Genomic DNA, 56181 nt, shown 5'->3' on the forward strand with positions numbered 1-56181 from the left:
CGCCGCAGCGCGCCGACCAGCGGCGCCTGCGGAGGACTCTCCAGGCCGGGGCGAAAGAGCGACAGCGACCAGGTGGCCTCAAAAGAGGGGTCTGCCCGGCGTAGCTCCGCCAGCAGACCCTCTACTTCCGCGGTGACGTCCTCCGGACGCTCTGCCGGCAGAGTCCGCCGCTCCACCTGCAGCCGGCAGCGCTCCGGGTAGGTGCTCAGGCCCTGCCCTCCGGTTATCAGTGAGGCATGCACCGAGGGCCGCCCCAGGAGCGGGTGACGGCGACGCGGGTAGTGCTCGCGCTCCAGCCGCTCCAGCGCTGCCAGCACGCGGCCCATGCGGACGATGGCGTCCACACCCTCGTCGTGGCGGCTGCCGTGCGCTGCGCGGCCCGCGGTCTCGATGGTGATCCAGGCGAAGCCTTTGTGGGCGATGCACACCTCCAGGGCCGTGGGCTCGGTGACCACGGCCGCTCCCGCCGTCACCTCCCGGACGACGGCTTCGGTTCCGCGGCTGGCGTACTCCTCGTCGGCCACCATGGCCAGCACCACGTCGCCCGGTGGGGGTCCGGCGGCTGCGGCGGCCAGCGCCGCCTCCACCATGGCCGCCACCCCTCCCTTCATGTCGAAGGCGCCACGCCCGTACAGCCGCCCCTCGCGGATGACCGGCTCAAAGGGGTCGACGGTCATCCCCTCCACGCCCACCGTGTCCAGGTGGCCGTTCAGTAGCAGAGGGGGCCGCTCCCCCCGTCCGCGCAGGCGCGCCAGGACGCTGGCCCGGCGGGGCCCCACCTGCCGTACCTCCGCCTCCAGCCCGGCGCTGCGGCAGTACTGGCAGAGGAAGGCGGCGATGGCTTCCTCTCCGGGTGCTCCGGGGACCAGATCTGGGTTCACGGAGTTGTGGCGCACCAGGTCGGCGAGCAGGCGGATCAGGCGCTGGGAGTCGATCATGCGTGCTCTGTGGTCACAACCGGGAGAAGCTCGAGCACGTCGGACCTCCTACTTCACGAGCACGTTGGACCTCCTACTTCAACAGGCGGGAGAGGCGCCGGTCGGCGTAGACCTTCCCGCCGGTCTGGCAGCCAGGGCAGTAGGAGGTCTCCCGTTCCTGGAAGTAGACGGCGGCCAGCCGCCCACCGCAGCGAGGGCATTCTTGGCCGGCCCGACGGTGGATGCGGAAAAGGTCTTCTGGCTCGCGCAGCGGCAGGGTCTGGCCGAACCGGGCGCGGTGCTCCTCGATGGAGCGCTGCAGAACCTCGCGGATCGCCGTGTGCAGGCGCTGCTGCTCCTCCGGCTGCAGGGATCCCGTGAGGGCAAACGGCGAGAGGCGGGCTTCCCAGAGGATCTCGTCGGCCCAGGCGTTGCCGATGCCGGCCAGGTAACGCTGGCTGGTCAGGAAGCGCTTGAGCTGCATCTGCGCCTGGGCCAGCATCGCCGCCAGCACGGGGGCGGAGAACGCTTCGTCCAGCGGCTCCAGGCCCAGCGTGGACAGCGGCTCGGTCCCCTCCACTTCCTCCGCCCGCCGCAGGTACAGACCGGCACGCTTCTTCGGCCCCCGCTCCACCAGCCGCAGGTCATTGCCGTCGTCCAGAGCGAGGGCTAGGGCCACGTCCTTGGCCAGGCGCTGTCCAGAGGGGACCACCTGCAGCCGGCCGTCACGGCCCAGGTGTACGATCATGACCAGCCCGCCGGAGAGGTCGAAGAGCAGCAGTTTCCCCCTGCGGCGCACGTCCTGGACGGTCGCCCCCGCGAGGGCCTCAAGCGGCGGGTGAACCGACTTCAACAGGGCGGCGCTGTGCAGGTGCGTCGCGCGGATCGTCCGCCCTGACACTTGGGGCCTGAGGGCGGCGACCAACGCCTCCAGCCAGGGAATCTCAGGCACCCGCCAGCTCCGCCGCAGCCCAGCTACTTGCCGCCTGCAGCGCCGCCGCCACCGCGCCCTCTACGATGCCCTGGGCGAATTCCGGTCTCCCCCCACCCCGCCCCCCGTACTGACGGAGCGTCCGCTGCAGCAGCGCGGCCACATCCACCCCCACATCGGGTGAGCGGGCGAAGACCACATGTCCCTCCTCCGTGGCCAGCAGGACAACCAGGCCGCCCTCCGAGACCAGCGCCCGGGCCAGGCCCCGCACCTCATCGAGGGGTCGCCCCCCGAGCACCTCCGTCACCACCGCCGGGGCCTGGACGTCCCGGCGGCGCAGGCCGGCCTCCACGGCCAGGAGCCGCTGCAGCGTCTCTTCCGCCCGCCGCGCCGCCTCCTGTTCCCGCGCAGCCAGCCGCTGGACCGCGGCCACCACCTCCTCCTCCCCCGTGGAAAGCAGGCGCAGGAGGTCGGCCAGGAGGCGGCTCTGCCGGCGGCGATCCCGCAGGGCGCGCCAGCCGCAGAGGAACTGGACGCGGGTCCCACCCTTGTATCGCTCCCAGCCGGTGACGGCCACCATCCCCACCTCGCCCGTGGCCCGCACGTGCGTCCCACCGCAGGGGGAGCGGTCGAACCCTTCGATCTCCACCAGGCGAATCGTCCCGGACTTCTGCGGCGGGCGGCGCAGCCCCCAGCGGCCCACCTCCGTCTCGTCCACGAAATGGAGGCGCACCGGCCGGTTCTCCATCACCACGGCGTTGGCAGCATCCTCCAGCCGCGCCGCCTCCGCCGGGCCGAACTGCGCGGCATCCAGGTCGACCGTGCAGCGCTCGGCGCCCAGGTGGACGGCCAGCGTGGTTGCACCCAGCTCCCGTAATGCTGCCTGGGAGAGAAGGTGCTGGCCGGTGTGCTGCTGCATGTGGTCAAAGCGGCGCTCCCAGTCCACGCGGCCCTCCACCACCTGCCCGGGGAGAGAGGCGGGATCGCCTCCGTCCAGACGGTGGAGGACGCGGCCGTCATCGGTCTCCGTCACCTCCAGGACGGGCAGGCCTCCCAGGAGGCCTGTGTCGTGCAGCTGCCCGCCGGAGGTGGGATAGAAGGCGGTGCGGTCCAGCTCCACCAGCACCCCGCCAGAGACGGGGCGTGCGGCCTGCACGCGCGCCTGAAAGGTGCGCAGGTAGGCGTCGGTCAGGTAGAGCCGTTCGGTCATCTGTGGGAGCGCCATGCTGCCTAGCGTTTCAGGCTGAGCGTCAGGCCGTCCCGCAGCGGCAGGAGCACCGAGTGCAGACCGGGGTGGCCGAAGGCCAGCCTGTTGTACTGCCGGACCCCTTCACGGTCGGCGGCAGACCAGCGTCCCTCGGGCGCGCCGGGGACCACCTCCCCGCCCAGCAGCGCGTTGTCGGCGACCAGCAGGCCCCCATCGGCCAGCAGGGGGAGGACCAGGTCGAAGTATGCCGGGTACTCGGTCTTCACCGCATCCAGGAAGACGAGCCCGTAGGTCATCCCGCGCAACGTCGGCAGCACCTGCAGCGCGGCGCCGGGCAGGACCTCCACCAGGTCGGAGAGGTCCGCCCGGGAGAGGTTTGCCTGCGCCCGGGCGACGCGCTCCGGGCGCAGCTCGACAGTCTGCAGCCGCCCTCCATACTCCCGCAGCGCCCGACCCATCCAGATGGCGGAGTAGCCGATGGCCGCCCCCACTTCCAGGACGCGGGAGGGACGGGCCAGGCGCACCAGCAACGCCAGGAGGCTACCCACCTGGGGGCCGCAGATGGGGATGCGCTCCTCCCGCGCCTGCGCCTCCAGCTCCACCAGCAGTGGGTCGCGCGGCGGCAGCAGGTCGTCCAGGTACTGCAGGACCCGGCCAGACAGGAGTTCGGGCATCAGCTCGTCAGCATCCCCAATGTGTCGTACAAGAGCGTAGCGTATTCCACCCCTGCAGGTACAGCGCCGGGAAGGCCACCTGAGGGTTCGTGTTTACTTCCAGCCAGGCCTGTGCTAGACTGCGCGGCGGCAGGTAGGGCGCAACGCGCAGTATCTGTACGTTTACAGAAGGGAGAAGGGTCTTGATGGCCACAGGCACGGTCAAGTGGTTCAGTGCGGAGAAGGGCTACGGCTTCATCTCCGTGGAAGGCGGCAAGGACGTCTTCGTGCACTACACCGCGATCCAGTCTGACGGCTTCCGCACCCTCCAGGAGGGGCAGGCCGTACAGTTCGACATCGTGGAAGGCAAGAAGGGTCCGCAGGCGGCAAACGTCACCATCCTCTAGATCACGCTCGCCAGCGCCAGACGGCAGCCCGGGTATTCCCCGGGCTGCCGTGTTTCTGGCCGAAAAGCCCCAGGGGAGACCGCGGCCTGCCGCGAATCTGCATCACCGTGGCACTGCTTGCCCTGGTGGACTATCTCTTCCTGTTCCTCTACCTGGCACTATTGGTGCGCGTCATCCTCTCGTGGGTGCCCGGCGCGATGGACAGCGGCGCCGCCCTTTTCGTCTACAGGATCACCGACCCGCTCCTGGCCCCGCTGCGGCGGGTGATTCCCCCGGTGGGCGGGCTGGACATCACACCGCTTATCGCCTTCCTCATCCTGGGCGCGGCGCAGCGCATCGTCCGCGAGATCCTGCTTAGCCTGATGTTCTGATCTGCCTGAAGGGCCGGACCTGATAGGCGCAGCCCCGGTCGGTGGCTACGGCCGGGTGCCCGCGGGGGGATCGTGCCCCTCCCGTCCGCCGGAAGCGGCAAGACCCGCTGCGGCCACAAGCGCCGGCACGTTCAGCGCCAGGGTCAGCAGGAGTGTGTTCCGCAGGCCAATCACGTCGGCAGTGGCCCCCACCGCCGTGAGCATCAGCCCCCCGATCCCCCAGGCCAGGCCCATGACGATGCTGGAGGCCAGGCTGGCGTGCTGCGGCAGGCTCTCCTGCGCCATAGTCACGGTCACCGGCGCGGAGGTGTACAGGAGGATCCCCGCTATGGGGAGGAGGAGGAAACCCCAGCCCAGCGGCGCCAGAAGGTAGACCGCCATGAGTGGGGCGCTCAACAGCAGCGAGAGCAACAGGACCGCCCGGCGTCCCAGCCACTCGGCCAGGATGCCGCCGGTGAACCCCCCGGCAGCTCCGATCCCCCCGAAGAGGAAGACTGCGGTTCCGCCCAGGACCAGGGAGAGCCCCCGCTCCCGCAGCAGCAGCGGCAGGAAGGTGATGAAGGAGATGGAGACGATGCTGCGCACGACCACGTAGATCCACAAAAGGAGCAGGGTACGCCGCTGCGCCCGCAGCGCCCGGCGGATGGTCCCCGCGCGGGCGGGGCGGGCCGTAGGCCAGCGCCACAGGATTGCGGCCAGGAGGACCATGACCACCGCTCCAGGGAGGCCGGCCGGAAGGGTCCAGGCGAGCCCCTGCCACTGCACCAGAGCGGCGATGTACAACGGCCCCACGGCGTAGGCCAGCTCGCCGCCGGCGACGAAGATGGCCAGCCCGGTGGCGCGGCGGGCACCGCTGTGGAACCCGGCGGAGGCCGCGCCCTGCGGGTGGAAGGCGGCCGTGCCCACCCCCGCGCAGAGCAAGGCCACGATCAGCGCCGGATACGTGGGCAGGACCCCGGTGAGGCTCATGGCCGCCACGGTGAGCAGGGGGCCCAGGGCTACCAGACGGCTGCGGCTCTGGCGGTCTGCCACCAGCCCGAAGAAGGGCTGGGAGAGCGCCGATGAGGTGTTCAGGATCGTGCCCAGCAGCCCGGCCAGCGCCAGGTTCAGGTTGAAGCGCGGCACCAGCAGCGGCAGCAGCGGGGAGAGCCAGGCCATGTGGAAGTCGTTTAGGAAGTGGGCCAGGGTAACGCCAAGCAGCCGCCGCTGCTGCATCGGCGGTACGGGAGCCACGGTGGGAGGCAGGAGATCACGGGCGGGGGCCAGCGGCACGAACGCCATTATAGCAGAGCAGCTTCCGCCGCCCGGGGGATGAGGTCGCCGCCCCTGCGGCGAAAAGAGGGCATGCGTACCCGGCTCTCTCCTGTGCGCAGCGTACCCTCCTCCACAGACGCCCTGGCCGCCGGCCTGCGGGCCGCGGTGCGTGGGGAGGTGCGCTTCGACCACTTCTCCCGAGTCCTTTACAGCACCGACGCCAGCATCTACCAGATCCTCCCCCTGGGCGTGGTCCTGCCGAAGGACGATGAGGACGTGGCGGCGACACTGCGCCTGTGCGCGGACGCCGGCGTCCCCGTGCTGCCCCGCGGTGGCGGGACCAGCCTGGCCGGGCAGGCCATCGGTCGGGCGGTGATCCTGGACTGCTCCCGCCACCTGCGGGCGATCCTCGAGGTCAACCCCGACCGCCGTCTGGCCCGGGTGCAGCCCGGCGTGGTGCAGGACGACCTGAACGCGGCGGCGTCACCCTTCGGCCTGCGCCTGGGGCCGGACACGGCCACCAGCAACAGGGCCACCCTGGGCGGGATGATAGGCAACAACTCCTGCGGCGCACGTTCCATCGTCTACGGCAAGATGGTGGACCACGTGGAGCGGCTGCGCGTCCTGCTGGCCGACGGGCAGGAGCTGGTTCTGGGGCCGCTGGACGAGGCCGCGCTTGCGGCCAAGATCCAGGAGCCCTCGCGCGAGGGGCAGCTTTACCGCACTGTCCTGGAGACGGTCCAGGCGCACCGCGAGGAGATTGAGCGGCGCTATCCCAGGCTGCTGCGGCGCGTCGCCGGTTACAACCTGCCGGAGATGCTGCTTGCTCCCTTCAACCTCTGCCGGCTGATCGTGGGCTCGGAAGGCACTCTGGCCACAGTGACCGAGGCCACGGTGCGCTTGGTCCCTCATCCGGCGCACACGGTGCTGACCGTGCTGCACTTCGCCGACCTGCAGGAGGCGCTGGAGGCGGTTCCCCTCATCCTGGCCCACCGGCCTTCTGCGGTGGAGCTGGTCGACCGCTTCGTCCTGGAGATGACTCGGGCGCAGCTGGAGTACGCCCGCCGCATGACCTTCGTCCAGGGGGACCCCGACGCCCTGCTGCTGGTGGAGTTGGCTGGCGACCATGGCGACGAGGTGCTGGACCGGCTGGCCGCGCTGGAACGCTCCCTGGCCGCCGGTTCCCGGCCCTACGCCGTGGGACGCGCCGTGGAAGGGGCGGAGCAGGACAACATCTGGCGCGTGCGCAAGGCCGGGCAGGGCCTGCTGCAGGGGATAAAGGGCGACGCCAAGCCCATCACCTTCGTCGAGGACACCGCCGTCCCCCCGGAGCGCCTCGCCCAGTACATCGCCCGCTTCCGCGGCATCCTGCAGGCGCACGGTGTGCGCGCCGCCTTCTACGCCCACGCCAGCGTAGGCTGCCTGCACGTCCGACCGCTCATCAACCTGAAGGACGCTCAGCAGGTCCAGACCATGCGGGCCATCGCCGAGGCGGTGGGGGAGCTGGTCATCGAGTTCGGTGGGGCCATGAGCGGGGAGCACGGCGACGGACTGGTCCGGGGGTGGTTCCTGCAGCGCTACTTCGGCCCGGTGATCACCCAGGCCTTCCGTACCATCAAGCAGGCCTTTGACCCCCAGGGGCTGATGAATCCCGGCAAGATCGTGGATCCGCCCCTGATGACGGAGGACCTGCGGTACGGGCCGGGGTATCGCACCCTGTCCCTGCCCACCCACTTCGACTGGAGCCGCGACGGGGGCTTTGCCGCGGCGGTGGAACTGTGCAGCGGTGTGGGCGCCTGCCGCAAGACCGGAGAGGGGACCATGTGCCCGTCCTACATGGTCACCCGGGAGGAGGAGCACTCCACGCGCGGACGGGCTAACCTGCTGCGGGCGGTGCTCTCCGGCGTCCTCCCGCCGGCGGAGCTGACCGGGCGGCGTCTCTACGCGGCCCTGGACCTCTGCGTGGAGTGCAAGGGATGCAAGGCGGAGTGCCCGGCGAACGTGGACATGGCCAGGCTGAAGGCCGAGTTCCTGGCCGGCTACTATCAGGCACACGGGGTGCCGGTGCGGGCGCGCCTGTTCGCCCACGTCCACCGGCTGAACCGGCTGGGAGCGGCGCTGGCTCCCTTCTCCGGATGGCTGGTGCGCTCAGCGCCGGCCCGCCTGGCGCTGGAGCGGCTCCTGGGCATCGACCGGCGCCGTCCCCTCCCCCCGTTCGCCCGCCCCACCTTCGACGCCTGGTGGCGGCGCCGCGGCCCGGGAGGCCCCGCCCCTCCCCAGAGGGCGCAACCTGCTCAAGCTCCCGCATCCGCAGCCACTCCGCGCGCCCCCGCACCCGCAGGACGCGTCGCCCTCTTCGCGGACACTTTCCTCCGGTACAACCACCCGGAGGTAGGGCGGGCCGCGGTTGCCGTGCTGGAACGCCTGGGCTACGACGTGATCGTCCCGGACGTGGTCTGCTGCGGCCGGCCCATGATCAGCAAGGGGCTGCTCGAGGCGGCGCGGCGCCACGCTGCGGAGAACGTACGCCGGCTGCTCCCTCTGGCCCTGGCCGGCGTGCCCATCGCCGGATGCGAGCCCTCCTGCATCCTCACGTTCCGCGACGAGGTCCCCGACCTGCTGCCCGGGGAGGACACCCGTCGCCTGGCGGCGCAGACCTTCCTCATCGACGAGTTCCTCCAGCGCCACATCCGGCAGCGCGGCTGGCCCGCCTCCGACCACAGCGGGCGCGTCCTGTTCCACGGCCACTGCCACCAGAAGGCCCTCGTCGGGACCGGCCCGGCGGTGGAGGTGCTCAGGGCCGCGGGCTATCAGGTGGAGGTCGTGGACTCAGGCTGCTGCGGCATGGCCGGCTCGTTTGGCTTCGAGCGCGACCACTACCAGATCTCCCTGGCCATGGGAGAACGCCGCCTCCTGCCCGCCGTCCGCGCGGCGGCCCCCGAGGTGCAGGTGGTGGCTATGGGCGTCTCCTGCCGGCAACAGATCGCCCACGGGAGCGGACGCCGCGCCCGGCACCTGGTGGAACTCCTGGCGGAGGCGCTGGACCGCTAGAAGCAGCAGGAGCGCCCCGCCTGCAGAGGCGCCTCAATCGAAACGTTCAGGCGCGAGCCTTGGACGACTCCCTGGTGGCGCGGCGCCGCCGTTTCGCCCCGTCCACGCTCCCGGGGAGCGTCTCCTCCCAGGTGACGATGCTGTGGAAGAAGACCCGGTCGCCTTCCTCCAGCCCGCGCGTCACCTCGGTGATGTGTACGTTGGTGGCGCCGAAGTCGGCCAGGGCCGACTTGACCGCCGCCTCCGGACGGGCGTCCTGGCCGCAGGTGAAGATGTCCAGGGCGACGTAGCGCAGCTCAGGCCAGGTGTGGACGGAGAGGTGAGATTCGGAGATGACGACGACGCCGGAAACCCCGCCCGGGTTAAACCGGTGAAAAGATATGGACCAGACCTGGACCTTGGCCGCCTCCGCGGCCCGCACCAGGATCTGCTCCACCTGCTCCACCTTGCTGATGATCTCCGGATTGCATCCGGAGGCCTCGACAATGTAGTGGTGCCCGACGGCATCCATCTCCCACCTCCTCCTCCCCCGCCGCGCGCCGCGCTGGCGGTGTAGGTCCGTTTGCCGGCTCGGAGTATACGGGTGCCGTCAGGGGGTGTCAACGCGATGCGCTGGCTCGGTAGCGCCCCGGACCCTCACAGGGAGGGACTACCGGATGCCGGGGGCTGCTCACTCACCGAGGAGAGCCTCCACCTCCTCCCGAGCGCGGGCCAGCACCTGCCGGATCTGCTCCATCTTCTCCGGGCTGACCGTGTGCCAGGGACCGCGGCGGCGGAAGGACAGTGCCAGGTGCCACAGCTCCCGGTACGCCGGTCCCCAGGCATGCCAGCGGCGGCTGAACCTGGTGCGGACCTCCTCCACCGCCTCCTTGCGCTTGGTGAGGAACTGCCGCCCCTCTTGTGTGATGGTGTACACCCTCTTGCCGTCCTGCTGGCTGGAGGTCACGTAGCCCATGTCCTCCAGCATCTGCAGCGCCGGGTAGACGGCGCCGGGGCTGGGGGCGTAGAAGCCGCCGAACTGCTCCTCCAGCGCCCGGATGATGTCGTACCCATGCATAGGTTTGCCCGCGAGCTGGTCCAGGATGAAGTACTTCAGGTCTCCTCTGCTCAGCAGTCGCTCCCGCAGGGGGCCAAAACCTGCCCACCCTCTGCCAAACATGCTCGCACCTCCCTCAGGAATGAGATATATCGCGATACTATTAAACCCTTGTCGCCTCCCTGCCGTCAACGCCCCGCGCTTCAGAACAGGTCACCGGGGCCAGGCTGCCAGGAGCAATCACAACAGGAGGCTGCGGATGGCAACAAGGATCCCGGTGGCCGCCAGCGTCACCGCCGCACCAGCCAGAAGCACCCCGGCGACGATGGCCAGGGTGGCCCCGCGTCGCTCCACCCCCAGCAGCCAGGCCAGCGCCACCCCGGAGTACGCCCCCGTCCCCGGCAGGGGCACGCCCACGAACAGGGCCAGCCCCACCAGCCCATAACGGTGGACCAGCCCCCCGCCCCTTAAGCGCACCCGCTCCGCCATCAGCCGGCGGAACCAGCTCCAGCGGGAGAGGACGCGGTCGTAGAAGAGGTCGAGGGTGAGAAACCACGGCGGGATCAGGGCGCAGTTGGCGGCCACGGTGATGCCGAAGACCAGCAGGGGGTGCAGCCCCAGGCCCACCCCCAGGGGGATAGACCCGCGCAGCTCCACTCCGGGAACCAGGGAGACGCCCACCAGCCAGAGCAGGTGGCGGAGGATCATCGCTGCCTCGGGGCCTGCGGCCTCACCGCCGCGGCACCTGCTCGCCAGCCAGTTCCAGGAAGCGGATCACCGTCTCGATCCCGCGGAAGAAGTTGGGCAGGTGGAACTTCTCGTTGGGGGCATGCAGCCGGTCGTCGGGCAGCCCAAACCCCATGAGAACCGCGGGGGCGCGAAGGGCGTTGACGAAGCCGGCCACCACCGGCACGCTGCCGCCCTCGCGCATGAACACCGGCGGGCGGCCGAAGACCTCCTCCAGGGCCCGGGCCGCGGCGCGCACCACCGGTTCCTCCGGGGACACCAGCACCGGATCGGCCAGGGAGAGGACCCGCACCTCGGTGCGGACCCCGGGCGGGGTGAGCCGCTGCACCTTCCGGCCAAGCGCCCGCACCACCGCCTGCGGCCTCTGCGCCGGCACCAGGCGCAGGCTGAGCTTGGCCGTGGCCCGCGCCGGGATCACCGTCTTGGGACCCGGCCCGGTAAAGCCACCCACGATGCCGTGGACCTCCAGGGTTGGACGGGCCCAGCGCCGCTCCAGGATACTGAACCCTTCCTCCCCGGGCGCGACGTCGATGCCCAGGTCGGCCAGGTAGGCTGACTCCGCAAACGGCAGCCGTCCCCAGGCCTCCCGCTCCAGCGGCGAGGGCGGCTGCACCGCGGTGTAGAAGCGGGGGAGAGCCACCCGCCCCCGCCGGTCGCGCAGGCCGGCGATGATGCGGGCCAGCGCCTCCAGGGGGTTGGGCGCCGCGCCGCCGTACTGTCCGGAATGCAGGTCGCGGGACGCCCCGCGGGCCTCCACCTCCACGTAGACCAGGCCGCGCAGACCCGTCACCAGCGCCGGAGTCTGCGGCGCGAAGAACATCCCGTCACAGACCAGGGCGGCGTCCGCGCGCAGCATCCTGCGGTACCGGGGGATGAGCCCGGTGACCCGCGGGCTGCCCAGCTCCTCCTCCCCTTCGATGAAGAACCTGAGATTGAGCGGTAACCTCCCGGCGGCGCGCAGCCACGCCTCCACGGCGCAGAGCTGGATCATCACCTGCCCCTTGTCGTCGGAGGCCCCGCGGGCGTAGAGGTCCTCCCCGCGCAGCATGGGCTCGAAGGGAGGCGACGTCCACTCGTCCAGGGGGTCGGGCGGCTGCACGTCGTAGTGCCCGTAGCAGAGCAGGGTGGGCCGGCCCGGGGCGCCCAGCCACTCCCCGTAGACGATGGGGTGGACGCCGTTCTCGATAATCCGGGCCTGCAGCCCCATCCTCCGCAGCCGCTCCTCCAGCCACAGAGCGGCGCGGCGCAGGTCAGGTGCATGCTCCGGCAGGGTGCTGACGCTGGGGATGCGCAGAAACGTCTTCAGTTCTTCCAGGAACTGAGAGCCCATCTGGCGCGCGTAGGTCTGCGGGTCCACGATTCCTGTGCATTCGGGATAGACGCACGCTGTCCCTCTGCACGCGGGTGGGGGCAGCCCGGGCTCAGGCGCCGGCCCGAACCGCGGGGCTCAGGAAGGCGGCTCCCGGGGTTGCAGCCGCACCTGCAGGGTGATGTGCACCGCGTCCTCGGCCACGAAGAACAGGAAGCGGGGCACGGGGAGGCCGAAGTCGGTGAAGCGGACCACCACCGCGCCCTCTGCTGTGTAGGTGTTGCCCACCGCGGTGATGGCGAGCGGCACCTCCACCTCCCGGGTCACCTCCCTGACGGTGAGCTGCCCGCGCAGCAGGCCATGAAACCGGGGCAGTTCCGGTGATGCGGCCACGACGGTCCCGCTGAACGTGATGAAGGGATGGGCTGCGGTGTGCAGGAAGGCAGGGCTGCGCATCTGGGCGTCGCGCAGGGCAATGCCGGTGCGAATGGTGCGGGCGTCGACCTGCGCCTGCACCTCGGCCGCGTACCCGCCCTCGCTCTGGCGCACCACCACGCTACCGCTGACCTCCCGCGTCTCCCCGACGAAGCCCCCGCGGTTGTCGCGGACGGAGAACCGCACCAGGCTCTCCTGCGGTCGCAGGGTGAACGCGCCTACCGGAAGGGAGCTGGGAGCCAGGAGGACGGCGACGACGGCGGCCAGGCACTTCATCTCGGGTCGGGGTGGAACCCTTTCGAGAATGCGTCCGGACTTGTCACGGCTATGTCACACCCTTCGCTCATCGACCCTGCGGGGGCCGACCGAGGGGATGCCCGGCCATCCGGAGAACATCAGGGTCGTGCGCGCCTCTATCTGGCTGTCGCGACTGGCCGACCCTGGCAGGAGGCGGGGGATGATGCGTCGCCTGGCGGCGCTGAGCCTTGCCGGATTCGCTCTTACCATGCTCTTCCTGGCCGCCACAGGGCGGGGGACCGAGGGCTGGTTCTTCGTCCTGGTAGTCTGGATGGTGCTGGTCTTCGTCCCTCTCTGGCTGGTCGTTGCCGCTTTCGAGTCCATCGGCCCCGCGCTGCGCGGCCGCGCGGCGCAGAGGCTACGGACGCGGCAGGAGGGCTACGGTTCCGCTTCGGAGGCGTCAGTGCTGGTCGAGGACGTCTTTGCCCGGGAGGTGGTCATGCCGCGGATCGCCACGCCCCTGCAGGTGAAAAGGGCACAGGAGGCCGCTGTGGCCCTGCTCCTCCTGGCCCGCCGCCACCCTCTGCGGCAGGAGGCCCTGCAGCGTGCCCTGGACCGCTGCCTGGGCTGCCTGGAGGCCTGGACGCGGGACCTCGGCGGCTGGGCAGCCACTTCCGCTGCCGGGGACATTCAGGGCCGCTGGGCTGCCGTGCGAGCGCTGAGCGCCCTGGCCGCCCTGAGCAGGGTACTGGTCGCCCTGTGCGAGGACCGCAGCGGGCGATCCTGGCCGGGCCCAGGGGGATCCACCTCGAGGGCGTTCCTTGATGCTGTCCTGGATTACTGCGACGAGCTGGCGCTGCAGGTGGATGTGGTTCCCTGGGCGGAGCCCCCGCTACGCCTCAATACCGATCCCCAATACGTGGAGCAGCTCCGCCGGGCCTGGCAGGGATACGCCAGCGCGCCCCAGCCGTCCCCGGCCGCGCTGCAGGCCTTCCTGAGCGCGGCCCTCCCGGGGATGGCCTTCTAAGCCCCTGTGCTACACTCTTGCCCGTGGCCCTCCTTCTCCACGAGTCGGACGTAGCCGCTCTTGTCGCCATCGACGAGGTGATCGAGGTCGTCGAACGCGGCTTCCGTGAATACGCCGCCGGGGGAGCGGTCAACCGTCCGCGGCAGCGGGTGCGGCTGGACGGAGCCACCCTGCACGTTATGGCTGCGGGCATCTCCGGATGGGGCGTGCTGGGCCTGAAGAGCTACGCCGTCACCCCGCGGGGACGGCGGTTTGTCTCCCTCCTCTACAGCGCAGAGACGGGCGACCTCCTGGCGGTGATGGAAGCCGACACCCTGGGCCGGCTGCGCACCGGGGCAGCCAGCGCGGTGGCCACCAGGTACCTGGCCCGGGCGGATGCGGGCACGGTGGGCATCATCGGCACCGGGGGGCAGGCCCGGACGCAGCTGGAGGCCATCGCCCGGGTCCGCCCGGTGGCGCTGGTGCAGGCCTACAGCCGCAGCCCGCAGCGCCGCGAGGCCTTCGCCGCGGAGATGGTGCGGGTCCTGGGGGCGGAGGTCGTTGCGGTGGACTCCGCGGAGGAGGCTGTAGCCGGCGCCGACATCGTCGTCACCATGACCACGGCGCGGGAGCCGGTGCTGCTGGGCCGGTGGCTGCGTCCGGGGATGCACGTCAACGCCGCGGGATCCAACGCCGCCGAGCGCCGGGAGCTGGACACCGACGCCGTGGCCCGGGCGGACCGGATCGTAGTCGACTCCAGGGAGCAGGCGCTGCTGGAAGCGGGGGACCTGCTTGTACCGGTGCAGGAGGGCCGCCTCTCCTGGCAGCAGGTGACCGAGCTGAGCGCGGTGGTGGCGGGCGCGGCCCCGGGGCGGCAGAGTGACCAGGAGGTCACCCTGTTCAAGTCCCTGGGGATCGCCCTGGAGGACGTGGCGCTGATGCACCTGGTGTACGCGCGGGCCAGAGAGGCCGGCCGGGGAGAGGAGATCTGACGCCAGTGGACTTCCACCTCGCCATCAAGTCGCTAACCAGTCATGCCTGCGAGGCGCTGGCCGTGGAGCTGCACGAGCCGGCGGACAGGCTGGAGGGCTCTCTGGCGGCGCTGGACCGCGCCCTGGGACGGGGGCTGCAGCAGGTGCTGGCGGAGGAAGGCTTCACCGGCAGGCTAGGCCGTACGGTGGCGGTGCACACCCATGGCCGGGTGGCCCCGCGGCGGATCATCGTCGTCGGCCTGGGCCCCCAGAGGGCGCAGTCGCCGGAGACCGTACGCACCGCGGCCGCCGCAGCGGTGCGCCGCGCCGCGGACATGCGCCTGCAGCACCTGGCCTTCGCCCCCCTTCCGGAGCGAGAGGCCCGACTGCGGTCACTTACCCAGGCCCGCGTGGAAGGCGTCATTCTCGGCGCCTACCGCTTCGAGCGCTACAGAAGCGAGCCAGCGCGACCCCTGGCCCGCGTGGACCTTCTGCTGGCGGAACGGGCACAGCAGAAGGCCAGCGAGCGCGGTCTGGCCGAGGGCCGCCTCTTCGCCGAGGCCACAGTGCTGGCCCGCGACCTGACCAACGAGCCAGCCAACGTGCTCACCCCCGCACGGCTGGCGGAGCGGGCGGCGGAGGTGGGAAAGCAGGCCGGAGTGCGGGTGACGGCGCTGGGGCCAGGGGGCCTCTCCCGCCTGGGGATGAACGCCCTGTTGGCGGTGGCCAGGGGCAGCGCCGAGGAGCCGCGGCTGATCGTCATGGACTACACGCCGGCCAGCCCGCGGCGCACCGTGGCCATCGTGGGGAAGGGGTTGACCTTCGACAGCGGGGGACTGGACCTGAAGCGGGCCGAGGACATGGCGACGATGAAAGAGGACATGGCCGGGGCGGCGGCGGTCGTGGGGGTGATGTCGGCAGTGGCGCAGGCGGTGAGGACCATCCGCGTGCTGGGCATTGCCGCCGCCGTGGAGAACATGCCCGGGCCAGCGGCGATGAAGCCGGGCGACATTATCAGGGCCATGAACGGGAAGACCATCGAGATCACCAACACCGACGCGGAGGGGCGCCTGGTGCTGGCCGACGCACTGGCCTATGCCGCCGGGCAGCGGGTGAACGAGCTCATCGACATCGCCACCCTTACCGGCGGGGCGCGCATCGCCCTGGGCCCGCACGCCGCGGCCATCATGGGGACTGACTCGCGGCTGGTGGAGGCGCTGCGCCAGGCGGGAGAAGAGGCGGGGGAGCGGCTCTGGCCGCTGCCGCTCTACGAGGAATTCAGCGAGGCCGTGAAGAGCAAGGTGGCCGACCTGCGCAACTCCGCCTCGCGGTGGGGATCCCCGGAGAAGGGGGCGGCCTTCCTCAAGGAGTTCACCGGTGGGAAGCCCTGGGCACACCTGGACATCGCCCCGGTGGCCTTTGTGGACCTGGAGGAAGGGGCGGGGCCCTACCGCCCCCACGGCAGCGCCACCGGGTTCGGGGTGCGCACGCTGCTCACCTACCTGCGGCGGCTGGACGCCGCTCGCTAGGGCCCCCCACTCTGCCGCAATTCCCGGACAGACTCTTAGGCGGCGTGGGCCAGGACCCAGACGGTCCCCTCGGGGGGAAGGGTGTGCCGGGTGACGGATACCGTCTGCCCCTGCCGGACCACAGCGGCCCGGCCCTTCAGGAAGTCGTCTACCGGTCCGATCGGCCAGCCCCCGGTGGCCTCCGTCTTGTAGTGCATGGGGATGATCAGGCGCGGGTTCAGCGCGGCCACCACCCCCGCCGCCTCGGCCGGGCCGACGGTGTAGTGGCCGCCGACCGGGATCAGCAGCACGTCGGGCCGCCCCACGGCGCGCACCTGCTCCGCATCCAGCGGGTGGCCCAGGTCGCCTGCGTGGACGACACGCAGCCCCTCGACCTCGAAGATGAAGATGGCGTTGCGGCCCCGCTCCGTACCCCCGCTACTGTCGTGAAAGGTGGGCACGGTGGTGATGCGCACCTGCCCAACCCATTCGTCCACCTTCGCCCACTCCTTCCCCTCCCGGGCCAGGCCGCGGATCACCTTTGGTCTCCCCTTTACCCCCTGGAGGTAGTTGTGGTCGAAGTGCTCATGGGAGATAGTTACCGCCGTGGGAGCCACATCCGGAAAGGCGTAGCCGCAGCTGACGTCGTATGGGTCCATGAGGATCGTGGTCCCATCGCTTGCCCGCAGCAGGAAGCTGGCGTGCCCGTAGTAGGTCAGCTCCATAGTGTGACCTCCCGCTCTCTGCGTACCGGGGCCGCATCCGCCCGCCTCCACTGTGCGGAGCGGACCGTTCCTGCCACCCCGGCCTCACGGATCTTGTACGCCGTCCTCGGGTGCAGCCCTCCCGGACGCCGCCCCGCTATGAGCCCGCTGACCCGCGGGCACCCAGGTCCGCCGGGGATCGATGATGTGTATCACCGCCCAGCCCCGCGCCTCCAGCTCCCGGGCGATGAACCGGCGGTGACAGCGCCAGGGGAGGCGCTCGCTGCAGACCACCGCAGCAGGCGCCTCCCGCAACAGCGCCTCCAGCCGGGCCAGTCCCTGCCGGAAGTGCTCGCTGGCCATGTAGGCCTCGTAGCCGCCCACCCGGAAGCCGCCCAGGCTCTCCCCCAGGTGGACGTAGGCGATTCCCGCCGCCTGGAGCCATGCGGCGAAGGCGGGCTGCACAAAGTGGGGGAAGCGGCGGCTGGTGGGAAAGCGACGGACGTCGACGATGCGGACGATGCCGAAGGCCCGACAGCAGTCCAGGAACTCCTGCGGGGAGCGCGTGCTGGTCCCCAGCGTGTAGGCGGTCGGCACCGCCGGGACCCCGGGGCCCTTCAGGTGTGCAGTTCCACCACGTCCCCGTCCTCCAGGACGTGGTCGCGCCCCACCATCTGCCCGGAATACTCGTTGCGCCCCCACAGGCGGGCGAACCTCAGGCGGCGCACGAAGTCCTTATGGATCGCCTCCGCGGCGTCCAGCACCGTGGACCCGCGCCTGAGGACGAAGGGGGCGCTGCGGTCCGCCTTCCGCCCCGGCGGCTTGCTGTAGACGCGGATCACCTCCAGCAGGTCGAACAGCCGCCGCCGCAGTTCCTCCAGGTTCTCCCCCGTCACCGCGGAGGCGGCCAGCAGCGGCAGCGTTGCCCCCACGGCCTCCTGCAGGAGCGCCAGCCGCTCCCGCGCCCCCGGAGCGTCCACCTTCAGGCCGGCTATCATGGCCGGCTTGCCCGGTGTCGGGACCGCGGCCGGCGGGCGCAGCGGCACCCGTGCCTCCTGCAGCAACTGCAGGACCGTCTGCGTCTGGTCCAGCACGTTGTCGTCCGCCAGGTCCACCACCACCAGCACGGCATCGGCCGTGCGGATGATGCCGTAGAGCCAGCCCTCGGATAGCTCCAGGGAGAGCGGGGGGAGGTCCACCAGCTGGATCTGCACGTTCTCAAAGGTGACCATGCCCGGCAGAGGCGTGCGGGTGGTGAAGGGGTAGTCGGCCACCTCGGGCTCGGCGCGGGAGAGCGCTCGCAGGAGGGAGGACTTGCCGCTGTTGGGCGGGCCCACCAGCACCACCTGACCGGCGCCTTCCCTCTCCACATGGTAGAAGGGCTTCTGCCGGGCCGCTCCTTTGCGTCGCTGCTGTAACTCCTGGCGCGTCCGGGCGATGCGGCGCTTGATGTCCGCCTGCATCTTCTCCGTCCCCTTGTGCTTGGGGATGGTGGCCAGCATCTCCTCAAGGGCGGCCAGCTTGTCCTGGGGGCTGGCCGCCTCCTTCCACTTCCGCTCCGCAGCCAGGTACTCCGGGGTCAGGTTCGCCGGCATGGGTCCCGGGCCTATTGTAGCAACGCCGGCGCCGGGCCCAACGCGACCGGATCGGAGACGGATCTCCCGGAATCGGGGGAGAGTCCTGGGGGCTAGACCAGGGCGTACTCCCGGCGCAGCTCTTCGATCACCTGATCGGCGGCCTGCGCCATGAAGGCGGCGATCTCCTCAGGCGTTCGCGGAGGGGGTGTCTCCGGCGACGGGGCGAAGATGCGGGTGGCGTGGTACTCCAGGAAGGGCGAGATGGCGGGGAAGGGGTAGATGACGTAGACCTTCTTCCCCGTGGTGTGGGCGTGGATCATCTCCGAGAGGACGCCGAACGACATCTGGCTGGTGGGGTAGAAGACCACATTCAGGTCGCTCTGGTCAATCAGCCGCAGGTCGCGCACCACGGTGGCCCGCCCCAGGGTGAGCCGGGTGCGCTCGTCCAGGGCCTGTGCCCACGCCCGCGCCTCTTCCAGCGATCCCGCCCAGGCCTCGATCTCCGCCCGCTGCTGCGGGGAGAACTGCGCCTCGAACTCTCCGCTGCCCATGCGGCCCAGGGCGGCGGCCTCTTCGTCCTTCACCGACAGCGGGTCAAAGACCACGAAGTGCTGGCGCAGACGCGCGGCGAAGGCACGGGCCTCTTCAATGAGGTGCCAGTGCCCCTCCCGCCTCAGGTGGGTGATGGGGTAGCCGAGGTAGATGCGGGGCCTTTTAAAGCAGATCAGGTCGAACAGGGTCTTGGTGGGCTCGTCATGCGCCACCACGTAGTGCGGCACGCGCTCGTAGTCGGCCAGGGTCCGCGTGAGGAAAACCTCCTGCTCCTGCCACAGGATCAGCTCGCTGGGCGGCACCTGGCCTCGCCACTGCTCCGTCTCGTTCAGGCGGCGGTGGATCTGGTAGATGCTGTCCACGATGGTGACGTAGAAGATCCCCTCCGGTCGTACCGGAGGCGACAGCCGCAGCTCGGGCAGCATCTCCTGCACGGCTGAGGCCGCCGGCCGCGCCGTCCGCCGACGGGTCTCGTCGAAGATCAGCTTCAGGTAGTGGGTGTCCAGGCCGGGGATGAGGTGCCCCTTCCACCAGAAGCAGGCGTGGGTCACCAGGATGGTGGCGCAGTCCTCCTGCCAGAGGTCGGGATCGTTGACCACCTCGGTCAGGACCACCGCCCGCAGCTGCTGCAGCGCCTCGGGAGCCATGTCCAGGATGGTCTCAGTGTCCACGTCCAGCCCCAGGTCGCGGGCCCGCTCCAGCATCAGCCGCCCCAGGTCCACCAGCCGCAGACGCTTGATGGGCGAGGTCCAGCGTCCCGCCCGCTGAGCCTCGGCGATCCAGCGCGCCGCGTCATCCACCAGGCGCACCAGGTAGCCGGGCCCGCCGCCCAGCTCCCGCACCTTGCCGCATCCGGAGATCCCGGTGGCGATGACGATCATGCCCCTTCCGCCTCTCCCTCCCCGCCGTGATCACGCCAGGGTGAACCGACGCACGCGCTCCCAGTCCGCCTGGAGGCCGAGACCGGGTGTGGAGGGAAGGTCGACCATGCCCTGCCGGGGAACAGGGAACGGCGTGGTGAAGATCTCGCGCAGAGGGTTCTGCACGGTCCCCCCGCCGGCGGCCAGCAGGTCGGGGAGCATGTACTCATAGAGCAGCAGGTTGGGCGTGGCCGCGGCCAGGTGGAGCGCGGCCAGGTGGGCCACCCCTGCGGAGTACCCGGTGTGGGGGGCCACCCGCAGGTTGTAGGCGTAGGCCAGAGCGCCCAGCATCAGGGCGGCGGTGAAGCCGCCCATGCGGGCCACGTCCGGCTGCAGGATGTCGATGGCCCGTTGGGCGATCAGGTCGCGGAAGCCGAAGACCCCCGACTCTGCTTCCCCGCCGGCGATAGGGATGGTGGTGCTGCGGCGCACCAGGGCGTAGCCCGAGATGTCGTCTGGGGGAACCGGCTCCTCCAGCCAGGCGACGTCCAGCTCCTCCAGGTGACGGCAGAAGCGGATGGCTGTGGCGGCGTCAAATGCTCCATTGGCGTCCAGCAGGAGCAGCACCTGCGGCCCCACAGCCTCACGGATGGCCCGCACCGCCGCCAGGTCGCCGTGGAATCCCCCCTCCGCCTCCCCCCGCCCCACCTGCACCTTCACCGCCGCAAAGCCGGCGGCCACCTGCCCTCGGGCCTGCGCCACCATCTCCTCCGTGGGCGCCAGGTAAACCTTGGAGGCATAACAGGGGACGCGCCCGCGCCCGGCGCCCCGCATCGCGCGGTAGAGCGGCTCACCGGTCGCCTGCGCCACCAGGTCCCACAACGCCATGTCCACGCCGCTTATGGCCTCCAGGACGAATCCGCGGGAATGCCCCCACCGGCGCAGCCGGGCAAACATCTCCTCCCACAGGTGCCCCACGTCCCGCGGGTCCTGCCCCACTAGCGCGGGGGCCAGCAGGTCCTGGACGATGGTCGCCGTCACCCGCGGCGCGCGGCGGACGATGCACTCCCCTACACCGACGCGCCCGTCGTCTGTGCGCACCTCCACCAGCGTGGCCGCGAAGGTCTGGTAGGGACCGATGGCAAAGAGCACCGGACGCTCGGCCTGTGCCGCCAGCGGGTGGACGGCGATTTGCTCGATCCTCATCGGTAGAGGTCCTCCTGGGGCGGCCGCAGCAACTCCCCCGCCCGCCCATCCGCCGCCTGCACGGGCGCCCCCCGGACCAGCACCACTGGCGTACCCTCGTCGGCCTGCCCCTGGAGCAGTCCGGCGGCGGATGCGAGCTCGTCGGCCACAGCCTCCACGGTGCGCCGCAGCACGTACCCGTAGCGGTCCGTCTGCCCCACGTAGCTGCGCGCCGGGGCCAGGCCGGCCACCCCGATGGCCACTCCCACGGCGCCCTCGCGGTGTGGCCGCCCGTGACTGTCGCTGATGATGACGGCGACCCGGGCGCCGAAGGCCTGTTGCACTGCCTGGGCCAGCTCCCGCGCCGAGCGGTCGGGGTCCAGGGGCAGGATGCTGATCACCTCGTCGCTGCCCGCGACGTTGGAGTGGTCCACCCCGGCATTGGCGCAGATGAACCCCAGCCGGTGCTCGGCGATGATCAGCCCGGGGCGGTACCGGTTGATAGCACGGGCTTCGTGCAACACCACCTGGACGAGGCGCGGGTCCTTGCCGGTCTCCTCGGCCAGGCGCCGGGCGGCGTCGCCTGGCTGCACGGTGCGCAGATCCACCACCCGTCCCTCCGCTTTGGAGACCACCTTCTGGGCCACCACCAGCACATCCCCGTCGGCGGGGGCCAGCCCATTGTCCCGCAGGCACCGGACGATGACCTGCGGCAGGTCCGTCCCCGGGCGGATCTCCGGGAAATGGTCCAGCGCCCACAACTGCATCTGCCGCACGCCTCACCCCGCCCCGCCGGCCAGGCTGGATGGCGGTCCGGCGACGGCCAGGGAGTAGTGGTCCGTGGGAAAGCGCTGCGCCGCCTGCTGGATCTCCGCTGGGCTCACGGCCCGGATGATCATGGGGTAGCGCAGGAGGTAGTCCAGGCCCAGGTCGTAGAGCTCCATCTCGGCCAGCGCGGCGGCCAGGCCGCCATGGGTCTCCAGGCGTACTGCCAGGGAGCCGATGAAGTAGTCCCGTGCGTCGGAGACCTCCGCCGGCGTCGGCCCCTCCTGCTGGAAACGCCCCACTTCCTCAAGGATGGCATCCACCACCCGGGGGATGTGGTCGGGATGGACGCCCGCCCTGGCCCACCAGGGCCCGGCCAGCAGCCCGGCACGCGCCTCGACGAAGGCGTAGTAGGCCAGGCCCATGGCCTCGCGCACGCGCTGCCCGACGCGCCCCATCATCCCCTGCCCGCCCAGAATGTGGGTGGCCAGGGCCACGGCATAGTACGCGGGGTTGCGCCGCTCCACGGCGATGCCTCCCAGGACGACATCCGCCTGGGCCTTTCCCGGGAGGACCACCGTCTCCCGCCGGAGCGCCGGCGGCGGGCACGGAGGGGCTGGAGGATCGGCGATGGTGGCGCCGCGCGGCCAGTCTCCCAGGGTCCGTTCCGCCTCTGCCACCGCCCGCTCCGGCCGCACATCCCCCACCAGGACCAGAATCGTCCGCTGGGGCCGGAAGAAGCGGGCATGGAATGCGGCGAGAGAAGCGGAGTCCAGGCTCTGCAGCACCTCTTCCTCGCCGGCCGGAGGCTGCGCGTGCGGGTGGTCCGGGGGGAACGCCAGGCGGCGGAAGAGCCGCTCGGCCATGTAGCGGGTGTCGGTGGCACCAACGCGCAGGGCTGTGAGCAGCTCGCCGCGGACCTTCTCCACCTCATCTGGCGGAAAGGTGGGGGCGGTGAGCACCTCCGCCACCAGTCGCAGGTAGGTGGGGAGATCTTCGCTGAGGGCGCGCCCGGCGATACCAATCATCTCGGCACCGGGGAGGACGGCCAGCGTCGCTCCCAGCCCATCCAGCTCCTCCGCCAGCTCCTGCCCGCTGTGCTCACGGCTGCCGCGCTGCAGGGCCGCAGAGACGAAGCGGGCCAGCCCTGGACGGTCGCCGTCGAACCGGGAACCCGCGCCCACCAGGGCGTGCAGCGCGACCATGCCGCTGCCGGGCCGGTCCACGGCCAGCAGCCGCAGACCGTTGGGCAGGACCGTACGGACAATCTGTGCGGGGCCGACCACGGCGGATTCGGCCGCCACACCCTGCGCCGGAGGCCGGTAGTGGGCCAGGGGCGGGGTGGGGGCAGCCACCGCAGCGATCCCCTGCGCCCCGCCCTCCGGAAGGTACCAGCCCACCGTCCGCTGCCGCTGGGAGAAGGTGGCAGCGGCCACCCGCTGCACGTCCGCCCCGGTCACCCGTTCCAGGCGATCCTGCAGGGTGAAAAAGGCGTCGGGGCGGTCCACCATGGCGTAAAACCCGATGAGGTAGCCCAGCCCGTGCACCCCGTCACGGGCGTAGACGAACTGCGCCCTGGCCTGCCGCTTCACCCGGGCCAGTTCCTCCGGCGGCACCTCCTCCCGCGTCAGCAGATCCAGCTGCTCCAGCACCGCCTCCTCGATGGCAGCGGGGAGGACACCCGCCTGCGCCGTGGCGCCGATGCGTAGCAGCCCCGGATCCCGCGTGGGGTAGACTGATGAGGTCACCTCAGCGGCCAGCCCCCGGTCCACCAGCGCCCGGTAGAGGCGGGACGAGCGAGCTGCCCCGCCACCGTTGGCCTGGCGCCCTCCCCCCAGCCCGGTAAGAACCCCGTCCAGGACCAGAAGTGCCGGGAAGTCCGGGTGCGCGGCTGGCGGCACGCGGAAGGCCATCTGCAGGTAGGCGGTGGCTCCGCCGGGGCGCTGCACCACCACGCGTCGCTCTCCCTCCTGGGGAGGTTCCTCCACCTGCACCGGCGGGATCTCCGGCCCGGGATCCCAGGTGCCGAAGGCACGCCTCAGCTGCTCCAGCACCTCGGAGGGCTGGAACGCCCCCACCACCACCGCCAGGGCATTGCGCGGGTGGTAGTAGGTCTGGTAGTGCCGCTGCAGGTCGTCGCGGGTGATTCGGCGCAGGTCACTCTTCCAGCCGATGACGGGATAGCGGTAGGGGTGGACTTTGAAGGCCAGGGCGCTGACCTCCTCGCTGAGGTGTGATGTGGGGAAGTTCTCCGCGCCCTCCCGCTCGGCGATGATCACCGTTCGCTCGCTCTCCACCTCCTCCGGCTCGAAGAGAGTGTTGCGCATCCGGTCCGCCTCCAGGGCGATGACCGCAGGGAGGTGCGCCGCGGGCAGGACCTCGTGGTAGGCGGTGAAGTCCCAGCTGGTGAAGGCGTTCCACCGTCCGCCCAGGCGCTCGATGGCCCGGGTGAGGACGCCCTTGGGGTGGGTGGGCGTGCCCTTAAACAGCATGTGCTCCACCCAGTGGGAGATCCCGGTCCGGCCGGGCACTTCGTTGCGGCTGCCCACGCCGTACCACATCCAGAAGGTCACCACCGGAGCGCTGTGGCTTTCCAGCAGCACCAGGCGCAGGCCGTTAGCCAGTTCCGTAACCAGCGGGGTCATGGTGTCTCCCACGCGCGTCCTCCGCCCGCGCCGCAGGCGGGATAGAATGAGGCCAGAGCTCGCTACGCGCATTGTACCAGGGAGATGGCCGCCATACGCCACGTTTCGCCGCCCGCCGCCGGCGGGCCCTCCCTGCACCCCGCCAGGGTGCAGCGCCACCGCCGCCGGTTGCTGCGCCGCTTTCGCGTGCGCACGGCGGCGGCCGCCCGCCGCTTCGTGGAGCGCCTGGGGTTCTGCTACGCCTTCACCCCCGGTCCGGGAGGGATCCCCGGGCTCTTCGACGTCATCGGCACGCGGAGCACCGATCGGATGTGGTCCTGGGCCTGGACGTGGAAGGACTCACTGGTGACCAAACGGCAGATCTACTACGGCCGCGTCCTGCGGCGCAAGCCCACCTTCATCGCCCTGGCCTACCTCCCGGCCTTCTACGCTCTGTCCGGTAACGTGGGCGAACCCGACGACTACCTGCTGGCCTACCGGGCCGGGCACCTCAGCCTCCTGGCCCGCGAGCTCTACGAGCAGATCGAGCGGCAGGGACCGCTGGATACCTGGCAGCTACGTCGCCGCTTCGTTTTCGGCGGAGACTCCGGCACCCGGCTGCACCGCGCGCTGCACGAGCTGCAGGAGCGGTTCCTCATCGCCAAGGTGGCGGAGGTGGAGGGGCGCGGTGGCTACGCCTACATCTGGGACACCTTCACCCGGTGGATGCCGGAGGTGGCCGCCCAGGCGGCGCGAATAAGCAGCGAGGAAGCGGCGGGCCTGGTCCTGCGCGGCTACCTGCGCATGGTCGGGGCGACCACCCCGCAGCAGGTGGCCGACCTCTTCCACTGGCCGCCCTCCCTCCTGCAGGCCGCCGCCACCCGCAGCGGAGTTGTGGAAGTCGATCTGGCGGGGGAGCGTGCCTGGACTCTCCCCGAACTGTTGCGGCGATTGGCCTGACCGGTCGCCTATCCTGGACCTCAGCGGGCGGTGAGGCCGCCGTCCACCATCAGGGTAACCCCGGTGATCCAACCTGCCTCCCGAGAGGCGAGGAAGAGGACGGCGTAGGCCACATCCTCCGGGGTGCCGACACGCCGCAGCGGGTAGCTCCGGGCGGCCTGCTCCCACTGCTCGCGGGTGTACACTTCCCAAAGCTCCCGGTTCAGGTCGGTGGGGACAAAGGCGGGGCAGACAGCGTTGACGCGCACCCCGTCTGGGCCGTAGGCCACGGCCATGGTGCGAGTCAGGGCCACCACCCCGGCCTTGGCCGCGTTGTAGGCCGGGGTGAGGGCCGTGCCGGCGTGGAACGCCAGGTAGGAGGCGACGTTCACGATGGCCCCACGGCTCGAGCGCAGATGCGGCAGCGCCTCCCGGGAGCAGAGAAAGACGCTGGTCAGGTTCGCCTCCAGGATTCCCCTCCACTCCTCCGTGGCCAGCTCGTGCACGGGCACCCGGCTGATGGCCCCGGCGTTGTTCACCAGGATGTCGAGACCGCCCAGGATCCCTGCGGTGGACACCATCAGCCGGCGCACCGCTTCCTCCACGCGGACGTCTGCGGCTAGGAAGTGCACCTCGCCATGCGTGCCCAGGCGACGCGCCACCTCCGCCCCCCGCTGCGCTCCCCGGGCGGCAATGACCACACGGGCCCCGGCCTGCAGCATGATCCGCGCCGTGGCCTCGCCGATCCCCGATGTCCCTCCCGTCACCAGCACTCTCCCGCCGTCGAGCCGGAACATGGCTGCCTCCTGTCGAACTCACCTGGCGTGGGCCGGGTCATCCTGCACGTGGACATGGACGCCTTTTTCGCCGCCGTGGAGCAGCTGCGCCGCCCGGAGCTGCGGGGGAAGCCCGTGGTGGTCGGCGGCGACGGCAACCCGCACCACCGCGGGGTGGTCTCCACCGCCTCCTACGAGGCCCGCGCGTACGGCATCCACTCGGCCATGCCCCTGCGCACCGCCTACAAGCGGTGCCCGCACGCCGTCTTCCTCCCCGTGGACTTCACGGCCTACGAGGAGTTCTCCGGCAGGCTGAGGAGCATCCTGCGGGAGTACTCGCCTCTGGTGGAGCCGCTGAGCCTGGATGAGGCCTACGTGGACGTCTCGCACCGCAGCGAGGACCCGGTAGAGCTGGCCCGCACCATCAAGCAGCGCATCGCCACGGAGCTGGGGCTGACCGCGTCCGTGGGCATAGGACCCAACAAGCTCCTGGCGAAGATCGCGGCCAACATGCACAAGCCCGATGGCCTGACCGCGATCTGGGAGGAGGAGGTGGAGGAGAAGCTACGTCACCTCCCGGTCACCGTCCTGTGGGGCGTCGGTCCCAAGACCGCGGCGCGTCTACGGGAAGCCATGAACGTGCAGACGGTGGGCGACCTGCGCCGGGTCCCTCTGGAGCAGCTCCAGGAGCTCCTCGGCCCGCACCACGGGGAGTGGCTCTACCACCTCTGCCGCGGGGAAGACGACAGCCCCGTGATCACCGAGTGGGAGCCCAGGTCGATGAGCCGGGAGGTGACCTTTCAGGTGGACGTCCGCCGCCGCGAGACGCTGCTACGGGTCATCCGCCGCCTGGGAGAGGAAGTGTGCGCCGAGATGCAGGACGAGGGCTACCTGGCGCGCACAGTCACCCTGAAGATCCGCTATCACACCTTCCGCACCCACACCCGGGCACAGACGCTACCTCAGCCCACGGCCGACCGCGAGCTGCTCCTGCGCACGGCGCTGGGCCTGCTGGACCGCTTCACCCTGGACCGTCCCGTCCGCCTGGTGGGGGTTCGTCTCTCCAACCTCGTGCCGCTGCAGCGAGGCGCGGCACCCGCGGACTCCGGCTCTACGAGCGCCGCCGCCAGTGCAGGTTGAGCGGCGGGTTACTGGCGCGCCACCGCGCGCACCGCCGCCTGCACCGCAGCGTAGTCTGGCTCTGTGGCCGGGTCGTCGCTCACCCAGCGGTAGACCACCCGGCCATCCCCGTCCAGCACGAACACCGAGCGCTTGGCCACCCCAGAAAGCACACCCCCGGCAAAGTTGGGGTCCTCGATGCCGAACGCCCGCACCGCCTGGCGGTGGAAGTCGCTGAGCAGGGGGAAGGGCAGCCCGTGTTGCTCGGCGAAGGCCCTCTGGGCAAACGGGCTGTCCACGCTGATCCCCACTACCTGCGCCCCCACCTGGGTGAAGGCCTCCAGCCCGTCGCGCAGCGCGCACATCTCCCGCGTGCACACCGTGGTGAAGGCCCCGGGGAAGAAGGCCAGGACCAGCGGCCGGCCGAACAGCTGCGACAGCCGGACGGCCTGGCGGTCGCGGTTCACCAGGGTGACGTCTGGGGCGAGGTCCCCTACTCTTACCTCCGCCATGAACGATCCCTCCTCCCAGGTTGTTTGTCTTAGTGTACCCCGACGGGTCTGCGGCGCGGAGCCTGCCCAGATCACACAGGGGCAAGGAGTCGCTCCCGAGCTGACCGAAACCTATCGTGCGAAACCGCCGGAGCGCACCCCCGCTTCGGTGTCCGGAGGAGGCTTATGGCTGCAGTGCTGGAGGGTCGACTGTTCATCGACGGCCGCTGGGTGGAAGGCGGGCCTCCGGTAGAGGTACGGAACAAGTACAGCGGCGAGGTCATCGGCGCCCTGCCCACAGCCCGCCGGGAGGATGTGGAGGCCGCCGTCGAGGCCGCGGCCCGCGCCGCCCCGCTCGCGGCCGAGATGCCGGCGCACCGGCGCGCCGACATCCTGGCCCGTGCCGCTGCCCTGATCCGGGAACGGCGCGAGGAGTTCGCCCGCACCATAGCCGCGGAGGCGGGCAAGGCGCTCAAGTTCGCCCGCGTGGAGGTGGACCGCGCCATCACCACCTTCACCATTGCCAGCGAGGAGGCCCGCCGCCTGCACGGGGAGACGGTTCCGCTGGATGCGGTCCCGGCGGGGGAGGGTTATTTTGGGTTCTGGGTGCGCCGGCCCGTCGGGGTGGTGGCCGCCATCTCTCCCTTTAACTTCCCCCTCAACCTGGTGGCCCACAAGGTGGCACCGGCCCTGGCAGCGGGCAACACCGTGGTGCTGAAGCCGGCCACCTGGACGCCGCTCACCGCCGTCAAGCTCTGCCAGGTCCTGGCGGAGGCGGGGCTGCCCGCGGGAGCCATCAACCTGGTGGTAGGGCCGGGGGGCACGGTGGGGGAGTGGCTGGTCACCCACCCTCAGGTGGCCAAGGTCACCTTCACCGGCAGCCCGGCGGTGGGGGAGCGCATCGTCTCCATCGCCGGCATCAAGAAGGTGACCCTGGAGCTGGGAAACACCTCCCCGGTGATCGTCGCCCCCGACGCGGACCTGGAGTTCGTGGCCCGCCGCTGCGCCGTGGGGGCCTACTACAACTCGGGACAGGTGTGCATCTCCGTGCAGCGAATCTACAGCGAGCGCCAGGTCTATGAGCCGTTCACCGAGCGGTTCGTCCAGGCCAGCGAGGCCATGGTGGTGGGCGACCCCCTGGATGAGCGGGTGGACGTGGGCCCGATGATCGACGCCCGCGAAGCGGAGCGGATCGAGGGCTGGGTGCGGGAGGCGATGGCCGGGGGAGCAAGAGTGCTCACGGGCGGCCGGCGCGATGGTGCCGTCTACTGGCCCACCGTGCTCACCGACGTCCGGCCGGAGATGAAGGTGGTGGCGCAGGAGGCGTTCGCGCCGGTGGCCTCGGTCATCGCCATCGACGACTTTGCGGAGGCGCTGCGACAGGCTGACGCCACCGAGTACGGCCTGCAGGCTGCGGTCTTCACCCGGGACATCTCCCGCGTCTTCCAGGCGGTGCGCCGCCTGAACTTCGGCGGGGTGATCATCAACGACACCCCGGTCTTCCGTGCCGACCACATGCCCTATGGCGGCAACCGTCGCAGCGGCATTGGCCGGGAGGGCGTCCGCTACGCCATGGAAGAGATGACCAACATCCAGATGGTGGTGTTGCGGCTGGCGGAGTCGTAGGGGTAGAGAGGCCGGCAGGCCCCTCGGCACTCCTCAAGGGCACCGGCCACTCCAGATGTAAACTCGGCCCGGGCCGAGTTTACGACGACACGTTGCGCAGGGCGCCCCAGATCCCCGGGTGGCCGTGGCCAACCTCAAGACGCGGACAGGGCATGCCCCGCGCCCGCAGGTCCCGCAGCACCGCCGACCAGCTCTCCGTCGACTCCAGGTCGTCCAGCCGCTGGTCCGCTACGCCTCCTCAGGCGGCCTGCCCGCGCCATGCTCAACTTGCCTAGCCGACCGCTCCAACACGCTGCGCAGCCGCTCGGTTACATGAGAACTTCCCGTGTCGCGCAGACGAAAGAGGATTACGCTAACCACATGACTGCCTGAGGAAGCCACAATCTCGCCAAAATCGAGGTCGAATGTGATGAGGATGCGGCCTTCCGCCGAGGCAAGTTCGAAGACTTCACGATCAGTCAGCCGCTGCAGACCTCGATCACGAAGATGGACGACGTCGTGCCCATCGGCGCGAAGCCAGTCGACGACCCGTTGGGCCACACCCGCGTCCGCGAGGAATCGCAAAGTTTCAAACTTCCCTGTCTACGGGACGTGGACTTCTTCTTGAGCCAGCCACGCAGCATATTCAACTGCTTGGCGAATGTCTTCTGGTTCGAGATCCGGGTACACGCCGGACAGCCGATCGGCCGGATTTTCATGCCGTGGACAGCAAAGTGCGCATGGGCGCCGCTGATCCGGCTCGGCCCGGGCCGAGCTCCCTCCAGATAGCCGCGGCCCCTGGCAGGCTTCCGGGATTCTCCCGCAGGCCATGCCTCCCTGGGGAGTCGCCTCAGCCGGTGGTATAGTCAGTTACGTGACGGGTTTTCCCGGCGTGGACCTGCGCGGCACATGGCTCTGACCTTCCTGCTTGCAATCGGGCTCGGCGTACTGCCGGCGGGAGCCCAGCCGGCGACACCAGACTTCAGGCAGACGCTGCTCGCCCGCTGATGGCCCTGGAGGCGGACCTGGCCTGGGTGCGCGCCCACACCCCGCTCATGCGGCGGGCGGCGGAGCGCCTGGCCGGCGAGGACTGGAGGGGCCAGGTGCTCTGTCTGGTCATCCACCTGGACCTGAAGATGGTTCCGGTGGTCGAGGCCCTGTTGCGCACCGGCGCGGAGGTGCTGGTACTTGGGGCGAATCCTGCCACCACCCGCGACGAGGTGGTGACCCGGCTCGCCGCCGCGGGCGCACAGGCGCAGGCCGCAGCCGGGATGGACGAGGCCGCCCGCCTGGCGGCGGCGGACTGGGCCATCTCCCGGCGGCCCGCCTTCCTCTGCGAGATGGGCGGCGAGGTGACGGTGCGTCTGATCCGCACGCGTCCCGATGTGGCCTCGGGGGTGCACGCGGGGATGGAGGCCACCGGTACGGGGCTGCGCCGCCTGGCGGAGATTGACCTCCCCTTCCCTGTCTTCGACTGGGACCGGTTGCCCCTGAAACAGGGCCTGCACAACCGCCACCTGGTGGGGTTGATGGTGTGGAACACCTTCCTCAACGTCACCGGACTCTCCCTGCACGGACGGAGGGTCCTCGTCCTGGGCTTCGGGCCGGTAGGGCGCGGCATCGCCGACTATGCTCACCGGTTGGGGGCGGTGGTGGCAGTGGTCGATCCGGACCCGCGCCGCCAGGTGGAGGCGCGCCACCAGGGGTGCCTGGTGGCGTCGCTGGAGGAGGCGCTGCCGCAGGCGGAGGTCGTGGTCACGGCCACCGGTCGGGAGGGCGTCCTGGGGCCACCGCACTTCGGCCTGCTGGCGCCGGGGGCGATCCTGCTGAACGCCGGACACTCCAGCGGGGAGATGGACGTGGCCACCCTGCGCCGCTTCCCCACGGCGCCCGTTCGCCCCCACATTGAGGCGGTGGACCTGGAGGGCGGGCGGCGGGTCTACCTGCTGGCCGGCGGAGCCATGATCAACCTGGCCGCCGGCCCTGGCGATCCGTTCGACGCCTTCGACCTGACCGCCGCCCTCATGCTGGAGGGGGTGCGCTTCATGGTGCACCACCACCGCGACTTCCCACCCGGCGTGCACCTCTTCCCCGCCCAGGTGGAGCAGGCTGTGGTAACGAACCTGGAGTGACGGCCTGATGCAGGTCACGGTATACCGCGAAGATGGCGTGGCCACTGACCCGGAGCAGCCGCTCCCGGCGCTCCTGGAGAAGGATGGGCAGGCCGTCTGGGTCGCCCTGGACCGGAACCGTCCCGCCGACCTGCAGGCGCTCACCGAGGTCTTCCACTTCCACCCCCTCGCTGTCGAGGACGCGCAGAAGACCGGGCAGCGACCCAAGGTCGAGGCCTACGACGAGCACCTCTTCCTCACCGTGCATGCCGCCCGCGGCGACCACGGCGCGGCGCTGGTGCTGGATGAGGTGGACATCTTCTTCACGCCACGGGCCGTGGTCACCGTGAGCCGGGGCGATCTGGGGGTGTTGCAGGAGGCGCGGGGGCGGCTGACCCGCGCGCCGGGACGGCTGCGCCGCGCCCCCGACTTCGTTCTCTACACCCTGCTGGACGCGGTGGTCGACTCCTACTTTCCGGTACTGGACCGCATCGACGCTCAGATCGAGCGCCTGGAGGATCACCTCTTCCACCGTCCTACCGGCCGCACACTGGGTGCCCTCTTCCGCACCAAGCGCGCTCTGCTGCAGGGGCGGCGGCACGTGGTGCCCCTGCGGGATACGCTGAACGTGCTCATGCGGCGGGAGACGGCCCTGGTCACGGAGGCGGTCATTCTGTACTTCCGCGACATCTACGACCACGTGCTGCGCATAACCGACCAGATCGACACGCACCGCGACCTGCTCAGCGGCGCCCTGGAGATCTACCTGACGCTGGTCAGCAACCGGCTGAATGAGGTGATGAAGGTGCTCACGGTGATCACGGCTGTCTTCGCCCTGCTCACCGTCATCACGGGGATCTACGGCATGAACTTCCTCCGACCGTTTCCTCCGTTTGAGGCCCCCTACGGGTTCTGGGTGATCATCGGCGCCATGGTGCTCCTGGCGGCGGCCATGGTGGCCTTCTTCCGCCGCGCGGGGTGGGTCTGACATGGGTACCTACCCCGCCTTCGGCTTCCTCACCCCCCAGAACATGGGGCTGCTCACCGACCTCTACGAGCTGACCATGGCGGATAGCTACTTCCGCCAGGGGATGAACGACCCGGCCACCTTCGACGTCTTCATCCGCGAACTGCCCCCCGACCGCGCCTTCCTGGTCAGCGCCGGTCTGGAAGCGGTACTGCACTACCTGGAGCACGTGCGCTTCGACAGTGAGGCGCTGGCCTACCTGCGCTCCCTGCGCCGGTTCAGCCAGGGGTTCCTGGACTACCTGCGGGACTTCCGCTTTTCCGGCACCGTGCGCGCCATCCCCGAGGGAGAGGTCTTCTTCCCCCAGGAGCCGCTGCTGGAGGTGACCGCGCCACGCATCGAGACGCAGCTCATCGAGACCTTCCTGCTGAACACGCTGAACTTCCAGGTGACCATTGCCTCCAAAGCGGCCCGCGTGGTCCTGGCAGCCCGGGGGCGGGACGTCATCGACTTCTCCCCGCGCCGCGACCACGGCGCCGACGCCGCCCTGAAGGTGGCCCGCGCCGCCTACATCGGTGGGTGCGTGGGCACCTCCTGCGTGCTGGCGGGGCACCTTTACGGTATCCCCGTGTTCGGTACCATGGCCCACTCCTACGTGATGTCCTTCCCTGACGAGCTGACGGCGTTCCGCGCATTCGCTGCAGACTTCCCGGAGAGCTCGGTCCTGCTCATCGACACCTATGACACCCTCAAAGGGGCCGCGCGGGCCATCACCGTGGCCCGGGAGCTGGCGGCCCGGGGGTACAGGCTGCGCGGAGTGCGCATCGATAGCGGCGATCTGGTCGCCGCCAGCCGAGCGGTGCGGGCCCTGCTGGACGCCGCCGGGCTGCAGGAGGTGCAGATCGTCCTCTCGGGCGGCCTCAATGAGTACAAGATCGCCGACCTGCTGGACGCCGGCGCCGCCGCCGACGCGTTCGGTGTGGGCACGGAGCTGGGCACCTCCGCCGATGCCCCCTTCGTGGAGGGCGTCTACAAGCTGGTAGAGGACGCCTCTGGATATCGAGTGAAGCTGAGCACTGGCAAAGCAACGCTGCCGGGTCGCAAGCAGGTCTGGCGCATCACCGACTCCCAGGGGGTGCTGCAGCGCGACACCGTGGCCCTGGCCGACGAGGCCGGGCCGCCAGGGGCGATGCCCCTGTTGGTGGAGGTCATGCGCGCCGGCCGAACCGTGCACACGGATACCCTGGCAGCCATGCGAGACCGCTGCCGCCAGCGCCTGGCGCACCTGCCCCCGCCCTTGCTGGCCCTGCGGGGCACGGGCAGCCCTCCGGTGCGTTTCAGCCCCGCCCTGGAGGCGCTGAGGGAGCGCATGTACGCCCAGGTGGAGGAGGTCAACGGGTGAGGGCCGCGGCGACGCCGGTCCTGGTGCTGCTGCTGGCGGTGGCGTCCGCGGGGACCGCAGCGGCGGAGCCGATCACCGTCATCGTCGACGGTGCGCCCCTGGTCCTGGATGTCCCCCCGGTGCAGATCGCGGGACGGGTGCTGGTCCCGCTGCGGGAGATCTTCGAGCGGCTGGGTGCGCAGGTGGTCTTCGACCCCGTGGCCCAGACCGTCACTGCCGCCCGCGACACCGTCACCGTCGTCCTGCGCCTGGGCAGCCGGGAGGCGCGGATCAACCAGCGAATCGTCCTGCTGGAGGTTCCCCCGCTGGCGCTGCGCGGCCGCACCATGGTCCCCCTGCGCTTCGTCAGCGAGGCCCTGGGTGCGCGCGTGGACTGGGACGAGCGCTCCCGCACCGTGTTCATCTACGCCGCCGCGCCCCTACCGTCACCCACATCCCCGGCGCAGACCATCGAGGGCACCCTGCTGAGGGTTGACGTCGTCCAGGGCCGCCTGCACGTGCTGGCGGGCGCCCTGCTGCACGTGATCGTGGTCACCCCCGAGACCTCCATCCTGCGGCGGGAGACCACCAGCGGCGCCGGGGGATCGGTCAGCCTGGGCGAGCTGCGGCCTGGCGATCAGGTGACCGCAGTGGTAAACGCCCGTCTGGAGGCGGCGGCGGTGCGGGCGGCGTACCGCCAGGTTCGCGGCACCGTGGCCCTGATCACCCTGCGCACGGTCACCCTGCAGGACGGCTCCGCCTTCCCGCTGCACCCGGACCTGATGGTCTCCGGCCGGACCAGGACCCGGGAGGAGATCGTCCCGGGAATGGTGGTCGTCCTCCGCCTCAACCCCTCAACCGGCATCGTCTGGGAGATCACGGTGGAGTAGACCCAGGCGCGCTACACCGCCTCCTCCCCGTAAGCAGCGATGATGCGGGCCACCAGGTCCACGGTCTCCTCGAAGTCGGCCAGCCGGATGTGCTCGTTGGGGGCGTGGCCCCCGCTGGCCCAGTAGGAGCAGCCGAGACTGACGATTGGTACCCTCAGGGTCGAGCCCAGGGGGTACATGGGACCGGTGCCCCCGGAGGTGGGCTTGAGCAGCACCTGCCGTCCGGTAGCCTGCGCGGCCACGCGCGCCACCAGTTGCACGAAGGGATCGTCCAGCGGCGAGCGGTAGGCGCGCTCTCCACCCAGCAGCCGCACCTCGACGTCGCCGAAGTCGAGGGTGGTGAGGTGTCGCCCCACCAGCGCCGCGATCTCCTGGGGATCCTGGTCGGGGACCAGGCGGAAGTCCACCTTGGCCGTCGCCCGGTGCGGCAGGACGGTCTTGCTCCCTGGACCGGTGTAGCCGCTGGTAAACCCGCAGATGGTGCAGGTGGGGCTGAAGTACAGGTCGTACTGCGCCCCCTCCGCACTCTTCCCCCCGATCCAGGAGCGCACCCCGTAGTACGCCTTGCGCTGCGCCTCGTCGAAGGGCAGGCGGCGCAGGGCAGCCTCCTCCTCCGGGGTGGGCGGGCGGACGCGATCGTAGAAGCCCTCCACCAGGATCCGCCCCGTCGCCGGATCCTTCAGCGTGGCCAGCGCCCAGATCAGGCGCATGGCGGCACCCTCCACGATGGCTCCGTACTGGGAGTGGAGGTCGCGTGCCGCCGTCACCAGGCTCAGGTCCAGGTAGCAGATGCCTTTCACCCCCGCAACCAGGTTCAATCGCTCCTGCATATCCCGCTCGCCGAACTCCCAGATACAGGCGTCCCCGGCCAACAGGTCGCGGTACGCCCGGAGGTAGTGGGCCAGGTGCACGCTGCCGGTCTCCTCCTCCCCCTCTACGATGAACTTCACCCGGCAGGGCAGGCCGCCCCGCGCCTCCCGCAGCGCCCGCACCGCCCACAGCCGCGAAACCAAGTCGCCCTTGTTGTCGGCGGCACCGCGCGCGTACAGCCGGCCGTCCCGCACCGCGGGCTCAAAGGGCGGCGTGACCCACTCCGGCAACGGGTCGGGCGGCTGCACGTCGTAGTGGTCGTAAAAGAGCAGGGTGCGCGCCCCCTGGCCGGGGAAGAGGGCAACCACCAGGGGTGCTGCGTCCTCGGTCCGCAGCACCGTCACCTGGGCCGCAGCCTCCCGGAAGAGCGAGGCCACCAGTGCGGCGCACTCGGGGATCCCCTCCCCTGTGGCGGCGACCGACGGCTGGCGCAGCAGCCGCTGCAGGTCGGCCAGCGCATCGTCCGTTCGCGCACGGACCACCTCCCTGAGGCGATCCACAGGCCCACCTCCCTCTGTGTGCTGGACCAGAAACTGCGGAGCTGAACGCTTGGAGACTTCTTCCGCCCGCAGTAGAGTTATCCTTGTGGACCAGGTGGTCATCCGCCCCATCGGCGACAGCGCCACCCTGCGGGCGCTGGAGGAGGTGCAGCGGCGGATCTGGGGCGGACCGGACAGCGAGGTGGTCCCGGCCCACCAGCTCCGCGCCGTCGCCGCCGCCGGCGGGGTCGTCCTGGGCGCGTTTGCCCCCGGCGGGGAGGTGATCGGCTTCTCCTACGGTTTCCTGGGGCGGCGGGAGGGAAGGCTCTTCCTCCACTCGCACATGACCGGCGTCGTGGAGGAGTGGCGGGGGCGGGAGGTCGGCTTCCGCCTGAAACGGGCGCAGCGGCAGGAGGCGCTGGCCCGCGGCCTGGAACTGATCGTCTGGACCTTCGACCCCCTGCAGAGCGTTAACGCGTCCTTCAACCTGCACCGCCTGGGCGCGGAGGCGCGCCGCTACCATGTCAACTACTACGGCGAGATGAACGACGCATTGAACCGCGGCGTGGAGAGCGACCGCCTGGAGGTGGACTGGCACCTGACGGCTCCCCGTGTGGTGCGGCTGATGGAGGCGGATGCGCCACCGCCTGCAGCTCGGCTCGCGGAGGGACCGGTAGCCCTGGCCGCACGTGGCGGTCCCCTCCCCCGGCCGGGCGATCCCGTCCTGGACCATGACGCCCCACAGGTCCGCCTGGGGATCCCGCCGGACTTCACGGCCCTGCGGCGAACGGACCTGGCGCTGGCCCGGGAGTGGCGCGCGGTCTCCCGCCGCGTCTTCCAGGCGTACTTCGACCGCGGCTACGCGGCCGTGGACTTCGTCCGCACCGCGGGGGGAGGAGAGTACGTGCTCAGACGATCCGATGCGGATTGAGGCCGTCGAGCTGCGGCAGGTCGCCCTTCCCCTGCGCTTTCCCTTCGAGACCTCCTTTGGCCGGTCGGAGAGCCACGTCTGCCTACTGGTGCGCGTCTTCGCCGGTGGAGCCGAGGGCTGGGGGGAGGTCCCCGCGGAGAGCGCCCCGCTCTACAACGAGGAGGACGTGGACACGGCGTGGCACATCCTGGAACGGTTCGTCGTTCCCGCGGTCCTGGGCCGGGATATCGCCCATCCGCTGGATTTTCCCCCGCTGGTAGCCCGCATCCGCCGCCACCACATGGCCAAGGCCGGGATGGAGGCCGCGCTGTGGGACCTCTACGCCCGGCAGCAGGGGCAGTCGCTGCAGGCGGCGCTGGGAGGGACTCAGGAACGCCTCCCCGTGGGGGTTAGCCTGGGCATCGAGCCTGAGGTGGACATCCTCCTGGACCGCATCAGCAGCTTTCTGGCGCAGGGCTACCGGCGGATCAAGGTCAAGATCAAGCCGGGGTGGGACGTGGACGTGGTCAGGGAGATCCGCGCGGTCTTCGGAGACATCCCCCTGCAGGTGGACGCCAACTCCGCCTACACGCTGGCGGATGCCGCGGTCTTCCGCGCCCTGGACGGGTACGGCCTGCTGCTTATTGAGCAGCCACTGGAGGAGGACGACCTGCTCGACCACGCCGCCCTGCAGGCGCAGCTGCGCACGCCGCTGTGTCTGGACGAGTCCATCGTCTCCCCCTCCGTCGCCCGTAAGGCGCTGGAGGTTGGCGCCTGCCGGGTGATCAACATCAAGGCGGCGCGGGTAGGGGGGCTCTCCGCCGCCGTTGCCATCCACGACCTCTGCCGCGACCGCGGCGTGCCCGTCTGGTGCGGAGGCCTGCTGGAGACCGGGGTGGGCCGCGCCGCCAATCTGGCGCTGGCCAGCCTCCCCAACTTCACCCTGCCGGGAGACCTCTCCGCCAGCGACCGCTACTACCAGGAGGACATCATCGACCCTCCGGTGGTCCTGGAAGCGGACGGGACCATCCGCGTCCCCACCTCTCCCGGCCTGGGCGTGACCGTGCGCCTCGACCGCGTCGAAGCCGCCTCCAGGCGGACCGCGCTCTTTCGCTAAATACCCGGATGGACGTCGGCACCATCACCATCCGGCAGTTCGACGTCGCGGACTATCCCGCGCTGGTGGCGCTGGGCAACGCGGTGTATGCGGACTACCCCTGGTCGGAGAAGGAGCTCCGCCACTGGGACAGCCGGTACGACGGTGTGCGGGTGCACCTGCGCCGTCTGGTGGCCGAGGACCTGCAGCAGTGGATCGTAGGGTGGGCGGAGTACCACCACGAGCCGCACGAGTACCACCCGCAGAAGCTCTCCATCGACCTGGGCGTCCACCCCCAGGTGCAGGGGCGCGGCATCGGCGCGCGCCTCTACGACGCGTTGCTTCAGGAGCTGGCGGCGCTGAACCCTCTGGTCCTGTGGGCCCGGGCACGGGAGACCTCCCTGCGGGGGGTGCGCTTCCTGGAACGGCGCGGTTTCGTGGAGCGGCGGCGGGCCTGGGAGTCCCGCCTGGAGGTGGCGCGCTTTGACCCCCGCCCCTTCCAGGAGAAAGCGGAGCGGGCAGTGCAGGGGCTGGTGCTGACCACGGTGGCAGAAGAACGGGAAAAGGACCCCGAGTGGCTGGCCAAACTGTACGACCTGGACCTGGAGGTCGAAGCCGACGTTCCCCGGGTGGGAGAGTACACCCCGCGGCCGTTCCAGGAGCAGGTGCGCCACCTCCTGAAGAACCCCGGGTGGATCCCGAAAGCCCACTTCCTGGTCGTCGACGGCGACCGCTATGTGGCCCAGAGCAACCTGTTCCGAAGCGAGCGGTTGCCCGACGTCCTCTACCAGGGGATCACCGGAACGCGTCGGGCCTACCGGGGGAGAGGGCTGGCCCTGGCCCTGAAGCTGCGCACCGTGGAGTACGCCCGCCGAGGGGGATACCGGGAGATCCGCACCTGGAACGACTCGCTGAACGCGCCCATGCTGCACATCAACACGGCGCTGGGATTCGTCCGCCAGCCGGCCTGGATCACCTTCGAGAAGGTGGTGCGGTCGGGAGCCGTTCGGAACTCGTCCCTGAAAAGATGAGTGTACAGGCTCTCCCGGTGCTCACCCTGCGGGGGAACCCCCGCCAGCAGGGGCGGCAGCACGGCGAAGGGCTGCGGGAGGCGGTCGCCCACAACGTCGAGGTCTACCTGCGCCGCTTCCTAACCGACGGCCGGCTCACCCGCCAGGAGGTGGAGCGGCGGGCCGCCGCCTACCTGGACGTCTTCACCGGGGAGAGTCCCCAATACCGGGAAGCCATGGAGGGCATCGCCGAAGCCAGCGGGCGGACGCTGCTGGAGATCGCCATGCTCAACGCCCGCTATGAGATCCTCTACAGCGCCTACTCCGCCATCGGCATGGCTGAGGCCGCCGGAGGGTGCACCGCGTTTGCCGCCTCGCGCGCGGTCACCGCCGACGGACACCTCTGGATCGGGCAGACCTGGGACTGGATCCCGGGGGTGCGCGGCGCCCTGCTGGACCTGGAGGAAGATGGCCTGCGCATCCTGGCCTTCACCGAAGCTGGCATCGCCGGCGGCAAGATCGGCATGAACGCAGCGGGCGTCGGTCTGGTGGTCAACGGCCTGCTCAGCAACCTGGACGACTGGGCCCGCCTGGGGGTGCCCTTCCACCTGCGCACCGCAGGGATCCTGCACAGCCGCACCCTGGCCGAGGCAGTGACCCGGGCCACCGAGGGTGTGCACGCCTGCTCCGCCAACTTCCTGGTCGCCCGGGGCGGCGGAGCAGGGAGGGACGGTGCTGAGGAGGTGGTGGACCTGGAGACCTCGCCCGCGGGGTGGGTGGCCCATACCCCGGTGGGCGGTACGCTGGCCCACGCCAACCACTTCCTGCAGCCGCAGCGGCTGGCCATCTGGCAGCCGCTGCGGGAGGAGCGTTCCTCCACCTACCTCCGCTGCCAGCGGATGGCCCACCTGCTGGCCGAGCGCGCCGCGACCGGCCCCCTGACGGTCTCCGACCTGGAGGCGCTGCTGGCGGACCACCACGGGCGACCCGACTCCATCTGCCGCCACCCCAATCCCCGCCTGCCGCAGGAGGAGCGCTCGGAGACGGTCTTCGCCGTGCTGATGGACCTGGACGCCCTGGAGATGCGCTATGCGGCGGGGGCACCCTGCACCGCGCCCTTCCGCAGCCGCTCACTGCTCTGATCAGGTGCGGTTTAAACCGCGTCTGCCGGGCTGCTCGCCCACTACTGACCAGCAGCCAGGCGCTCCAGGATCCTCCCCAGGCGCTCGATCTCCGCTGAGTAGCCGCTGAAGTCGCCGGAGCGCAGCCGCTCCCGGGCGCGCCGGTAGACCTGGAGCGCCTCCCGGATCAGCCGCTCGCGCTCCGCACTATCCGACGGGGGCGCGCTGGGCGGTGAAACCTGCGGAGCTGACGGGGGGCCCAGAGGCGGGCGCCGACCCAGCACACCGGCCAAGGCCCCCTCGAAGGTCTCCGCCATCTGGATGCGCGCCCCGGTGGCGGCGATGACGCGCTTTAGCTCCGGGAGCTGGCTGCGCTCCGCCTGGAGGAAGAGGGGTTCCACGTAGAGCACCCCCTCCTCGATGGGGATAACCAGGAGGTTGCCGCGGATCACCCGGGAGCCCTGCTGGTTCCACAGGGTGATGGCCTGGGAGATCTCCGGGTCCTGGTTGATCCGGGACTCGACCTGCATCGGACCGAAGACCACCGACTGCTTGGGGAAGCGGTAGACCACCAGCTGGCCGTAGTTTGGCGGGTCGTTGCGCGCCGCCATCCAGGCGATGAGGTTGTCCCGGTTCACCGGGGTCAGGGGCAGGATGAGGACGAACTCCGGCGGGGCCTCCGGCTGGGGCTCCAGGCGCATGGTCACGTAGTAGGGCTCCACAGGCACGGTCTCGTTGCCGAAGACCTCGGTGGGGATGGCCCAGGCGTCCTCCCGGTTGTAGAAAACGCGCGGGTCCCGCATGTGGAAGGTGGCGTAGACGCGGGCCTGAATCTCGAAGAGATCCACCGGGTAGCGGAAGTGCGCCGCCACCGCCGGCGGGGCTGCGGCTGCCGGCCGGAAGAGCTGGGGGAAGATGCGCGCCAGGGTACGCGCCAGCGGGTCGGTGGGGTCCACCAGGTAGAAGGTGACTGTACCGTCGTAGGCGTCCACCACCACCTTCACAGAGTTGCGGATGTAGTTCAGGCCCGCCTCCACCGGCGTGCTGTACGGGTAGCGGGAGGAGACGGTATAGGCATCGATGATCCACACCAGCCGCCCCTCCGCTACCACCAGGTAGGGGTCGCGGTCGTAGCGGAGGAAGGGGGCGATGTGCTGCGCCCGGGCCAGGATATTGCGCTGGAAGAGCAGGCGGCTGCGGGAGGAGAGGTCGGTGGAGATGGCCAGTTTCAGGTCGGCGAAGCGGTAGGCGAAGGCCAGGCGGTTGAGCCAGTGGAGGCGGATGCCGGCGCGGCCCCGGTAGGTGGTGTAGACGTTCCGGTCGCCCCGGGGGTAATCCAGCTCCTGCACCCGCGTGTTCACGATCACGTAGTGGTTGGTCAGCTCGCCGAAGTAGATGCGCGGCTCCCTCACCTCCAGGCCGGGCAGCGACTGCGGCGGGATGTCGCGGATCCACAGCTCGGGCATCCCCTCCTCAGAGATCAGGTTCACCGGACTCATCACCAGGCCAAAGCCGTGGGTGAAGACCAGGTGCTCGTTGACCCAGCCGCGGGCCTGCAGGCGGCTGAGGTCCACCTCCCGCGCTGCCAGCATCACCTGCCGCTGCACACCCTGCGCCAGCCACCTGCCCGTGCCGGCGGCGGACGCGGAGGGCAGGCGGTAGCGGTCGATGTCCACATCGACGAAGGTGTAGTACTGGCGCAGGGTCTGCAGCTGCCGGTAGGCGGCCAGCAGCGGGCGGTAGTCCCACAGGCGTACGTTCTCCAGGGTGGGACGGTTGCGGGCCACGTCTTCAGCCGTCACAGGCCGGCCGGGGAACTCCCGCTCCCGCACCCGGCCGAGCCCGAAGCCTTCCAGCGTCCCCCGGATGTTGCGCTGGATGTACGGTGTCTCCAGCGTCAGCTCGCTGGGGCGCACCCGCAGCGACTGCACCAGCCCCGGCAGCAGACGCAAACTGGCGAACCAGGCCACGATGGTCACCAGGATCACGGCCACGGCAAAGCGCATGGTGCGCAGGCGCACGTTGGCCAGCATCAGCACACCGGCTGCGGCGAAGAGCCCCGCCAGCACCCGCAGCGCCGGCAGCACCACCTGGACGTCGGTGTATCCTGCTCCGGTTACCACGCCGCCTTGCGAGTAGACCAGGGCGTAGGCGTCCAGCCAGAAACCCCACCCCCGCACCAGCAGCAGCAGCCCCACCAGCAGGGAGACGTGGGCGCGCACGCGCAGGGGGATGCTCCACAGGCCGCGGATGAGCAGCGGAGCCAGGTCCAGGTAGGAGCCGACCACCACCACAAGCAACGCTGCGATCAGCCAGCCGAAGAGGAAGGACGCCGCCCACTGGTAGACGGGGAGGCGGAACACGAAGAAGCTTACATCCTTGCCAAAGAGAGGGTCCGCGGTGCCGAAGGGAACGGCGTGCACAAACTGCTGGAACATGGTCCAGCGGCGGCTCTCGGCCACGCCCGCCAGCACGGCCACCACTCCGATCACGGCCGCCGCCACCCGCACGGCGTCGAACCCCCGGCCAATCCGCCGGACCATGCGCCCCCGGGGACCGACCTCCAGGTCGATGACCTGCGGCGGGCGGCGCAGACGGCGCAATAACGGCAGCACGTTCAGGAAGAGCAGGACGAAGAGCCCACCACCCACCGCCAGGGTGACGGCGATGCGGGAGAGCAGCGGCACCCAAAAGACGCGGCGGTAGCCGACTTCGCCGAACCACAGCCAGTCCGTATACCAGCGGGCCAGCGTGGGCAGGAAGACGAAGAGCAGGACCAGCAACAGGACCAGCGAGAGCCTCAGCCCGAGTCTCATACCCCCTGGTTTTCGCCCCACCGCAGCCATCCCCCTGGCAGGGCCCGTCGGGGCGACTACAATCGAAGGAGACCGCTGGAGGATGGGGGTATGGCGCCGCACAGGGCTCGGTGGGAGGACAGGGTGGCGTCGCAGGCGATGGCGGAGATTGGGGGGCGGATGATGGACGTCCAGGTGACCCGAGAGCAGGTTATCGATGTCCTGCGCACGATCTACGACCCGGAGATTCCCGTGAACATCTGGGACCTGGGGCTGATCTACGACCTGGCCCAGAGCGGAGGGGAGGTGAAGATCACCATGACCCTTACCGCCATGGGCTGTCCCATTGGCCCGATGATCGCCGCGGAGATCGAGAACAAGCTGCAGGCCATCGGGGTGGAGAGCGTCACGGTGGACTTTGTGTGGACTCCCCCCTGGACGCCCGAACGGCTAACCCCCGATGGGCGGGAGCAGCTGCAGATGATGGGGTATCCGGTATGAGGTACCCAGGAATCGCGCCCGATTCCTGGGTACCCCCTCACCCGCGCCCCCCGGACGGGCTCCCGGCAGGCATCTCGGCGCTGCGCCGCCTCCGACCAAAGAGACGCTCCCCCATCCGTCCGAGGCCAAATCCCACCAGGCTCACTCCCACCAGCGGGGCTGCCAGCAGCCCCACCGGCACCAGGGCCAGCAACGTCAGGTAGAAACGGAAGCCCTCGCCCAGGTCGGGCAGGTAGTAGGGGTAGCGCACTCCCCAGCGCGCCAGGAAATGCAGCGCCAGGAGCAGCAGCGAGTAAGCACTGAGGTAGGCTGTCCCCAGCCCCGCCAGCGCCCCCGCGCCGGTTCCGCGCCGCCGGGCGGCCCATCCTGCCACCAGTGCACCCAGGGCCACCGAGATGGCCGCGTCCGCCGTCCGTCCCCGAAAGAACGCCTCCAGCAGGTCCTCCCGGTTGATGATGGAAAGGGAGAAGGAGTAGCCGCGTCCGTAGAACAGCCCCAGGACCACACCGAAGAAGACCACCGTACCCCACAGCGCCGGCAGCAGGTCGCGCCGCGGGCGGGGCAGGAGGAAGAAGGTGGCAGGCAACAGGGCCGCCCCCAGGGCCAGGGGGAGACGCCGGGCGCGGTCCCCTGCCAGCGCCCGCTGCAGCCATTCGGCCCGCTGTCGCGCCAGGTCGTCGGAAGCGGCCAGCATGGCGTCGGGACGGGGTCCTCCCAGCGGCGTGGTGAACACCGGGAAGCGTCGCCCCAGCACCGCCGGGGTGTAGACCTTCTCGTGGAATGCCGCCTGCTGCTGCCCCCACCGCTGCTCCAGTCCCTCGGGGATGGTCGACAGCGCCTCGATCAAGGGGCGCCCGAGGCTGTGCGCCGGCAGCGGCAGCCCCAGCAGCGCGGCCACCGTGGGCGCGATGTCCGCCTGCCGGGCGTCGAATTCGTCCCCCGGCTCGATCCCAGCCCCCAGGAACATCAGCGGCACGGTACGCACCACCGCCTCCCGGCCGCCGTGCCCCCCGCGGTCGATGTGCCCGTGGTCGGAGGTGATTACCACCGCGGTGGAGGTCAGGTCCACCCCCTGCAGCAGGCGCGTCAGCTCCTCGTCGATGAGGCGGACGCTGTCCCGGTAGGGCTGACTGGTGGCCCCCGCCCCATGGGCCATCAGGTCGGGCGCGGGGTAGTGCAGGAGCACCAGCGCCGCCGGCCCCTGGAGGAAGCGGGTCCCGGCGGCGGTAACCGCAACGGAGGTGTCGTGGATCGCCGGCAGGTCGGTGTAGGCGGGATCGGGGACGGAGACGAACTCGTCGACGCTTCCGACGAAAAGCATCGCCCACCCCGGGTGGCCGGCGGCGGCCGTGACGCGGCCGCTGCGCTTTGCGGCCGCAAAGAGGTGGTCCACCCGCACCGCCCCCTGGTGCCAGTTTGTGGTGACCCCGCTGATCTCGGGAGGCGCGCCCGAGAGGATGGTGGTCCACCCCGGATAAGAGAGCGAGGGCTCCCCCACAAACGCCCGCCAGAGTGAAGCTCGAGAACGGTAGCGCTCCACCAGGCTCATCCGCTGGAAGGCGTCCAGGCGCAGGCCGTCGATGACCACCAGGATCACCCGCTGGGCCAGCGGCGGCCCGCCGGCCGTGGAGTCCAGGGGAACGGTGAAGGGCGAGGCGTAGCGGACGTACTGGAGGAAGGCATACGCGGCCAGCTGCCTGGCGCCCAGGCCGGCCGCGAAGAGAAGCAGGACCACCACGCTATAGGCAAAGAGAGTGCGGGACTTCACCGCTCAAACGATTCGGGGCTGATACGGCATCCCCTTGCGCTAAAATGGGACCATGGCCGGTCGTCGTCAGAAGCCCCACGCCCGAAAGATCCGCGTCCGAAAGAAGAGGGGGCTGCTGCCCTGGGCGCTGGGCGGAGCGGTGGCCGCGGCCTTTGTCCTCATTATCGCCGCCGCGGTCCGCCAGCCGCTTGCCGCACGGGTGGGCGACCACTGGCATGCCCGGCTGACCATCGAGCTCTGTGGCCGGACTCTGCCCCCGCTGCCGCCGGGGCCGGGGGACGTGCACACCCACGGCGACGGCCTCATCCACATCCACCCCCAGACACCCCGCACCGCCGGCAGAAATGCCAGCCTGGAGACCTTTTTCCGCACCACGCCGGTGCACATCACCCCCGCCAGCATTTCCGTAGGCGGGGAGCGCTACCAGAACGGAGATCGTTGCCCGGACGGGCGGGCCGGCACGCTTAGGGTGCAGGCCCGACGCGCGGGCGAGCGGGAATTCCAGGAACTCCCGCACTTCCTGGGCTACCTGCCCCGGGACGGAGACGAGATCCGCGTCGTCTTCGGCCCGTGAGGCCCCCGGCCCGAGAGGTCTCCGGCCCGCGGGATTCGCCCCCTAGTCAGGACCGCCCCCTCGTGAGAACCGCCGCCTCCATCCTGCTGGGGCTACTACTATTTTCGGGCTGCCAGGCGCGTGGCGGCATAGGGATGCTCCCCTACTACCCCGGAGCGGAGGTTTCCGCCGTCGCCGAGGCGGACGGCGTGGCCTTCGGCCTTGGGCCCGCGCACTGGACCCGCGCCGACCTGACGGTGCGCGCCCCCTACGAGCGCGTGCGGGACTTCTACACCGCCAGGATCCCGCCCGGGTGGACCTCCGCCTTGACCAATGAGACGCGCAAGTCCAGCGGCCGGCGCTACCATCGCTACCTGGCCGACGCGCGGCGGCGGGAGTTCTATGTGGTTCAGGTGCAGGAGGACGCTGGCGGGGTGGTGCGGGTCACGCTGGCCTGGGGGCGTCGCGCCCGGCGTTGAGCCATCCCGGCTGCCCGAAGAGGAAAGCGGGCAGGTGAGGTCGTAGAATGGGGGACAAGTCGACGCGCACCTGCCGCCGCATCCGGGACCGGAGCAGCATCGTGCCTCGCTTCCTGATCGCTCTCATCCTCCTGCTGCTGCCCCCTCGGCCTGCCGCCGCCCAGCCCGACGCTCGCCTCCTGGACCTGGGGTGGACCACACAGGATGGCGCCGTGAAGATCGTCGCCCACCTCGACCGGCCCATCCGCTTCCGGGCTACCACAGCCGGGAGCCGGCTTCTGGTGGACCTCTGGCCTATCGCCGACTTGGTCCCGCGCGAGCTGACAGTGAATACCGGCGGCGTGGGGGTGGTGCGTCAGGTCGCCGTGGCCCGCGGGATCGCCCGCCTCTCCATCGGCCTGCGCGGCGCCACCCGCTACAAACTCTTCACCCGCAACGCCCCCTACAAGCTGGCGGTGATCGTGCTCCCGCCCTGGCGCGCCGCCGTGCCGCTGCCGCCGAGCGTGGCCTACCGCGCGATGCGCGTGCCCACGGCCAGGGGGTGGAGCGCCGTCCACGTGGTCCAGGTCGACCTGGCCGACCCGCAGATCGCCCTGCGACCCGTGCTGGGCTCAGGGGTCATCCCGGGCAACGAGCCCACGGCGGCCGCCTCCACCCGCTACGACGCGCTGGCGGCGATCAACGGGGGCTTCTTCAGCGTGCGTACCGGGCACCCCCTGGGGCTGCTGGTTATCGATGGCAAGCTGCTCTCTGCGCCCACCGGCCGGCGCTCCGTCTTTGCCCTGACCAGCGAGGGCAGGCCCGTGATCCAGCCTTTCACCTTCCGCGGTACTGTGGAGACCGGCACAGGACGCACGATTCCCGTCCTGGCGGTAAACCGCCCTCCGCGCCAGGGAGGCCTAGCCGTCTACACTCCCGAGTACGGCCCCCTGACCGAATGGCACCGCTACGCCGTGGTGGTGCAGGACGGCGTGGTCGTGGGCTTCGCCACCGGGCGCGTTCCCATCCCCCAGGACGGCTACGTCCTCTCCGCTGCTGAAGGCCAAGGCCCGCTGCTCACCCGCACGCTCACGGCCAACCAGCCGGTGCGGCTGAACCTGGTCATCCAGCCGGGCAAGGTGGTGCACGCCCTGGGTGGGGGGCCGCGCCTGGTGCGCGACGGGCAGGTGCACGTCCCGTTCCGCTGGGAGGCCTTCTCAGCGGCGTTTGCCCGCCGACGCACCTCCCGCTCCGCCGTGGGCATCACCGCCGCCGGAAAAGTCCTGCTGGTCACCGTGGAGAAGTCAGCGCGCAGCAGGGGGATGACCCTGGTGGAGCTGGCCGGGCTGCTGCGCGACCTGGGCGCCGTCCAGGCGATGAACCTGGACGGCGGCGGCTCCTCCACCCTGGTCGTGGGCGGTCGCGTGGTCAACCGGCCCGAGAGGACCCAGCGCAGCGTGGGCTCCATGCTCCTGGTGGTGCGCCGGCCCGCGGACTAGCCCCTCCCGGTTAAGGGAGGCCCGCCCGCGGCCGCGCTGACGCCTGGCCCGGGGAGGACGTGCCGACCCCGCGCTAGGGCCCAAGCCTCAGGACCCGCGCCGGCCCGTCGAGGGTGACCACCCAGCCGTTCAGGAGGTCACGGCCGAGCAGTGCCTCCGCGCCCACCGCCACCGCCTCCACGATCCGGCGCGTCCCGGCGGCCTCCAGTTCGGCGGCGTACACCGGGACGCGGGCCGTCCCCGCCACCCCGCGGACCGTCACCTCGTTCACCTGGGGCAGGCCGAGCGCCTGCGGCAGGCCCTCGGGGAGCACGGTGACGTCGGCGCCGCTGTCCACGAGCGCCGCCACCGCCGTGGCCGGCTCGGAGCGCGGCGGTCCCAGGCGCACCGGGAGCACGGGGGCCGGCGGGCTGCGGCGCGGATCGTAGGGGAAGGCGTCGGGTGGGGTGGGACCGCGCCGACCCGGCCGCCGCACCGGGCGCACCATCGGCTAGGCTCCGATCAGCCGGGGCGACGGGACCGAGACGACCCGCTCCTCCGCCGTAACCTTCGGCATGAAGACCGGGCGCGTGCCCACCCGGGCGAAGACCCGGCGTGCCAGCGCGTCGAAGTCGCGATCGTGGTCGATGACGCGGCCCCGGTCGATGGCCACGTACCGGTCGCGGTAGCGGCGCAGCAGGCGGTGGCGGTTCGCCTCGAACCAGCGCCTGCTCTCGGCCAGGCCCGCCGCGGCGCCGGAGGTTACCGGCGCGCCCACCACCTGCTGCAGGGCCTCGGTCACCAGCGCCGCCAGCGTCACCCCGCGGCGGGCCGCCGTGGCCTTCGCCTCGCGAACGAGGAGCTCGGGGAGACCGCGCAGGTATAGCGTCCTCCCTCGGGCCATGAGCTCACCTCCATCCGCCCATGCTAACAGAGACAACATGTGTGAGCAAGACAAAAATCGCGGCGTGCCGTCCGCCGCACGCTCTCGCAGGGCCTCGGTCGCCCTCAACGGAAGCCTTTGACCTGCAGGACGGCGTCCGCAAAAGCGGTTGACCCGACGCTCAGGACGAGCGCCACCAGCAGGGTGCTCCTACGGAGACACGATCCACGCAGGCACCTCGCCTCTCCGGGAGGAAGTCGTCACAGCTCCTGTTGCCCGCCCGGACGAACTGCAACACCTCCTGCAGCAGGCGGATGACCGCGCGGAGGTCTGGGGGCGCTGCGTCTTCAAGGGGATCGAGGGCCCGGACCGTGGACCCCCGGTAGGTGACGGAGTAGGCGTAACCATCGTAGACGGGACGGGCGGGCACGTACTCCCGCTGGAGGTGCTCGAACCCCGCAGCCTCCAGGGTGCGCCGGATCTTCCGCAGCTGGCCGTCTCCGAGGTACGCGCAGGAGGCCGCACGGACCGTCCGTCCTGCGCCCAGTTCAACGCGGGCAAGACCGTCCTCGAAGACCAGCAGCCGCTCTGCAACCCCCGCGATCCCTCCCGTGACGCGCAACTCCACCAGCAGCTCGGCAGACCATACGCAGGCCAGCTCCAGGCACAGCAGCGACGCGAGGAGGAAGGTGGCCGTCATCGTGCCGCCTCGAAGCGGAACCGGATCACCTGGCGGGCTTCGTTGCCTGCCCGGTCGGTGACCCGTGCCTCGAGGACGTTCTCCCCCTCCCGGAGCAGCCGCCTGTCGAGTTGCCCCGTGGCCCGGTCCGGTCCTTTCTGGAGCCGATCGGAGACGTCCCGGCCGTTCAGGAAGACCCGCAGGGCCCGCGGGTCCACCCCGCTCACCACGGCCCGGTCGCGGTAGGTCACCGCCACACCAACGGACTCTCCGCGGACGGTGGACCCCTCCCTCGGCCCGTCCGCCGCCAGGAAGGGTGGGGTCTCGTCGGGGAGGAATGCCAGCGCCAGAGGCGGACCGTCCTCCCTGACCATCACCACCACCTCCCCGGTTTCGTTGAAGTCTGCCTGCTCCCCCGCACGCATCCCCTGGCTGACCTCGAGGACTTCCCTGGTGCGCAGATCCACCACGTAGAGCCCACGCCTGTCCGGGCCCCGGCGGCTGAAGAGCACGCGTCGACCGTCCCCGCTGAGCCGCAGCGGCGCATGCTCCACACCCTTCAGAACCAACAACGGGGCCCCGCTCGCGCCGTCCACCACCTTGAGCACCGAGGGTTGGCCAATTTCCCTTCCCACGTAGGCTACCCTCGTACCCTCCCGGTCGGCGGCCAGGGCGCGGATTTCCCCGCGCTCCCGGCTCAGCTGCCTGGGGCCTCCTCCGTCGGGGCCGGCCCGCCACACCTGCCCTCCCCTCAGGTAAAATGCAGCCCGGCGTGCCAGCACCACCGGGGTCAGTCCGTCCGCCCGGTGCACGAGCACACGCAGCCCGGTGCCGTCGCTTCGCACCGCCCCCAGGTACCCGGCGTACTGCCTGCGGTAGACGACGAAGCTGCCGTCCTCGCTGATCGCCGGAGCTGCGGCGTGCTTGTACCGATCTTCATCCCTCCGCAGGGGCCGGGTCAGACGCCGCAGCCCTGTGCCGTCGCTGCGCATTATGCAGACCTCCTTTTCTGGCAGCTTCGGGTCAGTCACCTGGATCTCGCAGCTGAAGGCCACGGTCCGCATCAGCCGGTCGAAGGAGAAACTGTCTGGCCCTTCGGCCGCAAACCTCCTTACTTCCGCAGGGGGCGACGCAACGTCCCCAGGGATCCGGAGCAGCTTGACCCGTTCAAGGAACACGGAAGTGAAGGCGAAGGTACTGTCGCCCGGTACGAAGACGATGGCGTCACCGAAGGGCGAAATCTTGGGATAGAAAGCGTAGCCATAGCCACTGGCGGGCACCTCGACGGTGAACAGGCGCGCGCTCTGGTGCAGCACTTTGACGGTGTTGGGGTTGAAGGGGACGTAGATCTTCGGCGCCACGCGGTGGTAGGTGATCTGCTGGGCTGCGCCGGATGATGGCAGCATCAGCAGCATGATCACCAGGAAGAGAATGGTTGCTGCCCTGCACATTCCCGGATGCGTCACGCTTTCACCCCCCTCAAGGTAACCTGTGGCGGTGGTGGCAGACGAAGCAGCGCTTCCGCCAGCTGGTGCGGCAGTTGGACCTGGAAGACTACCACTAACCTGGCCCCTCCCGGTTACAAATTTGTTGCACGGCGGCAGGTACGATGCTGCTACCATGGTCCCGTTTTCTGCGATGACCGCGCTCCCTCCCCTCCCCCGCGCGGAGATCGAGGAGCTCATGGACGGGCCGCAGCCCAGGGCCCTTATGGATGGTTGCTTGCGGGAGCTGGCCGTGCTCAACCGCCTGCTCGGGGTGCGGGGTCTGGTGCTGCGTAGCCTGCGCCGCTTCGTCCGTCCCGGGGACCGCGCCCTGACCATCGTAGAGGTGGCCAGCGGCGGGGCGGACCTGCTGCGCAGCTTCGTCCTCTGGGGACGCCGCCGCGGGCTGCGCCTGCACGCCGTGGCCATCGACCGCCACCCGCAGGCCGGGGCCATCGCCCGGGAGTGGTCAGCCGGCATCCCGGAGATCGCTGTGCTGCGCGGGGACGCGCGCGCTCTGCCCCTGGCCGACCGCAGCGTGGACGTGGCGCTTCTGGCCACCGCCCTGCACCACCTTTCCCCGGCCGGGGCGGTGGCGGCGCTACAGGAGCTGGACCGGATCAGCCGACGGGGGTTCGTGGTCACCGACCTGGTGCGCTCGCGGGCCGCCTACCTGGGAGCGAAGCTTCTGGCCCGGGTGCTGCTGCGCAACCCGCTGACCAGGGTGGACGGGCCGCGCTCCGTCCTGCGGGCATACACTGCAGACGAGGTACGCGCCCTGGCAGCCGATGCCGGGCTGCAGGGTGCGCGCCTGACCCGCCACCCGCTCTTCCGCCTGGCCCTGGTCAAAGAGGCGACAGGTGCGACAGCGGGTTGACGTGGTGGTTGTGGGCGGCGGGCCGGCGGGGGCGGCCACGGCCCTGGAGCTGGCGCGGGAGGGAGTGGAGGTGGTCCTGCTCGACCGCGCCCGCTTCCCCCGGGAGAAGCCCTGCGGCGACTTCCTCCACCCGCTGGGGACCGCAGTCCTGGAGCAACTGGGCGTGCTGGCGGAGGTGGGTTCGCAGGCGCAGAGCCTGCATGGGATGCTCCTGGTCTCGCCGCAAGGCCGGGAGGTCTTCGCCCCCTTCCCCGGCGGCACGGGGCTGGCGGTTCGCCGCGCGGTCCTGGACGACACCGTCCTCCAGGCCGCACGTCGTGCCGGTGCCGAGGTGCACACGGGAAGGCCGGCGCGCGCGGTAGCCCGGCACGGACAGCGCTGGGAGATCCGCACCGACCAGGGGACGCTGGAGGCCAGAGTGCTGGTCGGGGCGGACGGGATGCGCTCCCGCGTGGCACAGGCCGCCGGGCTGCGCCGCGGCCCCCTGCGCCGCGGACGCTACGCCCTGAGCATCTACGTGCGCGGTCTGCCCGCCTACCCGGGGTGGGGGGAGATGCACCTGGGCCGGGAAACCTATTGCGGGGTATCGCTCTTTCCCGACGGCTGGGCCCGCCTCGCCCTGGTCCTGCCCCGGGAGGCGCTAGGGGCGCAGATACGCGCCGCGCAGACCGGGAAGGTGGCCCGCGTGCTGGAGGATGCGATGCGGGCCTTTCCCTCGTTGCGGGCGCGCCTGCCTGGAGTGCAGGTCTGCGCCGGGCTGCGAGCGGTCGGACCTCTCCATCCCTCAACCGGTCCGGTGGTGGCAGACGGTATCGTCCTCGTCGGAGACGCGGCGGCCTGCACCGATCCCCTGACCGGGCTGGGCGTAAGCCTGGCCCTGAGTGCGGCCTCGGTGGCTGCGCGGACGGTGGCCGGAGCGCTGCGGCGAGGGGAGTGCGGCGCTCCGGCCCTTGCGCCCTACGCCCGCTGGCACCACCGTCGCCTGCGCGGGCTGACCGCTCTTCTATGCCTCGTGGACTGGCTGGCCCTGCGCTCTTCCCTGATCGAGCCTCTGACCCACGCCTGGCAACGTCGCCCACCGCTGGCCAGCAACTTCCTCGGCGCCATCGGCGGTGGTGCGACGCCGGGGGCGGTCCTCCACCCCGCCTACGCCGTACGGCTGCTGCTGGCATGCGTCTCCAGAACGTAATCTACATCAACGCCCCCTGGGAGCGGGTCCTCGCTCTGGCCGCGGACGTTGAGCGGTGGCCGGAGCGGCTCCCCCATTACCGGCGGGTACGCCTCCTGCAGCGGCAGGGGCGGCGGACGACGGCCGAGATGGCCGCCCGCCGCGGCCGCATCCCCGTGCGCTGGCTCGCCCTGCAGGAGGTCAGGCCGGAGGAGCGGCGCATCCTCTTCACCCACACCGGAGGACTGACGCGGGGGATGGCGGTAGAGTGGACCTTCACCCCCTCCTCTCCCGGGGTGCGCGTGGCCATCGTTCACGTCCTCCCCTGGCGGCCGCCGCTTTCCTGGATCGCAGAAGCCATCGTCGGCCGCCTGTTCATCGCCCCCATCGCCAACAGGACGCTGCGGAGGATAAAGGCGCTGTCCGAAGCAGGGGGTGCCGGCTGATGCAGCGGCGGCGGGTGGTGGTGACAGGGATGGGCGCCATCACCGCCATGGGGTACGGAAGCCGCGGCCTGCTGGAAGGGATGCGGCGCGGCCGGTCGGGGGTGGGCCGGATTACCCGCTTCGATGCCTCGGGTTTCACCTCCCAGGTGGCCGCGGAGGTCTCCGACTTCGACCCTCTGCAGTACATGGACGCAAAGCGTGCCCGACGCCTGGACCGCTTCGCCCAGTTCGCCGTGGCCGCCGCGCGGCAGGCGGTGGAGGATGCGCAACTGCGCCTGGAGGACGAGGACCGGGATCGTGTGGGTGTGTTCGTTGGCGCCGCCCTGGGCGGGGGCGCATTCGCCGAGGAGCAGCACGAGGTTTACCTGCGGGAAGGCCTGAGGCGAGTCAAACCCGCCCTGGCCCTGGCCGTCTTCTCCGGCGCGGCCTCCTGCAATATCGCCATCGAGTTCAACATCACGGGGCCCACCAGCGCCAACTCGGACTCCTGCGCCTCCGCGACCATCGCCATCGGGGAGGCCCTGCACGCCATCCGCGCCGGCGACGCAGACGTCTTCCTGGCCGGCGGCGTGGAGTGCCCGCTGGCGCCGTTGATCTTCGGCGCCTTCGACCTCATCCGGGCCATGTCCGCACGCAACGACGCACCGCAGGCGGCCTGCCGCCCATTCGACCGCCGGCGCGACGGCTTCGTCATGGGCGAGGGCGCCGCCATCCTGGTGCTGGAGGAGTACGGCCGCGCGGTACGCCGCAACGCCCCGCTCTACGGCGAGCTCCTGGGGTACGGCACCAGCAACGACGCCTACCACATGACCGCGCCGCTACCCTCCGGGCAGCAGGCGGCGCGGGCGATGCGGCAGGCGCTTGCAGACGCCGGACTGGCCGCAGAGCAGATCGGCTACATCAACGCCCACGCCTCCAGCACGCCGCTTAACGACGCGGTGGAGACGGCGGCGATCAAGCTGGCCCTGGGGGAGCACGCGTACCGTGTGCCGGTCAGCGGCACCAAGCCCATGCACGGCCACGCCCTGGGGGCTTCCGGGGCCATCGAGGCGGCGTTGTGCCTGCTGGCGCTGCGACACGACTACCTCCCGCCGACGCTCAACCTGGACGAGCCAGACCCTCAGTGCGACCTGGACTACATCCCGCAGGTCGGCCGCTCGGCCCGCGTGGATTACATCCTGAGCAACTCCTTCGGCTTCGGGGGGATCAACGCCGTCCTGGCCTTCGGCCGGGTGGCCTAGAGGCGGCCGATCTGCGGCACCGCCAGTCCCAGGAACAGGGCGGCGGCCATGACCACGATGCCGCCCGCAGCCAGGGACCAGGAGAGCCCCACCCACTCGGCCAGGGCGCCCGCCGGCAGCGTCCCCAGGGCCATCATCCCGAAGGCCACAGTGCCGAACAGCCCCATAGCCCGTCCCCGCTGCCCGGGGGTCACCGTGGTCTGCATCAGCGTGTTGGCCGTGGCCATGGCCACAGACTGCCCCAGGCCCACCGCCACCAGCAACAGGATGGAGAGGGGAAACGAGGTGGACAGCCCAAACAGCGTGACCATAGCGCCCATGGCGAAGGTCGCTCCCAGGAGGATGCGGCCGTGCGCCACCCGCCCCGCGCTCCACCCGGCGACGAAGACGGCTAAGAACGTGCCCGCGCCAGGCGCCGCCTGCAGCAGGCCCAGGCCTTCCGGACCCACCCGCAGCACCTCGCGGGCCACCGCCGGCATCAGGCGGATGTAGGGGCGGCCGAAGAAGCTGAGCACGGCCACAATGCTCAGAAGGATGCCGATGACGCGGTGTCGCAGCAGCAGCTGCAGTCCCTCGCGGATGTCCTCTCCCAGGGAGACGCGCCCGTCGGGCACCTCCGGCGGCAGCCGCATCACCACCAGCGCCCAGAGCACGGCCAGGTAGGTGAGGGCGTTGAGGAGAAAGGCGCCGTGTGCCCCCGACAGGCTGATGACCACGCCGGCCAGGGCCGGGCCAAAGACGCTGGAGCCGTTGAATGCCAGGGAGTTCAGGGTCACCGCCTGCAGCACCTCCCCGTCGTCCACCAGCGACGGGGTCAGCGACTGGCGGGCGGGCATGTCGAAGGACATCACCAGAGAGTTGAAGGCGGCGATGAGCAGCAGATGCCAGACCCGGACCAGGCCCAGCCAGGTGAGCAGCCCCAGGCCCGCGCTGGAGAGCATGGCCACCACGTTGGTCACCTGCAGGACCTGCCGCCGGTCCGCGCGGTCGGCCACGACCCCACCGAGGAAGGCGAAGAGGAGGCGGGGCACGGCCTGCACCAGACCCAGCAGGCCCAGGTACACCGGTGCGCGGGTGAGCTGGTCCATCAGGTAGCCCAGGGCGGTGAACTGCATCCACCCGCCGGCGTTGCTGACCACCAGCCCCGTCCAGAGAAGGCGGAAGTTGCGGTGTCTCAGCGGGGCGAAGGGCGCGGGGCGCGCAGCCGTGGAGACCGCCGTGGGGTCGGAAACCATTCCTCTCATGGTCGTCGGGCCGGCGCCCGGGCAGGAAGCGACCGCCGGATGGGCGCGACGGGGCGTGACGGTCTTATAATAGACGGTGCGGGCGGTCTGCGGGAGGCTGCCGGCTCAAGCCATGTGACATGAGGAGGTGATGGCACATGGTATGGGCGAACGTGGTAAACGCACTGGTCGGCATCTGGTTCATTCTGGCACCGTTCATCCTGAGGTATAGCGACCACGCCGGAGCGCTGTGGACGAGCATCGTCGGCGGGGCCATCCTCCTGGTGCTCGCCGGGTGGGCTGTCCTCAGCGAGGAGGCACGCAAGCAGCGGTGGATCCAGTACGTCAACGGGCTGGTGGGGATCTGGTTCATCATCTTCCCCTTCGTCTTCGCCCTGACCGCCAGGCCCAACGTCTCCTGGACCTCCGTCGTTGGCGGCCTCATCGCGCTGGTGCTCAGCGCCTGGCTGGCCTTCAGCGTTCTGCCCAAGGAGGTCCGCGCCTAAAGGCAAGAGCCGATCCGGGCCGCAGCCTCCCGCGCCCGCAGCCCTCTCT

At 70.6% G+C, this 56181-nt stretch carries 54 protein-coding genes (1 of these 54 running past the window's edge); 26 read left to right on the forward strand and 28 right to left on the reverse strand.

Annotation, left to right across the window (positions count from 1 at the left end):
* The 4 genes from QN152_02890 to QN152_02905 form a co-directional block, all read right to left on the reverse strand.
* On the reverse strand, positions 1-938 hold the 5' portion of the coding sequence (locus tag QN152_02890; GenBank protein MDR7538462.1) for an ArgE/DapE family deacylase. Its footprint begins 217 nt before the window's first position; the window shows 938 of its 1155 coding nt (coding positions 1-938); its start codon is at positions 936-938; its stop codon lies beyond the left edge, outside the window.
* 73 nt (positions 939-1011) lie between these two features.
* Positions 1012-1869 carry a DNA-formamidopyrimidine glycosylase family protein gene (locus QN152_02895; GenBank protein ID MDR7538463.1) on the reverse strand — a complete coding sequence of 286 codons (858 nt, stop codon included), beginning with the start codon at positions 1867-1869 and terminating at the stop codon, positions 1012-1014.
* The gene (locus tag QN152_02900) at positions 1862-3058 is read right to left on the reverse strand and encodes an alanyl-tRNA editing protein (protein ID MDR7538464.1); all 1197 of its coding nucleotides are present in this window, start codon (positions 3056-3058) and stop codon (positions 1862-1864) included. The genes QN152_02895 and QN152_02900 overlap by 8 nt, the downstream gene beginning before the upstream one ends.
* 20 nt (positions 3059-3078) lie before the next feature.
* The gene (locus QN152_02905) at positions 3079-3729 is read right to left on the reverse strand and encodes an O-methyltransferase (GenBank protein ID MDR7538465.1); all 651 of its coding nucleotides are present in this window, start codon (positions 3727-3729) and stop codon (positions 3079-3081) included.
* Between the two features lie 185 nt (positions 3730-3914).
* Between QN152_02905 and QN152_02910 the strand changes: the two genes are divergently transcribed.
* Both QN152_02910 and QN152_02915 read left to right on the forward strand, forming a co-directional pair.
* Positions 3915-4115, forward strand: a complete 201-nt coding sequence (locus QN152_02910) for a cold-shock protein (protein MDR7538466.1) — start codon at positions 3915-3917, stop codon at positions 4113-4115.
* Positions 4116-4222: 107 nt separating this feature from the next.
* A complete protein-coding gene (locus tag QN152_02915; GenBank protein MDR7538467.1) occupies positions 4223-4486 on the forward strand; it encodes a YggT family protein in 264 nt (87 codons plus the stop codon).
* A gap of 45 nt (positions 4487-4531) precedes the next feature.
* On the opposite strand, the gene QN152_02920 is transcribed toward QN152_02915, so the two are convergent.
* Entirely contained in the window at positions 4532-5767 is a 1236-nt protein-coding gene (locus QN152_02920) for an MFS transporter (GenBank protein MDR7538468.1), read from the reverse strand.
* Positions 5768-5830: 63 nt separating this feature from the next.
* Here QN152_02920 and QN152_02925 point away from each other — a divergent pair, with 63 nt between their 5' ends.
* The gene (locus QN152_02925) at positions 5831-8791 is read left to right on the forward strand and encodes an FAD-linked oxidase C-terminal domain-containing protein (GenBank protein MDR7538469.1); all 2961 of its coding nucleotides are present in this window, start codon (positions 5831-5833) and stop codon (positions 8789-8791) included.
* A 46-nt stretch (positions 8792-8837) separates the two neighbouring features.
* On the opposite strand, the gene speD is transcribed toward QN152_02925, so the two are convergent.
* The 5 genes from speD to QN152_02950 all read right to left on the reverse strand — a co-directional run bounded on the left by speD (position 8838) and on the right by QN152_02950 (position 12594).
* Positions 8838-9302, reverse strand: coding sequence for an adenosylmethionine decarboxylase (speD, locus tag QN152_02930; GenBank protein MDR7538470.1), 465 nt, complete (start codon positions 9300-9302; stop codon positions 8838-8840).
* Between the two features lie 159 nt (positions 9303-9461).
* Positions 9462-9950, reverse strand: coding sequence for a PadR family transcriptional regulator (locus tag QN152_02935; protein ID MDR7538471.1), 489 nt, complete (start codon positions 9948-9950; stop codon positions 9462-9464).
* Between the two features lie 117 nt (positions 9951-10067).
* Positions 10068-10535, reverse strand: a complete 468-nt coding sequence (locus tag QN152_02940) for a small multi-drug export protein (protein ID MDR7538472.1) — start codon at positions 10533-10535, stop codon at positions 10068-10070.
* A gap of 22 nt (positions 10536-10557) precedes the next feature.
* Positions 10558-11931 carry a dipeptidase gene (locus tag QN152_02945; protein ID MDR7538473.1) on the reverse strand — a complete coding sequence of 458 codons (1374 nt, stop codon included), beginning with the start codon at positions 11929-11931 and terminating at the stop codon, positions 10558-10560.
* A 90-nt stretch (positions 11932-12021) separates the two neighbouring features.
* Positions 12022-12594: a YceI family protein gene (locus QN152_02950; protein ID MDR7538474.1), complete on the reverse strand. Its 573-nt coding sequence runs from the start codon at positions 12592-12594 to the stop codon at positions 12022-12024.
* 181 nt (positions 12595-12775) lie between these two features.
* Here QN152_02950 and QN152_02955 point away from each other — a divergent pair, with 181 nt between their 5' ends.
* The 3 genes from QN152_02955 to QN152_02965 are packed head-to-tail and all read left to right on the forward strand — an operon-like array spanning position 12776 to position 16061.
* The gene (locus QN152_02955; GenBank protein ID MDR7538475.1) at positions 12776-13582 is read left to right on the forward strand and encodes a hypothetical protein; all 807 of its coding nucleotides are present in this window, start codon (positions 12776-12778) and stop codon (positions 13580-13582) included.
* Between the two features lie 23 nt (positions 13583-13605).
* A complete protein-coding gene (locus tag QN152_02960) occupies positions 13606-14553 on the forward strand; it encodes an ornithine cyclodeaminase family protein (protein ID MDR7538476.1) in 948 nt (315 codons plus the stop codon).
* Between the two features lie 5 nt (positions 14554-14558).
* Positions 14559-16061: a leucyl aminopeptidase gene (locus QN152_02965; protein MDR7538477.1), complete on the forward strand. Its 1503-nt coding sequence runs from the start codon at positions 14559-14561 to the stop codon at positions 16059-16061.
* Positions 16062-16096: 35 nt separating this feature from the next.
* Here the strand turns inward: QN152_02965 and QN152_02970 are convergent, their stop codons facing one another.
* The 7 genes from QN152_02970 to QN152_03000 form a co-directional block, all read right to left on the reverse strand.
* Positions 16097-16765 (reverse strand): MBL fold metallo-hydrolase, encoded by a 669-nt coding sequence (locus QN152_02970; protein ID MDR7538478.1) that lies wholly within the window; start codon positions 16763-16765, stop codon positions 16097-16099.
* A gap of 84 nt (positions 16766-16849) precedes the next feature.
* Entirely contained in the window at positions 16850-17341 is a 492-nt protein-coding gene (locus tag QN152_02975) for a DUF488 domain-containing protein (protein ID MDR7538479.1), read from the reverse strand.
* 20 nt (positions 17342-17361) lie between these two features.
* Complete coding sequence (locus QN152_02980; GenBank protein MDR7538480.1) at positions 17362-18339, reverse strand: TGS domain-containing protein; 978 nt, start codon at positions 18337-18339, stop codon at positions 17362-17364.
* A gap of 92 nt (positions 18340-18431) precedes the next feature.
* Positions 18432-19754 carry a hypothetical protein gene (locus QN152_02985; protein ID MDR7538481.1) on the reverse strand — a complete coding sequence of 441 codons (1323 nt, stop codon included), beginning with the start codon at positions 19752-19754 and terminating at the stop codon, positions 18432-18434.
* Between the two features lie 30 nt (positions 19755-19784).
* Complete coding sequence (locus tag QN152_02990; GenBank protein MDR7538482.1) at positions 19785-20939, reverse strand: mandelate racemase/muconate lactonizing enzyme family protein; 1155 nt, start codon at positions 20937-20939, stop codon at positions 19785-19787.
* Complete coding sequence (gene cofE / locus QN152_02995; protein MDR7538483.1) at positions 20936-21685, reverse strand: coenzyme F420-0:L-glutamate ligase; 750 nt, start codon at positions 21683-21685, stop codon at positions 20936-20938. The genes QN152_02990 and cofE overlap by 4 nt, the downstream gene beginning before the upstream one ends.
* 12 nt (positions 21686-21697) lie before the next feature.
* Positions 21698-24340, reverse strand: a complete 2643-nt coding sequence (locus QN152_03000; GenBank protein MDR7538484.1) for a pitrilysin family protein — start codon at positions 24338-24340, stop codon at positions 21698-21700.
* A gap of 72 nt (positions 24341-24412) precedes the next feature.
* On the opposite strand from QN152_03000, the gene QN152_03005 reads away from it, so the two are divergent.
* The gene (locus QN152_03005) at positions 24413-25267 is read left to right on the forward strand and encodes a hypothetical protein (protein MDR7538485.1); all 855 of its coding nucleotides are present in this window, start codon (positions 24413-24415) and stop codon (positions 25265-25267) included.
* A 20-nt stretch (positions 25268-25287) separates the two neighbouring features.
* On the opposite strand, the gene QN152_03010 is transcribed toward QN152_03005, so the two are convergent.
* The gene (locus tag QN152_03010) at positions 25288-26043 is read right to left on the reverse strand and encodes an SDR family oxidoreductase (GenBank protein ID MDR7538486.1); all 756 of its coding nucleotides are present in this window, start codon (positions 26041-26043) and stop codon (positions 25288-25290) included.
* Positions 26044-26070: 27 nt separating this feature from the next.
* On the opposite strand from QN152_03010, the gene QN152_03015 reads away from it, so the two are divergent.
* Positions 26071-27162, forward strand: coding sequence for a DNA polymerase IV (locus QN152_03015; GenBank protein MDR7538487.1), 1092 nt, complete (start codon positions 26071-26073; stop codon positions 27160-27162).
* An 8-nt stretch (positions 27163-27170) separates the two neighbouring features.
* On the opposite strand, the gene QN152_03020 is transcribed toward QN152_03015, so the two are convergent.
* Complete coding sequence (locus QN152_03020; protein ID MDR7538488.1) at positions 27171-27653, reverse strand: redoxin domain-containing protein; 483 nt, start codon at positions 27651-27653, stop codon at positions 27171-27173.
* Positions 27654-27818: 165 nt separating this feature from the next.
* Between QN152_03020 and QN152_03025 the strand changes: the two genes are divergently transcribed.
* Positions 27819-29258 (forward strand): aldehyde dehydrogenase family protein, encoded by a 1440-nt coding sequence (locus QN152_03025; GenBank protein ID MDR7538489.1) that lies wholly within the window; start codon positions 27819-27821, stop codon positions 29256-29258.
* A gap of 228 nt (positions 29259-29486) precedes the next feature.
* Here the strand turns inward: QN152_03025 and QN152_03030 are convergent, their stop codons facing one another.
* The gene (locus QN152_03030; GenBank protein MDR7538490.1) at positions 29487-29822 is read right to left on the reverse strand and encodes a DUF5615 family PIN-like protein; all 336 of its coding nucleotides are present in this window, start codon (positions 29820-29822) and stop codon (positions 29487-29489) included.
* 422 nt (positions 29823-30244) lie between these two features.
* Here QN152_03030 and QN152_03035 point away from each other — a divergent pair, with 422 nt between their 5' ends.
* From QN152_03035 to QN152_03050, 4 genes are read left to right on the forward strand one after another with little or no spacing between them, the layout of a single operon-like run.
* Entirely contained in the window at positions 30245-31369 is a 1125-nt protein-coding gene (locus QN152_03035) for an NAD(P)-dependent oxidoreductase (protein MDR7538491.1), read from the forward strand.
* A 7-nt stretch (positions 31370-31376) separates the two neighbouring features.
* Positions 31377-32336: a magnesium/cobalt transporter CorA gene (gene corA / locus QN152_03040; GenBank protein MDR7538492.1), complete on the forward strand. Its 960-nt coding sequence runs from the start codon at positions 31377-31379 to the stop codon at positions 32334-32336.
* A 1-nt stretch (position 32337) separates the two neighbouring features.
* Positions 32338-33717 carry a nicotinate phosphoribosyltransferase gene (locus QN152_03045; GenBank protein ID MDR7538493.1) on the forward strand — a complete coding sequence of 460 codons (1380 nt, stop codon included), beginning with the start codon at positions 32338-32340 and terminating at the stop codon, positions 33715-33717.
* On the forward strand, positions 33714-34586 hold the full coding sequence (locus QN152_03050) for a copper amine oxidase N-terminal domain-containing protein (GenBank protein MDR7538494.1): 873 nt from the start codon (positions 33714-33716) through the stop codon (positions 34584-34586). The genes QN152_03045 and QN152_03050 overlap by 4 nt, the downstream gene beginning before the upstream one ends.
* 11 nt (positions 34587-34597) lie before the next feature.
* Here the strand turns inward: QN152_03050 and QN152_03055 are convergent, their stop codons facing one another.
* Complete coding sequence (locus tag QN152_03055) at positions 34598-35956, reverse strand: M20/M25/M40 family metallo-hydrolase (GenBank protein MDR7538495.1); 1359 nt, start codon at positions 35954-35956, stop codon at positions 34598-34600.
* A 49-nt stretch (positions 35957-36005) separates the two neighbouring features.
* Between QN152_03055 and QN152_03060 the strand changes: the two genes are divergently transcribed.
* From QN152_03060 to QN152_03075, 4 genes are read left to right on the forward strand one after another with little or no spacing between them, the layout of a single operon-like run.
* Positions 36006-36866: a GNAT family N-acetyltransferase gene (locus tag QN152_03060; protein ID MDR7538496.1), complete on the forward strand. Its 861-nt coding sequence runs from the start codon at positions 36006-36008 to the stop codon at positions 36864-36866.
* Complete coding sequence (gene menC / locus QN152_03065) at positions 36856-37962, forward strand: o-succinylbenzoate synthase (GenBank protein ID MDR7538497.1); 1107 nt, start codon at positions 36856-36858, stop codon at positions 37960-37962. Before QN152_03060 ends, menC begins: the two co-directional genes overlap by 11 nt.
* Positions 37963-37970: 8 nt before the next feature.
* Positions 37971-38972: a GNAT family N-acetyltransferase gene (locus QN152_03070; GenBank protein MDR7538498.1), complete on the forward strand. Its 1002-nt coding sequence runs from the start codon at positions 37971-37973 to the stop codon at positions 38970-38972.
* Positions 38969-40093: a C45 family peptidase gene (locus tag QN152_03075; GenBank protein MDR7538499.1), complete on the forward strand. Its 1125-nt coding sequence runs from the start codon at positions 38969-38971 to the stop codon at positions 40091-40093. Before QN152_03070 ends, QN152_03075 begins: the two co-directional genes overlap by 4 nt.
* Positions 40094-40134: 41 nt before the next feature.
* Here the strand turns inward: QN152_03075 and QN152_03080 are convergent, their stop codons facing one another.
* Positions 40135-42888 carry a UPF0182 family protein gene (locus tag QN152_03080; GenBank protein ID MDR7538500.1) on the reverse strand — a complete coding sequence of 918 codons (2754 nt, stop codon included), beginning with the start codon at positions 42886-42888 and terminating at the stop codon, positions 40135-40137.
* 123 nt (positions 42889-43011) lie between these two features.
* Here QN152_03080 and QN152_03085 point away from each other — a divergent pair, with 123 nt between their 5' ends.
* Entirely contained in the window at positions 43012-43368 is a 357-nt protein-coding gene (locus tag QN152_03085; GenBank protein ID MDR7538501.1) for an iron-sulfur cluster assembly protein, read from the forward strand.
* Positions 43369-43405: 37 nt separating this feature from the next.
* On the opposite strand, the gene QN152_03090 is transcribed toward QN152_03085, so the two are convergent.
* Positions 43406-45136, reverse strand: a complete 1731-nt coding sequence (locus QN152_03090) for an alkaline phosphatase family protein (GenBank protein ID MDR7538502.1) — start codon at positions 45134-45136, stop codon at positions 43406-43408.
* 52 nt (positions 45137-45188) lie between these two features.
* Between QN152_03090 and QN152_03095 the strand changes: the two genes are divergently transcribed.
* The 3 genes from QN152_03095 (at position 45189) to QN152_03105 (ending at position 47646) form a co-directional block, all read left to right on the forward strand.
* Complete coding sequence (locus tag QN152_03095; GenBank protein ID MDR7538503.1) at positions 45189-45710, forward strand: hypothetical protein; 522 nt, start codon at positions 45189-45191, stop codon at positions 45708-45710.
* Positions 45711-45844: 134 nt separating this feature from the next.
* Positions 45845-46168: a hypothetical protein gene (locus QN152_03100; protein MDR7538504.1), complete on the forward strand. Its 324-nt coding sequence runs from the start codon at positions 45845-45847 to the stop codon at positions 46166-46168.
* Between the two features lie 47 nt (positions 46169-46215).
* Positions 46216-47646: a phosphodiester glycosidase family protein gene (locus tag QN152_03105; GenBank protein ID MDR7538505.1), complete on the forward strand. Its 1431-nt coding sequence runs from the start codon at positions 46216-46218 to the stop codon at positions 47644-47646.
* Positions 47647-47719: 73 nt separating this feature from the next.
* Here QN152_03105 and QN152_03110 read toward each other — a convergent pair whose 3' ends face one another.
* From QN152_03110 to QN152_03125, 4 genes are all read right to left on the reverse strand, one after another.
* Positions 47720-48133, reverse strand: a complete 414-nt coding sequence (locus QN152_03110) for a hypothetical protein (GenBank protein ID MDR7538506.1) — start codon at positions 48131-48133, stop codon at positions 47720-47722.
* A 3-nt stretch (positions 48134-48136) separates the two neighbouring features.
* The gene (locus QN152_03115) at positions 48137-48529 is read right to left on the reverse strand and encodes a hypothetical protein (protein MDR7538507.1); all 393 of its coding nucleotides are present in this window, start codon (positions 48527-48529) and stop codon (positions 48137-48139) included.
* A gap of 160 nt (positions 48530-48689) precedes the next feature.
* Positions 48690-49208, reverse strand: coding sequence for a hypothetical protein (locus QN152_03120; protein ID MDR7538508.1), 519 nt, complete (start codon positions 49206-49208; stop codon positions 48690-48692).
* Complete coding sequence (locus QN152_03125) at positions 49205-50653, reverse strand: hypothetical protein (protein MDR7538509.1); 1449 nt, start codon at positions 50651-50653, stop codon at positions 49205-49207. The genes QN152_03120 and QN152_03125 overlap by 4 nt, the downstream gene beginning before the upstream one ends.
* 154 nt (positions 50654-50807) lie before the next feature.
* Between QN152_03125 and QN152_03130 the strand changes: the two genes are divergently transcribed.
* Genes QN152_03130 through fabF form a run of 4 tightly spaced genes read left to right on the forward strand, consistent with a single transcriptional unit; the run spans position 50808 to position 54403 of the window.
* Positions 50808-51548: a methyltransferase domain-containing protein gene (locus QN152_03130; protein MDR7538510.1), complete on the forward strand. Its 741-nt coding sequence runs from the start codon at positions 50808-50810 to the stop codon at positions 51546-51548.
* Positions 51532-52737, forward strand: coding sequence for a geranylgeranyl reductase family protein (locus QN152_03135; GenBank protein ID MDR7538511.1), 1206 nt, complete (start codon positions 51532-51534; stop codon positions 52735-52737). Before QN152_03130 ends, QN152_03135 begins: the two co-directional genes overlap by 17 nt.
* Positions 52719-53162, forward strand: a complete 444-nt coding sequence (locus QN152_03140; GenBank protein MDR7538512.1) for an SRPBCC family protein — start codon at positions 52719-52721, stop codon at positions 53160-53162. Before QN152_03135 ends, QN152_03140 begins: the two co-directional genes overlap by 19 nt.
* Positions 53162-54403: a beta-ketoacyl-ACP synthase II gene (fabF, locus tag QN152_03145; protein MDR7538513.1), complete on the forward strand. Its 1242-nt coding sequence runs from the start codon at positions 53162-53164 to the stop codon at positions 54401-54403. The genes QN152_03140 and fabF overlap by 1 nt, the downstream gene beginning before the upstream one ends.
* On the opposite strand, the gene QN152_03150 is transcribed toward fabF, so the two are convergent.
* The gene (locus QN152_03150; protein ID MDR7538514.1) at positions 54400-55647 is read right to left on the reverse strand and encodes an MFS transporter; all 1248 of its coding nucleotides are present in this window, start codon (positions 55645-55647) and stop codon (positions 54400-54402) included. The genes fabF and QN152_03150 overlap by 4 nt on opposite strands.
* Positions 55648-55784: 137 nt before the next feature.
* Here QN152_03150 and QN152_03155 point away from each other — a divergent pair, with 137 nt between their 5' ends.
* Positions 55785-56132, forward strand: a complete 348-nt coding sequence (locus QN152_03155) for an SPW repeat protein (GenBank protein ID MDR7538515.1) — start codon at positions 55785-55787, stop codon at positions 56130-56132.
* Positions 56133-56181: the final 49 nt, after the last annotated feature.

The sequence above is a fragment of the Armatimonadota bacterium genome (assembly GCA_031459715.1).
Taxonomy (GTDB): Bacteria; Sysuimicrobiota; Sysuimicrobiia; order Sysuimicrobiales; family Humicultoraceae; genus Humicultor; species Humicultor tengchongensis.

What these genes read in the sequence shown, in the direction of transcription:
- QN152_02925 (MDR7538469.1), top strand. Translation starts at nt 5,831, where the DNA reads ATGCGTACCCGGCTCTCTCCTGTGCGCAGCGTACCCTCCTCCACAGAC.
- QN152_03095 (MDR7538503.1), top strand. Translation starts at nt 45,189, where the DNA reads ATGGCCGGTCGTCGTCAGAAGCCCCACGCCCGAAAGATCCGCGTCCGA.
- QN152_03105 (MDR7538505.1), top strand. Translation starts at nt 46,216, where the DNA reads ATGGGGGACAAGTCGACGCGCACCTGCCGCCGCATCCGGGACCGGAGC.
- QN152_03075 (MDR7538499.1), top strand. Translation starts at nt 38,969, where the DNA reads ATGAGTGTACAGGCTCTCCCGGTGCTCACCCTGCGGGGGAACCCCCGC.
- QN152_03045 (MDR7538493.1), top strand. Translation starts at nt 32,338, where the DNA reads ATGGGTACCTACCCCGCCTTCGGCTTCCTCACCCCCCAGAACATGGGG.
- QN152_02935 (MDR7538471.1), bottom strand. Translation starts at nt 9,950, where the DNA reads ATGTTTGGCAGAGGGTGGGCAGGTTTTGGCCCCCTGCGGGAGCGACTG.
- corA (MDR7538492.1), top strand. Translation starts at nt 31,377, where the DNA reads ATGCAGGTCACGGTATACCGCGAAGATGGCGTGGCCACTGACCCGGAG.
- QN152_03155 (MDR7538515.1), top strand. Translation starts at nt 55,785, where the DNA reads ATGGTATGGGCGAACGTGGTAAACGCACTGGTCGGCATCTGGTTCATT.
- QN152_03010 (MDR7538486.1), bottom strand. Translation starts at nt 26,043, where the DNA reads ATGTTCCGGCTCGACGGCGGGAGAGTGCTGGTGACGGGAGGGACATCG.
- QN152_02950 (MDR7538474.1), bottom strand. Translation starts at nt 12,594, where the DNA reads ATGAAGTGCCTGGCCGCCGTCGTCGCCGTCCTCCTGGCTCCCAGCTCC.
- QN152_02970 (MDR7538478.1), bottom strand. Translation starts at nt 16,765, where the DNA reads ATGGAGCTGACCTACTACGGGCACGCCAGCTTCCTGCTGCGGGCAAGC.
- QN152_03115 (MDR7538507.1), bottom strand. Translation starts at nt 48,529, where the DNA reads ATGGCCCGAGGGAGGACGCTATACCTGCGCGGTCTCCCCGAGCTCCTC.
- QN152_02980 (MDR7538480.1), bottom strand. Translation starts at nt 18,339, where the DNA reads ATGCCGGCGAACCTGACCCCGGAGTACCTGGCTGCGGAGCGGAAGTGG.
- QN152_03140 (MDR7538512.1), top strand. Translation starts at nt 52,719, where the DNA reads ATGCGTCTCCAGAACGTAATCTACATCAACGCCCCCTGGGAGCGGGTC.
- speD (MDR7538470.1), bottom strand. Translation starts at nt 9,302, where the DNA reads ATGGATGCCGTCGGGCACCACTACATTGTCGAGGCCTCCGGATGCAAT.
- QN152_03080 (MDR7538500.1), bottom strand. Translation starts at nt 42,888, where the DNA reads ATGAGACTCGGGCTGAGGCTCTCGCTGGTCCTGTTGCTGGTCCTGCTC.
- QN152_03120 (MDR7538508.1), bottom strand. Translation starts at nt 49,208, where the DNA reads ATGACGGCCACCTTCCTCCTCGCGTCGCTGCTGTGCCTGGAGCTGGCC.
- QN152_03100 (MDR7538504.1), top strand. Translation starts at nt 45,845, where the DNA reads ATGCTCCCCTACTACCCCGGAGCGGAGGTTTCCGCCGTCGCCGAGGCG.
- QN152_03130 (MDR7538510.1), top strand. Translation starts at nt 50,808, where the DNA reads ATGGTCCCGTTTTCTGCGATGACCGCGCTCCCTCCCCTCCCCCGCGCG.
- QN152_02990 (MDR7538482.1), bottom strand. Translation starts at nt 20,939, where the DNA reads ATGAGGATCGAGCAAATCGCCGTCCACCCGCTGGCGGCACAGGCCGAG.
- fabF (MDR7538513.1), top strand. Translation starts at nt 53,162, where the DNA reads ATGCAGCGGCGGCGGGTGGTGGTGACAGGGATGGGCGCCATCACCGCC.
- QN152_03005 (MDR7538485.1), top strand. Translation starts at nt 24,413, where the DNA reads ATGGCCGCCATACGCCACGTTTCGCCGCCCGCCGCCGGCGGGCCCTCC.
- QN152_03150 (MDR7538514.1), bottom strand. Translation starts at nt 55,647, where the DNA reads ATGAGAGGAATGGTTTCCGACCCCACGGCGGTCTCCACGGCTGCGCGC.
- QN152_02985 (MDR7538481.1), bottom strand. Translation starts at nt 19,754, where the DNA reads ATGATCGTCATCGCCACCGGGATCTCCGGATGCGGCAAGGTGCGGGAG.
- cofE (MDR7538483.1), bottom strand. Translation starts at nt 21,685, where the DNA reads ATGCAGTTGTGGGCGCTGGACCATTTCCCGGAGATCCGCCCGGGGACG.
- QN152_03070 (MDR7538498.1), top strand. Translation starts at nt 37,971, where the DNA reads ATGGACGTCGGCACCATCACCATCCGGCAGTTCGACGTCGCGGACTAT.
- QN152_02920 (MDR7538468.1), bottom strand. Translation starts at nt 5,767, where the DNA reads ATGGCGTTCGTGCCGCTGGCCCCCGCCCGTGATCTCCTGCCTCCCACC.
- QN152_02905 (MDR7538465.1), bottom strand. Translation starts at nt 3,729, where the DNA reads ATGCCCGAACTCCTGTCTGGCCGGGTCCTGCAGTACCTGGACGACCTG.
- QN152_02900 (MDR7538464.1), bottom strand. Translation starts at nt 3,058, where the DNA reads ATGACCGAACGGCTCTACCTGACCGACGCCTACCTGCGCACCTTTCAG.
- QN152_02955 (MDR7538475.1), top strand. Translation starts at nt 12,776, where the DNA reads ATGATGCGTCGCCTGGCGGCGCTGAGCCTTGCCGGATTCGCTCTTACC.
- QN152_03020 (MDR7538488.1), bottom strand. Translation starts at nt 27,653, where the DNA reads ATGGCGGAGGTAAGAGTAGGGGACCTCGCCCCAGACGTCACCCTGGTG.
- menC (MDR7538497.1), top strand. Translation starts at nt 36,856, where the DNA reads ATGCGGATTGAGGCCGTCGAGCTGCGGCAGGTCGCCCTTCCCCTGCGC.
- QN152_03025 (MDR7538489.1), top strand. Translation starts at nt 27,819, where the DNA reads ATGGCTGCAGTGCTGGAGGGTCGACTGTTCATCGACGGCCGCTGGGTG.
- QN152_03035 (MDR7538491.1), top strand. Translation starts at nt 30,245, where the DNA reads ATGGCCCTGGAGGCGGACCTGGCCTGGGTGCGCGCCCACACCCCGCTC.
- QN152_03110 (MDR7538506.1), bottom strand. Translation starts at nt 48,133, where the DNA reads ATGGTGCGCCCGGTGCGGCGGCCGGGTCGGCGCGGTCCCACCCCACCC.
- QN152_02910 (MDR7538466.1), top strand. Translation starts at nt 3,915, where the DNA reads ATGGCCACAGGCACGGTCAAGTGGTTCAGTGCGGAGAAGGGCTACGGC.
- QN152_02940 (MDR7538472.1), bottom strand. Translation starts at nt 10,535, where the DNA reads ATGATCCTCCGCCACCTGCTCTGGCTGGTGGGCGTCTCCCTGGTTCCC.